Below are 57,671 nucleotides of genomic sequence, written 5' to 3'. Positions count from 1 at the left end.
CCGCTCCATCCCGAGCGCCGCGGACCTCGAGGAGGTCGAGCCCCGCCTCCAGGAGCCCATCCAGGTCGACGCGTCCACCCCCGACGAGCTCGTCCTCGTCCCCGGTCGCCTCGTCGGCGTGGACGTCACCGATGGCGGCCCGGACGTCAGCGGCATCGCCACGGTGGGCGGCCGCGGGCTCCGTCCCGACGACGCCGGGCGCGACGTCGTGGTGGTCGACGAGCACCTCGCCGCCAACCACGACCTCCCCCCGACCGGCACGCTGCGCCTGAGCGGCGGACGCGAGCTTCGCTACGTGGGCACCGGGCTATCCCCCGAGAACTTCTTCCCCGTGGACAACCGGGGCAGCGTGTTCGCCGACTTCGCGGTGCTCTACGCGCCGCTGGCCACGGTGCAGCGGCTGACGGACCACGCCGACCAGGCCAACGGCCTGGCCATCACGGTCCGCCCCGGCGCCGACCGGGACCGCATCCAACGCGAGCTCGAGGACGCCCTCGCCGCCGACCTGGGCGAGCTCGGCACCACCATCACCCGCCAGGAGGACGACCTCGTCCTTCGCCTGCTCTACGACGACGTCGAGGGCGACCAGCGCTTCTACGACATCTTCGCCTTCCTGATCCTGGCCGGCGCGACGTTCGCGGCGTTCAACCTCACGGTGCGCATCGTGGAGGCCCAGCGTCGCGAGATCGGCATCGGCATGGCGCTGGGCGTGCCGCCGTCGACGATCGCGGTCCGTCCCCTGCTCGTGGGCGCGCAGGTGGCGCTGCTGGGCGTCGCCTTCGGCATCGGTGTCGGCCTGCTCATCGACCAGTTGATGGCCGACCTGCTCTCGGGCTTCTTCCCCCTGCCCGAATGGCGCTTCGCCTTCCATCCCGGGATCTTTCTGCGGGGCGCCGCCCTCGGGCTGCTCCTCCCCCTGGTCGCCACGGCCATCCCCGTGTGGCGAGCGGTGCGGGTGACCCCGGTCGAGGCCGTCAGCACCACCCACCGGGCCGCGGGCGGCGGCCTCGCTCCCCTGGTCAGCCGTCTCCCGCTCCCCGGTTCGAGTGTGGCCCAGATGCCGTTCCGCAACGTGCTCCGCGAGCCTCGCCGCACCGTCCTGACCGCGCTCGGCATCGCGGCGGCGATCACCACGCTCGTCGGGGTGATCGGCATGATCGACTCGTTCGTCGCCACCATCGACGCCGGCGACGCCGAGATCGTGGGCGACACCCCGGACCGCCTGACCGTGGACCTGGAAGGGTTCGCCCTGGCCGACTCGCCCGAGGTGACGGCTATCACCGAGGACCCGATGCTTCGTGCGGCCGAGCCAGGGCTCACCCTCGGCGGCACGCTGGCGCCCGGGGATGACGAGATCGACGTCGCGCTGTACCTCACGGACCTCCAGAGCGACCTGTGGGTCCCCACCGCCACCGCCGGCGACCTCGACAGCGACGAGCCCGGCCTCGTGCTCACCGAGAAGGCGGCGGGCGACCTCGGCATCGGCGTCGGCGACCAGGTCGCTCTTCGCCATCCCTATCGCGAGGGCGTGGGCTACCGCTGGGTGACGACCGACCTCCCCGTGATCGCGCTGCAGCCGAACCCCTACCGCTTCGTGGTGTACCTCGACGACGAGTGGGCCTCGCTGTTCGACCTGGAGGGCGTGGTGAACACGCTGCGGGTCGCCCCCGCCGACGGGGTGACCGTCGAGGACGTCCAACGGTCCCTCTTCGGCCAGGAAGGGGTGGCCTCGGTGCAGCCCGTCACCGACCTGGCCCAGGGGGTGCGCGACCAGATCGACGAGGTGCTCGGCATCTTCCGCGTCATCGAGGGTGCGGTGCTGCTCATGGCCCTGCTCATCGCCTTCAACGCCACCTCGATCAACATGGACGAACGGGCTCGGGAGAACGCCACGCTGTTCGCCTTCGGCCTACCGGTGCACCGCGTGGTGCGGGTGGCGGTGACGGAGAGCGTGGTCATCGGCGTGCTGGGCACCGTCACCGGGGTGGTGGCCGGCCGGCTCCTGCTCGCCTGGCTGATGGCATCGATCGTCCCCGAGACCCTGCCCGACATCGGCGTGGTGACCTACCTCTCGACCACCACCGTGGCCACCGCGCTCGTCCTCGGCGTGCTCGCCGTGGCGGTGGCGCCGCTGCTCACCGTGCGCCGCCTTCGGCGCATGGACATCCCCTCGACGCTGCGCGTGGTCGAGTGAACGGGCACCGTGGCCGGGTGACCGGCGTCACCGGGGCGAGGTGACGTTCGGCCCTTGGGCGCACGCGCACCAGGGCGTTCACTGCAGACATGACCACTTCCGTACCTCCGGTATCCGGTGGTCCCCCGCCTGGGCCGCCCCCTGCGGGGCCACCGTCCTACCCGCCGCCGGCGGGGCCTCCGCCCGCGACACCCCCACCCGGCGGCTACGGGTACGGCTACGGCGGTTACCCGCCGGGGCCACCACCCAAGCGTTCGAACACCGGCATCATCGTCGCCATCGCCGTCGGCGTGGTCGTGCTGCTCGTGGCGGCGACGGTCGGGGTCCTGGTCCTCACGTCCGACGACGCCGAGGCCGGCGAGATCTTCCTGGCTCCCGCCTCCGACGTCGGTGACGACCCCTTCACCGACAGCGTCTCGAACCCCGACAACCTCAGCGTGGCGGCCGAGGGCACGTCCGGCACGTCATCAGGCGGGCCGGTCGAGGTGCGCAGCGCCTCCGGCTCGGAGCCCGGCCTCTACGGCGGCACCCAGAACCAGGCCCAGTGCGACCGACGCCAGATGATCGAGTTCCTGACCGCCAATCCCGACAAGGGGCAGGCGTGGGCCGGCGTGCAGGGCATCGCCTTCGCCGACCTCGAGGACTACATCCTCGACCTCACCTCGATGCAGCTCCGCACCGACACCCGGGTGACCAACCACGGCTTCCGGGACGGGCGGGCAACCACCATCCAGACCGTCCTCCAGGCCGGCACCGCCGTGCTGGTGGACCGCCAGGGCATCCCCCGGGCGCGCTGCGCGTGCGGCAACCCCCTCACCCCGCCGACCGCGGTCTCGGGCAGCCCCCGCTTCCGGGGCCCGCAGTGGACCGGCTTCAACCCGGCCAGCCTGACCGTCATCCAGATCGACGTGACCATCGACATCTTCGTGATCACCGACCTCGACACGGGCGACCCGTTCACCCGCCCGCCGGGGACCGACGGCGACGACGACCAGCCCGGTGACGGCACCGACACCGATACCGACACGGACACGACGAACCCGCCGAACACGCTCCCGCCGGACACCCTCCCCCCCGATGACTTCAGCAGTGACAACGACGTCGACATCATCCTCACGTGGGGTGGCAACGACGACCTCGACCTCCACGTCATCGAACCGAGCGGCGAGGAGCTCTCCTTCTCGACCCCCACCACCTCGACCGGAGGCACCCTCGTCGGCGGCGACGACGTCCCCGACTGCGAGGACGCGGGCGCCCACGGCGAGGAGGCGTTCTGGGGACCCGGGCAGGCGCAGCCGGGCACCTACCAGCTGTTCGTCCGGAACTTCAACGCCTGCGACGAGGACGGCGCCAACTACGACCTCCAGGTGTCGGTGAACGGTGAGTTCGTGGCCGGCGACACCGGGGTCCTCACCCCCGGCACCGACTCGGCCACCATCACCTTCGAGGTGCCGGGCTGAGCAGGGCAGGCCATTGACGGCTTCGCACGAATGGTCTACGTTTTCCGAAGTGCCTTCGGAAAACGTCGACATATCGGTCGAGCCGGACCGCCGCACCCGCAAGCGGGCCGCCAAGCGCAACGACCTGCTCGACCTCGCACTCGAGCTGAGCGAGCGCCTCGGGGTCGAGGGCGTCACCATGGCCGCCCTCGCCGATGCCGCCGACTACGCCCCGGCGTCGCTCTACACCTACTTCCCGTCGCGCAGCGCCCTCATCGCCGCGATGCAGCAACGGGCCCTGCACACCCTCGGCGGCGTGGCCGAGTCGACCCTCCAGGCGTGGGAGCTCGACGCCGGCGCCCGGCCCGACCCCCTCCCCCCGACCGTGGCCGCCCTGGCCCGGCTCTGGGTGTTCAGCGACCTGTTCCTCGCCGCTCCCGAGTCCCACGCCCGGGAGTTCCGCCTCCAGCAGCAGCTGTTGGCCACGCCCAAGGTCCAAGAAGCCAACGACGCCGCCACCGTGGTGCCCGCGGCCATGAGCGTCCTCGACCGTCCCCGCCGGCTGTTGGCCGACGCCGTGGCCGCCGGCGCCCTCGACCCCCACGATGCCGGCGCCGACCCCGTCGACGGGGTCCTCGACGGCGACCTCCTGCGCACCTTCGTGTGGATCACCGCCCTCAACGGCGGCCTCCAGATCGACGACCTCGGCATCGGCGTCCCCACCACCGGCGCGACCCTCGGCCACGAGCTCACCCGGGCGCTCCTCGCCGGCTGGGGCGCCGACGCCACTGCCCTAACCACCGCCCGACTCGCCAGCGACCACTGGGTCGCCGACCACCTCTGAGAGGCCTGCCATGACGACGCTGCTCCTCACCCTCCTCGCCTTCGCCTTCGGCTGGCTGCTGTGGACCCTCGGCGAGTACGTGCTGCACCGCTTCGCCATGCACGAGCTGCATGGCAAAGGGATCATGAGCCGCGAGCACCTGCTCCACCACGTGCGCGCCGACTGGCACCTCGCCTACACCAACGTGCTCAGCTGGATCGGCGTCGGCCTCGTCGGCGGGCTCATCTGGACCCCGCTGTTCTGGTACCTCACCGGCTCGCTGGCCATCGGCCTCGGCGTCGCCGCGGGCTGGGCCGTCGGCTACGGCGTCTACGAGTACTGCCACGCCCAGGCCCATCTGCGCGGCCCGGTGGGCACGTACTCGCACTGGCTGCGCATCCACCACTTCCACCACCACTTCGGCCACCCCATGAGCAACCACGGCGTGAGCGTCCCCTGGTGGGACCGGGTCTTCGGCACCCTCGAGCGCCCCGAGCGGGTGCGTGTCCCCCGCCGCCTCGCCATGGCCTGGCTCCTCGACGACGACGGCGAGCTCCGCCCCGAGTACGCCGACGACTACGTGCTGGTCGGCGCCGCCTCCAGCGACGAGCGCACCGCGGCGCTCGACAAGGCCCGCGCCTTCGCCTCCATCGCCCCCGAGGACTGAACCGAGAGCTCTCCGCTCAGGGCGCCATCTCGTAGGCGCCGGAGACGGCGAGCACGTCGCCCTCCCAGACCCGGGCGGTGCGGTCGGGGTCGACCACGGGCTTGCGGATCATGGCGAGGCAGAGGTCCTGCTGGGCCTGGGTGGTGCTGGGCTTGCCGTGGAGCTGCACGGCGAAGCGGGACACGTCGCGCACGAACACGTCGAAGGTCTGGTCGACGAGGTCGTCGGCGACGTCGTAGATGGCGGCGTTCTCGAGGACGAGCTGGGCGTACACCACGAGGGTGAAGATCTCCCCCACCGCCAGCAGGACGTCGATGTCGCGGGCCTGGGCCTCGTCGAGGGGCGTCTCGGCCAGGAAGCGCACCAGCACGTCGGCCTGCTCGCGGAACACGGCCACGTTGGGGAGGTCGCTCGCCTCGAAGGGCTTGCGCCACGGGCCGAACCGCACCTTCGAGAGGCCCCCGGTCGGGCCCTGGTCGAACAGGAAGTCGTCGTTGGCGGCGTCGGCCCGCTGGGGCACGTCGGGCACGTCGGCGGGCTCGAAGAAGTAGTTGTGCATGAACTTCACGATCAGCGAGATGTTCACGTGCACCGTGCCCTCGAGCTTGGGCAGGGCCCGGATGTCCCGGGCGGCCGCCTCGAAGTACGTGTCCTTCTCGAAGCCCTTGGCGGCGATGACGTCCCACAGGTGGTTGATGACGTCCTCGCCCTGGGTGGTGACCTTCATCTTCACCACCGGGTTGAACAGCAGGTAGCGGCGGTCCTCGAGCGACGCGGACCGGAAGTAGTCGCTGGCCCGCAGGGCGACGAGCTTCATGGCCACGAGCCGGCAGTAGGCGTCGGTGAACAGCTGGCGCACGTGGGCGAAGTCGGTGACCGGGTGCCCGTAGAGGACACGGTTGTGGGCATGGGTGACCGCCTCGTAGAGGGCGTGGGTGCAGATGCCGATCGACGCCCACCCCAGGTTGTACTTGCCGATGTTCACGGTGTTGAGCCCGGCGTTCCAGGCGTCGGCGCCGACGGCGATGAGGTCCGCCTCGGTGATCGGGTAGTCGTGCAGGCGGAACTCCGACACGTAGTTCTGGCTCCACACCACGTTCTTCACCAGCTCGTAGCTCGGGTGCTGCGAGCTGACGGCGAAGGCCACCGGGTTGCCGTCGGGGAGCTTGCCGAAGACCGAGACCAGCGCCGCCTTGTTGCCGTTGCCGATGTAGTACTTCGACCCGTTGGCGAGGTACGTGCCGTCGTCCTGGGGCTCGAGCACCATGTCGGTGGAGTAGAGGTCGGCGCCGTGGGCCTTCTCGGAGAGGCCGAACCCGAAGATCCCGCCCCCGGCGAGCAGCGCGGCGGCCCGCTCGCGCAGCGCCTCGTTGTCCGACATCCACAGCGGGCCGAGGCCGAGGACCGTGACCTGCCACGTGTACCAGTACTGCAGGCCGTAGAAGCCGAGGATCTCGGCGAACTCGCAGATGCGCCAGGTGTCCCAGCGACTGTCCTCGGCACCCAGCCCCGCCGGCGTGCACATCGTGGCGAAGATCCCCTCCTCGGCCACGAAGTCGAGGAAGTCCTGGTACCAGACCGCGGCGTGGTCGTCGGCCTTGAGCCGTTCCTTGCCGCGGGCCTCGAACCAGGCGACGGTCTTGGCCATCACCTCGCGGCTGCGCTCGTCGGGGTAGGGCCGGTCCAACCGGCCGGGGTGCAGGAGCAACGACATGGCGCAAGCGTAGGCACGGGCCGCCGTGGGGCAGAATGGGAGCGCGCCTGCGGGGACGGGCGCCCGGACAAGGGGACAGCCACATGACGATGACCGACGCGAACCGGCGGGTCGAGCAGCGCTCGCCGTACCTCGACGGGATGTACGCACCCGTCCAGGACGAGGTGCGAGCCGACCTCGAGGTGCTCGCCGGCGAGCTGCCGGCGGATCTCCGGGGCGTGTTCGCCCGCAACGGCTCCAACCCCCGCTTCGAGCCCGAGGGCCGGTACCACTGGTTCGACGGCGACGGGATGGTGCACATCGTGCACTTCGACGACGCCGGCGCCCACTACGCCAACCGCTACGTGCGCACCCGGGCGCTGGCCGCCGAGGAGGAAGCGGGCGAGGCGCTGTGGACCGGGATCCTCGAGCCCCCGGACTTCTCCAAGTTCCCCGACGTGTTCAAGGACACCGCCAACACCGACCTGGTGTTCTTCAACGGCGAGCTCCTGGCGCTGTGGTGGCTCGGCGGCGACGCCTACCGCCTGTCGCTCCCCGACCTCGAGACCCTCGGCCGCGAGGACTTCGGGGGCACCCTCCAGACCCACATCGCCGCCCACCCCAAGGTCGACCCCGTCACCGGCGAGCTGCTGTTCATCGACTACGACCCGGTCCCGCCCTTCCTCACCCTCGGCGTGGTGTCCCCCGACGGCAAGGTGGTGCGCAGCCAGACCGTCGAGGTCGGCGGCCCCCGCCTCCAGCACGACATCGCCTTCAGCGACGACTGGATCGTCGTGTTCGACTTCCCCTTCATGTGGGAGCAGCAGGACGGCCGGAGCCGCCTGGCCTTCCACCGCGACCGGCCCGCCCGCTTCGGCCTCGTCGCCCGCGGCGGCGACACGAGCGCCCCCGTGGCCGACGTCCGCTGGTTCGAGACCGACCCCTGCTTCATGTACCACGTGTGCGGCGCCTGGCAGGAGGACGGCGTGGTCAAGCTCGTCGGCTGCGAGATCGCCGACCCGCTGGCGTCGGACCCGGGCAACGCGCCGGACCTGCCGGACGCGCCGCAGATCGCGATGCTCCGCCTCGAGCCGTTCCTGACCGAGTGGAGCTTCCACCTCGCCGACGGGACCATCACCAAGCGCCGCCTCGACGACCAGATGGCCGAGTTCCCGCGCATCGACGTCCGCCGCATCGGTCAGCCCTTCCGCTACTCCTACCTGATGCGCTTCGCCGAGCGCTCCGAGCTGGCCTTCGACGGTGTGATCCGCCACGACCGGCTGACGGGCGCCACCACCTCCCATGCCTGGCCCGAGGGCTGGTACGGGTGCGAGACGCCGTTCTGCCCCCGCACCGGCTCGACCGACGAGGCCGAGGGCTACCTCGTCAGCTTCGTGGTGGAGGAGGCGACCGGCGCCACCGAGGTGCACGTCCTCGACGCCGAGCGCCTCGAGGACGGACCGGTCTGTCGCCTCGCCGTCCCCGCGCGGGTGCCGGCGGGGTACCACTCGTGGTGGGTCCCGGCCGAGGAGCTCGCTTCGTCGTGAGCGACGAGCCGACGCCCTTCGTCCTCGGCGGCCACCAGAGCGACTTCGCCCGCAACGCCAGCCGTGAGGGTCTCGACCTCACCGCGCTGATGGGCGAGGCGGCCCGGGGCGCCCTGGCCTCGGCCCGGCTGGACGCCGCCGACGTCGGCGTCGCCCACGTCGGCAACTTCGCCGCGGAGATCTACTCGGGCCAGGGCCACCTGGGCGGCCTGCTCGTCGACGCCGTCCCCGAGCTCGAGGGCATCGCCGTCAGCCGCCACGAGGCGGCGTGCGCCTCCGGGAGCATGGCCGTGCTGGCCGCCACCGCCGACCTGGCTGCGGGGCGCGCCGACGTCGCCCTCGTGGTGGGCGTCGAGCTGATGCGGGCCGACGGCGGCTTCGCCGCGCAGGCCGCCCTCAGCGCGGCCGGCCGGGCGCACGACGAGGTGGTCGGCCTCGAGTACCCGTGGCCCAAGCTCTTCGGTGACGTGGCCGACGAGTACGACCGCCGCTACGGCCTCGACGACATCCACCTCGCCGCCATCGCCCGCAAGGCGTTCGCCAACGCCAAGGGCAACCCGCTCGCCCAGACCCGCACGTGGTCCGTGGGCGACGCCACCTTCGCCGCCGACGACGAGACCAACCCCGTCGTGGCGGGCCGCCTCCGCCGCTCGGACTGCTCGCAGGTCACCGACGGCGCCGCCGCGGTCGTCCTCGCCACCCCCCGCTTCGCCGAGGCGTGGGCCGCCGAGCGGGGGCTCGACCTCGCCGCCGTGGCCCGCATCGAGGGCTGGGGCCACCGCACCGCCCGCATGACGATGACCGACAAGTTCGAGGCCAGCCGCGACGAGCCGTACGTGTTCCCCCAGCTCCGCGCCGCCGCCCTCGACGCCTTCTCCCGGGCCGGGATCGCCTCGGTTGACGAGCTCGACGCCGTCGAGACCCACGACTGCTTCACCATCAGTGAGTACGCCGCCCTCGACCACCTCGGCCTCACCGCTCCCGGCGAGAGCTGGAAGGCCGTCGAGGACGGGCGCATCGAGCGATGCGGTGCCCTGCCCGTCAACCCGTCCGGCGGGCTGCTCGCGGCCGGCCACCCCGTCGGGGCCACCGGGGTGCGCATGCTGTGGGACGCCACCCGCCAGGTCACGGGGACGGCCGGCGAGTGCCAGGTCGACGGCGCACGGCGGGTCGCGACCCTTAACTTGGGGGGCAGCCTCACCACCGTCGCCAGCTTCGTGGTCGGACGCGGCTGAGGCCCACCGATCCTGCAACACATCCGACCAGAGCGCGAGGGCGACCAGCCGTGAGCTACCAGTGGAAGGCCGGCGAGGGCGTTGCCAACGGGTTCCGCCGTATTGCCGTCGAGGAGCTGACCGAGGCCCTCGACGGCCTGGCCGACCCGACCGTTCTGGGGGTGGAGGCGACCGTCCACGGTGCCCGCAAGCACTGCAAGAAGGTCCGGGGGCTGGCCCGCCTCGTCCGCCCGGGATTGGCCAAGGCGGACTTCCGCGCCGTCAACCAGGGGACCCGGGACGCGGCCGCCGAGCTCTCCTCGTTCCGCGACGCCCACGCCCTGCTGGCAACCTTCGACCGGCTGCTCGTCGCACCCGCGGGCGAGCTCGAGCGCCACGACCTCGACGTGGTGCGCGACGAGCTGGCCCGGCGGGCCGACGAGGCCAGTCGTGCCGTCGCCACCGGCGGCGACAAGGTCGAGGCCGCTCGGGCCGGGCTGGAGGCGGTGCGCGAGATCGTCGTGGACTGCGACGTCGAGGACGACCTCGACGTGCTCCTCCTGGGTGCCCGCACCACCTACGAGCGGGGCCGGGACGCGATGACCCAGGCGGCGAAGGCCGAGCACGACGAGGACCTCCACGAGTGGCGCAAGCGCGAGAAGGACCTCTGGTACGCCACCCGCCTGGTCGCGGCCGCGGCCCCGGCGGTGCTCGGGCCGCAGGCGAAGCTGCTGCACGTGCTGTCCGAGGACCTCGGCGACGACCACGACCTCGCCGTCCTGTCGGACCTCGTCGGCGTCGACCCCGAGGCCTTCGGCGGCGAGGACGCTGCGCGACCGGCGCTCGACCGGGCCTCCCGTGCCCGCACCGATCTCCAGCACCACGCGTTCGGACTCGGCGGGCAGGTCTACGCCGAGTCCCCCAAGGCCTTCACCCGCCGCCTGAAGGCCTACTGGCGGGCCTGGGAGCACGGCGACCCCGATCTCCCCGCCGATTGACGCGCTCCCCTCAAACCGTGCTCAGGGTGGGCTGAGGGCCCGACGCGCCTCGTAGCTGGGCGGCGCCGGCTCGACCCGCACCTTCACGTCGAGGGCGGCGACGCCGGCGGCGGACACGACCACCGGGTTGGCGTCGAGCTCGACCACCTCGGGCAGGTGGTCGGCGATCAGGCTGACTCGCAGCAGGAGGTCCTCGAGCGCTTCCACGTCCACGGGCTCGGAACCCCGGTAGCCGAAGAACAGCGGCGACAGGCGCAGCGACCGCACCAGGTCGCGGGCGTCGGCGTCGGTGACCGGCACGAGCTGGAGCGCAGTGTCCCGCAGGAGCTCAGCCTGCACGCCCCCCATGCCGAACGCCACGGTCGGCCCGAAGGACCGGTCGTGGAGGATGCCGACGATCACCTCGATGCCGGCGCCCGCCATCGGCTGGACGATCCCGCCCCCCATGGCGGCGCCGAGCCGGCGCTCCATGGCCTCGTAGGCATCACGCACGGCGTCGTCGGACGCGAGGCCGAGGCGCACCGCGCCGACGTCGGTCTTGTGCACGATGGCGCCGCTGGCGGCCTTGAGCGCCACCGGCAGCCCGAGGGCGCGGGCGGCGGCGACGGCCTCGTCGGCGGAGTGCACCTGGCGGGAGTCCACCACGGGCACGCCGAACGCTCGCACGAGGGCGAGAGCGTCGTCCGCGTCCAGCCAACCTCCTTCCGGCCGGGCGGTGAGGAAGGACTCGACCACCGCTCGCCCGGCGACCGGGTCGGTCCCGGGCAGGTCCGGCACGATGCCCGGGTCCCGACGCAACCAGGCCGCGTGCTCGGCCACCCGTCCGATGGCGCGCACCGCCGACTCGGGGAACGCGAAGGACGGGATGGCCCGATCGTCGTCGCGCAGCGACTCGGGCACGCCCTCCTGGCCGAGGAAGCAGGCCACGACCGGCTTCGAGCCGTCGGCCGCCCCGACGATGGCCCGGGCCACGTCGTCGGTGTTCGTCACCATCGGCGGGACGAAGATGGCGAGGACGGCGTCGACCTCGTCGGAGGCCAACAGCGCCCGCAGGGCGGCGTCGAAGTGATGGGCGCTGGCCGAGGCCACGAGGTCGATCGGGTTGCGCACCGTGGCCTCGGGTGAGCTCAGCGCCCGCAGCTCGGCCTGGAGCCCGTCGCTCAGCTCGGGCACCTCGAGCCCGAAGCTCTCGCAGGCGTCGGCCGCCAGGATGGCGGGGCCGCCACCGTTGCTGACGATGGCCAGTCGGCGGCCTGCGGGCAAGGGCTGGTGGGACAGCACCTGGGCGGTGTCGAAGAGCTGCTCGAGGGTGTCGACCCGGATCACGCCGGCCTGGCGGAACAGGGCCCCGACGGTCGCGTCCGGGCTGGAGAGCGCGGCGGTGTGGGAGGAGGCTGCCCGGACCCCGGTGGGAGTCCGCCCGCCCTTCACCGCGACGATGGGCTTCGTCCGTGCGATCTCACGCGCCAGGCGACCGAACTTGCGTGGGTTCCCGAAGGACTCGAGGTAGAGCAGGATCACGTCGGTCTCGGGGTCCTCCTGCCAGTACGGCAGGAGGTCGTTGCTGCTCACGTCGGCCTTGTTGCCGAGGGACACGAAGCTGGAGACCCCCAGCCCCAGGCTGCCGGCTCGGTGCAGGAGCTCGATGCCGAGCGCCCCCGACTGGGACGCGAACGCGACACGGCCTGCCGCCGGAGCGAAGGGCGCGAAGGTGGCGTTCATGCGGATGGCCGGGCTGGTGTTGACCACGCCCATGCAGTTCGGGCCGATCAGGCGCATGCCGCTGCGTCGGGCGAGCTCGACCACCTGGCGTTGGCGCTCGCCGCCCCCGTCGAACTCCGCGAAGCCGGCGGTGATGATCACGAGGCCGTGCACCTGGCGGCGGGCGCAGTCGGCCACCACGTCGACGACCGACTCGGCCGGAACGGCGATGATCGCGAGGTCGACGTCACCGGGGATGTCGACCACCGACGGGTAGGCGCGCACCGCGGCCACCGACGGCGCCGTCGGGTTCACCGGGTACACGGGACCCGTGAAGTTGCCGGTCACGAGGTTGCGGAAGATCTCGTGCCCGATCGTCCCCGGCGTGCGCCCGGCGCCGACCACCGCGATCGACCGGGGGGCGAGGAGCCGTTCCATCGAGCGGGCCTCGGCGAGGCGCTCCCGGCGGTCCTGGGCCACGAGCGCCGCTTCGGTCGGCGTGATGGGGAACTCGACGTGGATGGCCCCGCCCTCGAAGTGCTGGCTCATCGGGAAGGCGGTCTCGTGGAACACGTCGAGCATGCGCCGGTTGCCGGTGAGCACCTCGGCGGTGAAGGTGTCGATGCCTCGCTCGCCGGCGGCGAGGGCCAGGTGCTCCAACAGCAGGGTGCCGATGCCCCGGCCCTGGTGGGCGTCCTCGACGGTGAAGGCCACCTCGGCGCGTGTGGGCTCGTCCAGACGGTCGTAGCGACCGACGGCCACGAGGTCGTCGCCCAGCACGCCGACCAGCGCCATGCGGTCGACGTAGTCGACGTTGGTGAGGCGGGTCAGCCAGGCATCGCTCAGCTCCTTGAGGGGCGTGAAGAAGCGGAACTGGATGGTCTCCTCGGAGAGGCGACCGAAGAGCGCGTTCAGCGCGTCCCGGTCCTCGGGGCGGATGGGCCGGAGGTGCAACGTGGCACCGTCGGCCAACACCACGTCGGTCTCCCACTCGGCGGGGTAGTCCGCGGAAGCCACCGCGGCACCCTAACGGTCGCCGGGCGCAGCCCGACCGCCCGAAACTGGGTGTTCACCCGAGCGTCATCGGGACCTGCTCCACCGTTCCGTCGGGGGCGGTGTGCTCGATCAGCAGGGGCATGCCCTCGCCGCCGCCGACCCCCATCGAGCGCACCACCACGCCGGCGAGGTCGAGGAGCGGGCTGACGGGCACGATGGCCTCGGGGGCGTGCACACCGGGACCACCTTCGAGGGCACCACGGCGGTGCAGCACCGCGCCGAGCGCCGCAGGGATGCCGGTGCCCTCCCCCGCGCCTTCGTCGGTCGAGGCCAGCGTGCACACGTAGCGGTGGTCACCACCGTCCTTGCGCCCGTCGACCACCACGCGCAGCGCGCCGGCCGGGCCGGTGACCCCCGCCTCGGCCAGGAATCGGGGCCGCTCGTGGCGCAGGACCGCCACCATCATGTCGATGGGGGCGAGCTCCTGGCCGAGCACGTCCACCGGCTCCTCACCGCCCATGCCCGAGCGGACGAGGTCCTGCGTCATCGTGAAGTACGGCAGCGGGAACACGACGCCGAGGTTCGTGGCGCGACGCAGGGTCGGGAAGGTCGTGGGCAACGTGATGGTCTCGGGGTGCGGGTAAGGGAACACCGGGAACGTGCCCAGCCCCGGGAAGTCCTCGTGTCGCACGAACGCGGCGCCGTCCTCGCCGAGCTGGCGCACGTTCACGAAGGCGCCGTCCACGAAGAGCGGCACGTCGTTGACCATCGCGTGCACACGGTGCTTGATGACGGCCGGGCCCTCGTCGGGCTCGCCGCCGTGGATGTGCATGATGTCGACGCCGGTCACCTCGTCGAGCATCTGCTCGGCGCACAGCTTCACGAAGATGTTGGCCAGGCCCGGCGAGTTGCCCATGCCGATGAGCGCGGTCACCCCCGCTTCGCGGGCGGCGCCGTCGAGCTCGAGCATGGCGCGGGTGGCCGACAGGTCGTCGCAGATGTCGACGTACCCGACCCCTGCGGCGATCGCGGCGGCAAGGGTGGGCGGCCCGAAACGGTAGAAGGGGCCGACGCAGTTCAACACGACGTCGGCCCCGGCGATGGCGTCGGCCAGCCCCGGCGTATCGGTGACGTCGACGGTCAGGGGACGAAAGCGCTCGTCGTCGAGCTCCGCCACCACCGCCTCGACCGCGTCCAGGCGTACGTCGGCCACGACGACCTCGTCCAGCTCGGCCACGTGGGCGAGGGCCTCCGTGGCCACCCGGCCCACACCGCCCGCCCCGCCCAACACCACGATCGCTCCCATGTGCCTTCCCTCCGAAGGGCCCACCCGCTCGGTCGCGGGCGTCGACGCCGGAGGCGCACGCTACGCGAGGCGGTGCGTCAGGGCGACCAGCCCTCCGGGGCCAGCTCGAAGCCCTCGAACCGGAACGCCGGGGACACCGTGCAGCCCACGAGCGTGAAGGAGCCCAGCGAGCGGGCGGACTGCCACGCGCCGGCGGGCACGATGGCCTGGGGTACCTGACCGTCGAGCACGTCGGGGCCGAGCACCACCGGCACGTCGTCTCCGATGGACAGCTCCAGCGGTGCACCGCGGTAGTGGTGCCAGATCTCCACGGCGTCGACCCGGTGCCAGTGCGAGCGCTCACCTTCGCCGAGCAGGAAGTAGATGGCCGTCCCGCTCCCCCGCTCCCCGTCGACGTCGGGGTCACGCCAGGTCTCCCGGAACCAGCCGCCCTCAGGGTGACGCTCGAGGCCGAGTGCGGCGATGAGGGCGGCGGCCTCCGTCTCTGGGCTCATGGCGGGGAGCGTAGGGCGCGCCGAGCCCGCGCACGGCGGTGCGAGGCAGCGGCACCGGGACCACCGCCGTGTTCGTGCTACCGCCCGACACACGATATGTTCTTCGTCAATGTTCGATGACCTGCTCGAAGCCAACCGGCGGTATCAAGAAGAGTTCCGCGACACGGGCATGGCCGGGCGGGCCGCCCGGGAGCTCGCCGTGATCACGTGCATCGACTCCCGCATCGACCCGTTGCGCATGCTGGGGCTCGCGGCCGGTGACGCCAAGATCATCCGCAACGCCGGCGCCCGGGTCACCGATGACGCGCTCCGCTCGCTGGTGCTCGCCGCCAACCTTCTCGACGTCCGGCGCGTCTGCGTCGTGGCCCACACCGAGTGCGCCATGGTCGGCTCCACCGACGACCAGTTGCGCGAGAAGATCGGCGGCCTCCGCGACACGGACGCCTCGAGCTGGGAGTTCCTGGCGAGCACGGACCAGAAGGCGACGCTGGCGGCGGACCTGAAGCGCATCCGCACCTGCCCCCTGCTCCCCGAGGACCTCGAGGTCGGCGGCTTCGTCTTCGACGTGCGCAGCGGGGCCCTGACCCCGGCCTGACCGGACACCGGGCCGTGGAGATCCTCGTCCTGACGGACACGCACGTGCGCGCCGACCGCCGGCGCGACCTGCCCGCCGAGGTGTGGGACGCCGCCGACCGGGCCCACCTGATCCTCCACGCCGGCGACGTGGTGGCGGCCTCGCTCCTCGACGACCTGGCCGCGCGTGCGCCGCTGCGGGCCGTCCTCGGCAACAACGACGACGGCCTCGAGGCACGGCTCCCGGAGCAGGACGAGGTGGAGGTCGAGGGCGTTCGCATCGCCCTCGTGCACGACTCAGGCCCGACCAAGGGGCGGGCGGCCCGCCTCCACCGCCGCTTCCCCGACGCCGACGTGGTGGTGTTCGGCCACTCGCACCAGCCGCTCGACGAGGAGGGCGTGGACGGACAGCGGCTGTTCAACCCCGGGAGCTGCACCGAACGCCGCCGCGCCCCCCACCGCACCTACGGACTGCTGCACGTGGACGACGGACGGATCACGGACCACCTGATCAGGACCCTTCCCGGGCCCTGACCGCCCACCCGGGTCCCGCCACGCGCGGCCTCGCGCCCAGTGGGGCAATTCGTTTTCCCCCGACGGTTCTGCCTGCCACCCAGAGTGGGTAACGGGGCCCGGATGTCCAGAACAGTGACCGACGGGGTGGACGAGGCACCGGCCAGACGGGTGCTCGTCGTCGACGACCAACGCACGTTCTCGGACCTGCTGCAGCTCGCGCTCGACGTCCAGGACGACCTCGAGTGCGTGGGGGTCGCCCTCACGGCGGGGGACGCGCTCACCATGGTCGCGGAGGAGAGTCCCGACGTCGTGCTGATGGACGTCCAACTCCCGGACGCCTGCGGGATCGAAGCCACCCGCCGGGTCAAGGCCGACCACCCGCGGGTGAAGGTCCTCATCCTCACCGGTCGAACCGACGCCGCGTTGATGGCCCGGGCCGCGGAGGCCGGCGCCTCCGGGTTCCTCGTCAAGGACCACCCTCTCGAGTCCATCCTGACCGACGTCCGCTGCGAATCTGCGAGCGCCATGCCCGTCGCCCCCGTCGGTGTGGCCACCCTGGTCGAGGGCGGTCGGGCCGGCGACTCACCGGTCGTGCTGACCAACCGCGAGCTCACCGTGCTCAGCCTGCTCGGCGACGGCGTGCCCCCCAAGCAGATCGCCTACCGCCTGGGGATCAGCGTCCACACCACCAGGGGCTACGTGAAGAGCCTCCTGCGCAAGCTCGACAGCCACAGCGTCCTCGAGGCCGTCGTCACCGCGCAGCGGCGAGGGTTGCTCGCGTCCTCCGGCCCGGCCTGATCGCCAGGGGCGGCCCGCGCCTCCATCGGTTCAGCCGGCGAAGGACTCCTCCAGGCGGTCGAGCAGCGGGCGGAGGATGAGCGCGTACGTGTCGGCGATGGCCGGCTCACGATGCTCGGCCTGTGCGGTGAGGCGGTCCGGGTCCAGGGCGACGGCGAGGAAGGCCGCCTTGCTCGGGAAGGCGTTGAAGCGCACCTGGTCCCAGCGCCGCCCGTCCCCGAGGATCGTCCCCTCGACGTCGAGCCATCCCGCGATGCGCACGCCGTGGGGCACGGCCACGGCGCCCGCCGCGTCCTGGTAGCCCTCCATCGACGAGCGGGCCGACGCATCCTCGGCGAAGCGCAGGAGGTGGAGCACCACGACGGGCGGATCGTCCGGCGTGGGCGGATGGGGCACGTACTCCCACGCCGGAGCATCCTCGGGCAGGGCCGGCCAGGCCGTCGGTCGCGCACCGACGACGATCGTGCGCTCCATGCCCGCGTCCTTGTGCGGGTGCTTCTCCTCGAACGAGCGCAGGTGGGTCATGTCCACGAAGGCCCGCCGGTTGGGGTACTTCACCACCGCGACGCGATCCCAGGCGGGGTCGGCCCCGAGGAGCTGGGTGTCGACGGCGGCGAGGAAGACCAGGTCCGCCCCGACCTCCGCGAACGCCTCGAACGGCGCGTACTGGTCGTCGGCCTGCTCGCCGGTGAGATCGGTGGCCCGTCCGTCCACGTACTCCGCGACCGGCCGGTACTTCATGAAGTTGACCATCCACACCGGGCCGTCGCCCTCAGGCGACGTCTCCGCGAGCACGCGCTCGTAATCGAGGTCCACCTCGGCGTAGCGGATCGTGAGGTTCGGGTTGACCGCCATGGTCGTCCTTTCCGTGGCAGCAGGCGCCAGAAGTGGCAGCAGCTGTGTCACATCATAGACGAACCGGCAACCTCACGCCCGTGCGCCGACATCCGCCGGGAGGTCAGCGGCGAGCCAGCGGTCCATCGCCAGCCACTGCTCGTCGAGCCAGGCCACGAGCCCCGCTTCGTCCCGGGGGAGGTCCTCCCGCCGGTGGTGGACGACGCGGACTTCGACGGGGTCCACCAACGGGAGCGCCCGCCACAGCCTCCGGAGGGAGGACAGCGGCTCGAAGCCGCGATGGGCGAAACCGACGACGTCGGCGGACGGCGCGGCGCGCAGCAGCGCCAGGGTCCCGGCGGGACGAGGCGGGAGGAGACGGCGCAACGACCTCGCCACCTCCACCCGTGGCGAGCCTCGCTCGTCGAGGCGCGCCTCGGCACGATCGCGCCGGGCCGGTGAGAAGAGGCCGCCCTCGGGGAAGATGACGACGGCGTCGCCGGCCACCATCCCCTCGGCGAGCGCCTCGAGCGCGGCCACCTCGCCGGCGGAGTCCTCGCTCCCCCGGTCCACGAAGTGGTTGGGCAGACGGTGGCCCACGATGTCGAGGCACGGGTCCAGGCGCAGGCCGCTGGTGAGCACGTAGCGGAGCCGCAGCCCGCCCTGCACCCCGAAGACCTGCGCCGGCAGGAGCGAGTCGACGATGCTCACGTGGCGACTCACCACCACCACCGGCGCCGCCGGCGGCGCGCCGAGGTGCTCGACCTCGACCTCGAGGCGCAGGCCAAGGACCGGCCGGGCCGCGCGCACGAGCCCCGCGGTCCACCACAGCTGGAGTCGGCGGTTGGCGTCCTCCCAGCGCCCGCGCCGCAGTGGTCGCATGCACCACAGCCACGTGGCGCCGGCCACGCCGAGGACCTCGTAGGTCAGGTAGACGACCGCGAAGGCCACGAGGCGCAGCGTCGGGGTGCCGTGGTCGCGGCGGACGAGATCCACGATCGCCCCAACCAGCACCGCGGCCGGCGCCAGCAGGACGGTCGCCAGCCAGGCCAGGAGCAGCGCGGGCACGGTGAGCGCACGACGGGCCACGTCCTCATGGTCCCACCCGTCCCCTCGTGCGTCCCCACGCAGCTCGCTTGGAATTCATTGCTTCGTCACCGGAATCCCCGGTGCGGCGAAACCCGCATTCGGTACTCTCGACAGGACAACGACGACACGACGGTCAACGGAGACCACATGACCTTCCACCCCGACTGGAGCGACCAGTCCTTCCTCGAATGGCTCGAGACACAACCCCGTGAGGACGAGCTGCGCGATGCGTACCTGGCCCTCGAAGCCCATCGTGGCGAGCTCTGGACGCCCGGCACGCTCGCCAGCTATCGGCGCGACCGGTACGACATCGACGCCCGCGACGTCCGTCGCCTCGTCCAGGTGAAGGCCGCGCTCGCCCGTGAATGGGTGCGCACCGGCCAGGTCCCCGGCCCCGAACTGCACGGGCAGCCCGCCTGATCCACCCCCCGCCGGTTCCTCCCCGCGCGAGCCGTGGGTAGGCGGCGGTGATGCCCACGAGTTCTCGCCCCACCCCGGCGCCGTTCCTCGGCGCCTGGGCGACCGACCGCGGCGTGCGGTTCCGCCTCTGGGCACCCTCGGCCGAGCGAGTGTCGCTCGTCCTCGACGATCCTGACCACCCCGACGACCCCGACGAGCTTCCCCTCGGGCTCGACCCCGACCAGCCGGGCCACTGGCTGCTCCACGTCGAGGAGGCCGGGCCGGGCACGCGCTACCGGTTCCGACTCGACGACGCGCCGCCCCTGCCCGACCCCGCCTCGATGGCTCAGCCCGACGGCGTCCACGGGTCGTCGGCGGTGGTGACCCCCGACTTCGCCTGGAGCGACCACGCCTTCGTCGCACCCAGTCTCGCGGACTCGGTGTTCTACGAGCTCCACGTCGGGACCTTCACCGGCGACGGCACCTTCGACGCCGCCACCGCCCACTTCGAGCACCTGGTCGACCTCGGGATCACGACGGTGGAGCTCCTCCCTGTGGCGCAGTTCCCCGGCGGACGGAACTGGGGGTACGACGGCGTGTTCCCGTTCGCTGCACAGGACTCGTACGGGGGCCTCGACGGCCTCCGCCGCCTCGTCGACGCCGCGCACGGGCACGGGCTGGCGGTGTGCCTCGACGTGGTCCACAACCACCTCGGCCCCGAGGGCAACGTGCTCGGGCGGTACGGGCCGTACTTCACCGACCGGTACCGGACCCCGTGGGGTGACGCCCTGAACTTCGACGGTCCGGGGAGCGACGGGGTGCGCCGCTACTTCCAGGAGAGCGCCACCTTCTTCGCCGTCCACGCCCACATCGACGCGTTCCGGCTGGACGCGGTCCACGCGATCGTGGACAGCAGCGCCCACCCCTACGTCGAGGAGCTCACCGAGGTGCTCCACCGCACGCCGACGAGCGAGGGCCGCCCGGTGCTCGTCATCGCCGAGTCGGCCTCGGACGACCCACGGCTCACCCGTCCCGCGGGCGAGGGCGGGTGGGGCCTCGACGGCCAGTGGAACGACGACTTCCACCACGCGCTCCACGTCTCGCTCACGGCCGAGCGCCGCGGCTACTACGGCGACTACCGACCGGAGGACCTCGCCGCCGCGTTCGGGGGCTTCACCCACCACGGTCGCCTCGCTCCCTCGCGGGGGACGCGGCTCGGGCACCCCCACCTCGAGGTCGACCCGGGCCGAATGGTCGTGTTCTCGGCCAACCACGACCAGATCGGCAACCGGCCGACCGGCGACCGCCTCACCACACAGGTCGACGCCGACCTCGCCCGGGTGGCGGCGGCGGTGGTGATCCTGTCGCCCTCCATCCCACTGCTGTTCATGGGCGACGAGCACGCCGAGGTGGCCCCGTTCCCCTACTTCGTCTCCCATACGGACGCCGGCCTCGTGGAGGCGGTGCGGCGGGGGCGCCGGCAGGAGTTCGCCGGCTTCGCCGATGGCGGGACCCCGCCCGACCCGCAGGCCGAGGCCACCTTCCTGTCCGCGAAGCTCGACCACCGACGGGCCGCTTCGGGGACCGGCGCCGCCCGCTGGGAGCTCCACCGCGACCTGCTGCGCGCCCGTCGAGAGCTGCGCCCCCAGGCCGGCACCGGGACGGTCGACGCCGCCACGTCGCCCGGCTCGCTCCTCGTCACCTGGCACGGCCGTCCGGACCTCCCCGACCTCGCCCTGCTGGTCGCCTTCCGGCCCGACGGCGCCCGGCTCACACCGCCCGGAGCGGGGGACGAATCGGCTCGGTGGCTCTGCGTGCTCGACACCGCTGATGCACGCTGGGGCGGGCCCGGCGGCACGCCGGTGCCGCACCCGGGAGACCCCTGGCACCTGCCCGCTCCTGCGGCGGTCCTCCTGCGACGCGACGATCCCTGAGCACCCACCGGACTCGGAGGCGGGCAGCAGCCGATCAGCCGGCCGCAGGTCCCGGCCGGCGCACGAGCAGCGCCACCGGGAAGGAGCGGAGCAGCTCCGCCACCGCCACGACGCCGTCATGGTCCGTTCCGTCGATCTCGTCGAGGCCGTCCGCCCACCGGCCGGCGGGCAGTCGGATGGTGGTGCCGCGCCAACCCCCGTCGCGCTCCAGGCGGACCGGGAAGCGAGGGACGACGGTGACCACCTGATCCCCGCGGACGAAGGCCACCAGGTGGTCCGCCGCCTCCCCCTCCACGGGGAGTGCCGCGTACCGTCCGATGAAGGCGTCAGGGTGGCGGCCACGGACCTGGAGCGCCCGCCAGCACAGCCAGAGCTTGGCCCGGCCGGAACCGTCGTCGGGCCAGAGAGACCCCGCCCCTGCCGAGCGCACACCGTCGAGCAGCTCGCGCCGCCGCTCGAAGTCCACCGGTCGGCGGTTGTCAGGATCGGTGAGGTCGTGACGCCAGAGCTCGTTGCCCTGGTACAGGTCGGGGATCCCGGGCAGTGTCATCTTCAGGAGCACCTCGGCGAGCGAGTTCACCCTGGACGGCACCTCCAGGCGTTCCACGAAGGAAGCCGCCTCGGCCATCAGGGCTCGATCCCCGAAGGCGGCGGCCACCATGGCCTCCACGGCCCGCTCGTACCGCTCGTCCGGGTCGGTCCACGACGTGGCCAGCTTCGCCTCGCGCATCGACTTCGCGAGGTGGCCCTGCGCCCGCTCCTCGTCCAGCGGCCATCCGCCGACCAGCGTCTGGACGAGCACCAGGGCGGCGAGGGCGTCCGGCGGCGCCCCCTCGCCGGGCGGGTACTCGGCCAGACGCCCGAACCACCGCCGCACGACGGTCGACCACTCCTCCCCCACCTCACCGAGCACGGCGAGGCGGGCGCGGGCGTCCTCGCTGCGCTTGCTGTCGTGGGTCGACGTGGCCACCAGCCCGCCGGGCCAGGACGTGGACCGCTCGGCGCCCGCGTGGAACTCGCTCAGCGACCGCCCCAACGGGTGGGGCGGAGCGCCGACGTCGCCGGCGCCGGGCAGGGCCGCCCAGCGGTACAACGCGGTGTCCTCGACCCCCTTGGCCGTCACCGCCCCGGTCGCCTGGTTGTACCGGCGGCGGAGCTCGAGCCCCGCAGCGTCACCGCCGCCGTCCACGAGCAGCGCCGCGAGCTCGTCGATGCAGGTGGCGCGATCGACCGCCGTCGCCCGGGCCCGGTCGGCGGCGGCCAGGAGCACTCCCGCCTCGGCGGCGGACATCGGCCCGCTGGGCGGCGGATACGTGCGGTACCTGTCCAGGCCGACGACGAGCGCGCCGATCGCGTCGGAGACGGCGGCTTCATCGACCACACCCAACGCCGCCGTGGCGAGGCGGGTGAGGCGGCGGTGCTCCGGGCGGAACAGCCGGTCGAGCACGTCCTGCTTGCCTCGCGTCACCTCGTCCGGCCAACGACGGTCCGAACCCGTGACCTCGGCGAAGAGAGCTTCGAGTCCTGACGCGCCTTGCGGATCGTGGAGGAGGTCGGAGATCAGCGCCCCGACCTCGTAGCCGGTCGTGCCGTCGACCAGCCACCCCGGCGGGAGCCGTTCCCCGTGCTCGAGGATCTTCTCGACCACCACCCAGACGCCATCGGTGGCGGCGGCCAGGCGCTCGAGGTAGCCCGCGGGGTCGGCCAGCCCGTCGATGTGGTCGACCCGCAGCCCCTGGACGACCCCGCTCCGAACGAGGTCGATGACCAGCGCGTGGGTCCGCTCGAACACGTCCGCGTCCTCGACCCGCACGCCCACGAGGTCGTCGACGTCGAAGAACCGCCGGTGGGACACCTCATCGGCGTGCGTGCGCCAGTCCGCGAGCCGGTACCACTGCTGCTCCAGCGAGCAGAGCATCGCGTCCGGGTCCGACCCGACCGGGGCGGAGCCCGGTCGGAGGGGGAACCGCTGGCGGTGGTGGCGGAGCACCACCTCGCCGCCGTGCGTGTCGACCCTCAGCGCCCCGCTCGCCACCGCCTCCTCGAGCGGCTCGCCGAGCACCGGCAGCAGCATCGTGCCCGCGGGGTGCTCCGGCCCGCCCCGCCAGTCGACGTCGAAGACCGCGCCGGCGGGCCCCTCCGGCCCGTCCCGGAGCAGGGACCACCACATCGGGTTGTCCGCATGGGCCGCCTGGTGGTTCGGAACGATGTCGAGGAGGAGGCCCATCCGATGGTCGTCCAGCACCGCGCGCAACCGGTCGAGCGCGGGCCGGCCGCCGAGCTCGGCACGCACCCGGGTGGGGTCGGTCACGTCGTAGCCGTGGGTGCTGCCCGGCACCGCCTCGAAGAGCGGCGACAGGTAGAGGTGGCTGACGCCCAGGGCCGCGAGGTAGGGCACGAGGGCGGCCGCGCCGTCCAGGTCCCGATCGGGCCCGAGCTGCAGGCGGTACGTCGCGGCGGGTTCGGGGTCGCGCGGCACCGAGGGCCTCAGTCGGCCCGCGGCCGACGCAGGAGCAGGACGGAGCGGGCGTCGACGCGCACGTCGTCCCCGGGCCGCACGCAGCGCCCGTTCCCGTCGCCCCGCTCGTCGCAGGTGTCCAGCGCCGCGACCCACTCTCCGGCACGCGCCGCCCGCGGCAGTCGCACCGTGAGGGCCTCGTCGGACGCGTTCAGGGCCACGAAGAAGTCGTCGTCGACCACCTGCTCGCCACGCGGGCCCGGCGCAGCGATGGCATCGCCGTTCAAGAGGACACCCACGGACCGAGCGAACCCGGCGTCCCAGTCCGCTCGCGCCATCTTGCGACCGTCCGGTCGGTACCAGTCGATGTCGACGGGGCGCCCCTCGACGGTGCGGCCCTCGAACCACCGCCGGCGGCGGAAGGTCGGGTGGTCGTGGCGGAGCGCCGACAGCCGCTGCGTGTACGCGAGCAAGTCCTCGTCGACGGCCTCCCAGTCGAGCCACGACACCTCGTTGTCCTGGCAGTACCCGTTGTTGTTGCCGCCCTGGGTCCGGCCGAGCTCGTCACCGGACAACAGCATGGGCACGCCCTGGGACAGGAACAGCGTGGCGAGGAGGTTCCGGCGCTGCCGCCGCCGCAACGTGAGGACCTCTTGGTCGTCGGTGGGGCCCTCGACCCCGCAGTTCCACGACCGGTTGTGGGACTCGCCGTCGTTGTTGTCCTCCCCGTTGGCCTCGTTGTGGCGCTCGTCGTAGGAGACGAGGTCGTTCAGGGTGAAGCCGTCGTGGGCGGTGACGAAGTTGACCGAGGCGTAGGGGCGCCGGCCGGTGTCCTCGTACAGGTCCGAGCTGCCCGAGAGCCGGGAGGCCAACTCGGCGAGCGTCTCGCCCTCACCCCGCCAGAAGTCACGGACCGTGTCGCGGTACTTGCCGTTCCACTCCGACCACAGCGGCGGGAAGTTCCCCACCTGGTAGCCGCCCTCACCCACGTCCCACGGCTCGGCGATCAGCTTCACCTGGTTGATGACGGGGTCCTGCTGGATGAGGTCGAAGAAGGCGGCGAGCCGATCGACGTCGTGGAGCTCGCGTGCCAGCGTCGCCGCCAGGTCGAACCGGAAACCGTCCACGTGCATCTCGAGCACCCAGTACCGCAGGCTGTCCATGATCAGCTGCAGCACGTGGGGGCTCCGCATGTTGAGCGTGTTTCCCGTGCCCGTGTAGTCGACGTAGTACCGCTGGTCCTCGGGACTGAGCCGGTAGTAGTGGGCGTTGTCCAGTCCCTTGAGGGAGAGCATGGGGCCCATCTGGTTGCCCTCGGCGGTGTGGTTGTAGACGACGTCGAGGATCACCTCGATGCCGGCGTCGTGGAGGGAGCGCACCATCTGCTTGAACTCGTGCACCGCTCCCCCGACCTGGTCGGTGCTGGCGTACGCCGCATGGGGGGCGAGGTAGGCGATCGAGTTGTAGCCCCAGTAGTTGCTGAGCCCGCGCTCGACGAGGTGGTGCTCGCTCACGAACTGGTGGACCGGCTGCAGCTCGAGGGCGGTCACCCCGAGCGAGCGCAGGTGCTCGATCACCGCAGGGTGGCCCACGCCGGCATACGTGCCCCGCAACGCGGGCGGGACGTCGGGGTGCGTGCGGGTCAGCCCCTTCACGTGCGCCTCGTAGACCACGGTCTCGTGCCAGGGTGTGCGGGGGTGCCGGTCCTCGGCCCAGTCGAAGTAGGGGCTGGTGACCACGCTCTTCGGCATGCAGGCGGCGCTGTCGAGATCGCTGGGCGGCCCGTCCGGGTCGTCGAGCCGGTACGGGAAGACGGCGTCGCACCACTCGAGCTCACCGTCGAGCGCCGTGGCGTAGGGATCGACCAGCAACTTGGCGGGGTTCGCCCGCTTGCCCTCCTCGGGCGACCACGGACCGTGCACGCGGTAGCCGTACCGCTGGCCGGGCCCGACGTTCGGCAGGTACCCGTGCCAGCAGTGCGCCGTCACCTCGACCAGCTCGACCTGCTCCTCGGTGCCGTCCTCGTCGAACAGGCACAGCTGCACCCGATCCGCGATCTCCGAGAAGACCGAGAAGTTCGTCCCCGCGCCGTCGTGGTTCGCCCCCAGGGGGAAGGGGGCGCCCGGCCAGACCTCCACGTGCGCCGCGCTCAGCGGGACAGCCCGATGCGCCGGCCCGCCTGGCGCACGGCCGCACCGGCGACCACCGTGCCGGCGGCAACGCCGGCACGAGCCAGGCCGGCGCCGAGACCCACGCCCGCCACGACGCCGGCTTCGACGACCTCGAGGAGCGATCGGTCCTCGTCCCCAGCCTCGTGCTCGCGACCCTCGCTCGCTCGGGCGCCGGGAGGAACGGTGCCGAGTCGCTCGGCCACCGCCGTCAGGTCGGGCTTGTCCTGCTCGTGGTCGGGATGGTGCCCCGGGAGGTTGTCCTCCGGCACCGGCCCCGCGTCGACGTCGGAGGTGATCATGGGCCTGCCCTACCCCGAGCGGTGGCGAAGATGCCCCGGTGTCAGGAGGGTGACGCGGGCTCGGGCCCGACCCTCAGCCGAGGTCGGGAGCCGTGGCGCGGAAGCGGGCCTCGACGGCGGCGTGGACCACCTGGGGCGCCGGGGTGAGGTCGAACGAGAACGTCTCGGGGGCGGGCGCACCCCGGAACGCCTGCGCGGCCGCCCCGGCCACCGCCATGGGCCGGGGCTCCGGCGCCGACAGCAGATCGCTGTCGGCCAACTCCTCGAGGGTCAGGAGCGTCGCTCCCAAAGCACCCGCGTACTCGCGGGCCCGTCGGACCGCGTCGTGGACCGCCGCCACCCGCACGGCCCGCACCGCCTCGCTCTGCGGGCGGAGCGACCACCACGGGCCGGTGACCGTCGTGAGCTCGACGCCGCTCAGCAGCGCCAGCAGGTCGCCCAGGACCTCGAAGCGGTGGACGACGACCGTGCGCCGCACGCTGCCCTCGTAGCCGGACACCTTCTCCCGAGGCTTGCTGGAGGCGAACTGCGGGGTCACCCGGACCGTGTCGGTCTCGACCCGCTCGACGGCGTCGGCGAACCGGTCGAGCACGGCGTCGACGGCGCGAGCGCGCTCGTCGAGGTCCCGCACGACCCGGTCGCGGTCACGGTCGCGGGCGACGACGGCGACGGCGACCTGCGCCAACTCGGGCGGCACCTCCGCGACAGCCTCCCCTCGAACGGTCACGAGTGGCCCGGTGACGGCAGTTCCGGTGGCGTCGCCCATGGCAGCACCGTAGTGGTGGCTCCGACGGGCCGGGGAAGGCAACGGCTGGTCCTGCGCGCGGTTCTGACTCCACGGGAGGATGGTTAAGAGGCGATGCCGGGGCCAGGGGCGGTCCCCATCGGGAGGAGCCGAGATGCACGGGGCGCGAACCAGATGAGCGCGGTCGAGGACGGGCGCCGTCCGGCGCCGCCGATCGACCGGGGCGACGCAGACCCCGCGGCCCGGCGCTTCCGCCGGCACCTCGAGGGGATCCTTGGCACACCCGCCACGGAGGGCAACCGCATCGAGATCCTGCGCAACGGTGACGAGATCTTCCCGGCGATGTTCGAGGCCATCGACGCCGCGGAGCGCACGATCGACTTCCTGACCTTCGTGTACTGGGAGGGGAAGGTCGGCGAGGAGCTGGCCAACCGCCTGTGTGCCCGAGCGAACGAGGGCGTCCGCGTGCGGGTCCTGCTCGACGCGCTGGGGGCGAGGACCATGGACCGCCGCCTCCTCGACGACATGGAGGATGCCGACGTCGACGTCCGTTGGTTCCGGCCACTCCACCGGTTCCGGCCCCTCGAGGTCAACCACCGCACCCACCGCAAGGTCCTGGTCGTCGACGAGGCCGTCGGATTCACCGGCGGGGTGGGCATCGCCGACGAGTGGACGGGTGACGCCCGGGACGACGGCGAGTGGCGGGACACCCACTTCCGCGTCAGCGGCCCCGCGTTCGACGGCCTCCGCGCCGCCTTCCTCGACAACTGGAGCGAGACGACACCCGAGCTCTTCAGTGACGTCGACACCTTCCCCGAGCAACCCCAGCAGGGCTCGTCGGTGGTGCAGTGCGTCCGGGGGGCGGCGGAGACGGGCTGGAGCGACATCGACATCCTCTTTCGAGCGCTCGTCGAGCTCGCGGTCCATCGCGTCCGCATCGCAACCGCCTACTTCGTGCCCGACGCCGAGATCCGCCGCCGCCTCTGCGCCGCGGCGGACCGGGGCGTCGAGATCGAGATCCTGCTGCCGGGGCCCCACATCGACAAGCGCTTCGTCCAGCTCGCCGGGCAGGGCGCCTATGAGGAGCTCATCGGGCACGGCATCGACATCTGGCACTTCCAGCCGTCGATGCTGCACGCCAAGGTCATGACGGTGGACGGCATCGTGGCCAACATCGGCTCCGCCAACCTGAACGCACGATCGGTGGCCCGCGACGAGGAGGTGAACCTCGTCGTGTTGGACCCCGACGTCACCGCCGAGCTGGACCGCCAGTTCGACGAGGACCTCGAGCGCAGCACGCGCATCGAGCCGGGGCGTTGGGAGCAGCGGGCGCTCACCCAGCGCGTCGCCGAAGCAGTGCTCGCGCCGCTGCGGCCGCAGACCTGACGCACCCGGCGACTCGAGGCGCCTCAGGCGCCTCCGGGATGGCCGAGGGTAGGCCATGGCGCGGCCTCCTCGAGCTGGAGTGCGAGCTCCAGGAGCAGGCGGTCCTGGCCGTGGGCGGCACTGAACATCACGCCGACGGGCAGGTTCGTTTCGTCGTCGTGGTGGAGCGGCAGGCTGAGGGCCGGTGCACCGGTGGCATTGGCGAGCGGCGTGTAGCCGACCCACGCCTCGGCCCGGGGGAAGACCACGTCGAAGGGCAGGTCCATCGCGAGGTGGCCGATCTCCGGTGCGATCGTCGCGACCGTGGGCGTCAGGACGAGGTCGAGGCCGTCGAACGCATCGGCGTAGCGGGCGGTCGACCGGCGTAGGCGGTAGACCGCACCCGGCGTCTGGCGCAGGTTGGCCCGGAAACGGGCGGCGAGACCCTGGGTGAGCTGCGTGAGCTGCGACCGGTCGAAGGCGGGGTCGAAGAGCCGGTGCCCCTGGACCGACACGGCGTACGCCAGCGAGGACCAGTAGTGGATGAAGTCGTCGGCGAACTGGCGTCCCACCGGGAACTCGACGGGTCGAACGGAGTGACCGAGGCCCTCGAGGAGCTCCACGGTGCGTTCGAACGCCATCCGCGTCGGCGCGTCGACCTCGTAGCCCGAAGGTGAGTCGATCACGGTGCCGATGCGCAACGACCGAGCCAGTGGGCGGGTGACGTGGCCGAGCGGCGGGAGCCGTCGGCTCCAGTGGCGCTTCTCGGCCTCCGCGAAGAAGAGGGCGGTGTCGCGCACCGTGCGGCTGACGACCCCTTCGACCTCGACGTCCACCGGCATCAGGCGGGACTCGGGTGGTCGGGCCAGGCGACCGCGGGTGGCCTTCAGACCGACCAGGCCACAGCAGGCCGCCGGGATGCGGATCGACCCGCCTCCATCGGCGCCATGGGCGATCGGGACGACCCCGGCGGCGACCAGGGCGGCCGAGCCTCCGGACGAGCCGCCGGTCGACCGGTCGAGGTTCCACGGGTTCCGGGTGGGCTCGGTGTCGGGGAACTCCGTGCAGGGGATGAAGCCGAACTCCGGCAGGGTGCTCTTGCCGAGCCCGATCATGCCCATGTCGAAGAGCTGCGCGGCGAGGTCCCCCGTCTCGGTGGCGGGCCCCACCCGCGAGAAGGCAGCCGAACCGTTGCGGGTGGGGAGCCCGGCCACGTCGGTCATGTCCTTGATCACCGTCGGGACCCCGGCGAAGGCTCCGCCCCGGCCTTCGGCAGCAGCGGACCGCGCCCGCTCGAAGTCGTCGACCACGAGCGCGTGGAGCTCCGGCTCGACGCGACGGGCGCGCTCGATCGCAGCGCCGACCACCTCGGCTGCGGACAGCGCGCCCGAGCGGACCGCCTCGGCGGTGGCGACGCCGTCGAAGGCGGCCAGCTCGTCGTCGAACGCGTGGGACGTCCGCACCGCTGCGGAGGTCTCGGCCGACGTCACGACTCGGTGGCGTCCCGCTCGATCGCCTCGGCATCGGCCTTCACCTGCTTGGCCTCGACCTTCTTGGCCCGGGCCAGCGCCCGCTCGACCTTGGACTGCATGTCGGACACCGCGACGACCACGAGGCCAGCCGTCCCGGCGTCGAGGTGCTCGCCCACCTCCTTCAGGTCCTTGCGGCTCATGCCCGCGGCGGCATGGCCGGCCAGTGCGCCGAGCAGTGCGCCGCCGGCGGTCGTCCCCGCCAGCAACCCCGTGCCGATGGCGGCGGCCGGGAAGAGGACGAGCACGAGGCCGGTGGCGAGGCCCACGCCGCCGCCGAGCACCCCGCCCACCCGCGTCGGGGTCTCGTGCTTGGCCACGATGCGGACCTTGCCGTCGATCGGGTGCTCGATGACGGCGGCGTCGTAGGCGTCGATCAGGTCGACCTCGACGTGCAGGGCCTTGACCGCGTCGTAGTCGGCCTTGGCGTCCTCGACGTCGTCGTACGTGGCGAAGAATGCGAAGAAGGTGTCGATGGGCACGTGGGCTCCTTGAGGTGACGCACGGTCTGGGACGTACAGCGGGGAACACCGTAACCAGACCGCTGCGCCGGGGTCGTCCGACGAAGTGTGGTCGCAGGTTCTGGAGCGGCACCGCACGGGGTAGTGACGACGGAGTCATACCGGGGAGGGTGCCGTGACCCGTCGTAGCGCACTGTTGGTCGCCCTCGCCTTCGGCGCGGCCGGGCTCGCGGCGTGCTCCGGCGGTGAGAGCGGCGCACCGACGCTCGTCTGGTACACGAACCCGGACAACGGCGGGCAGGCCACCCTCGCCCGGGAGTGCACCGAGGCCGCGGACGGCGCGTACCGGATCGAGACCGAGATCCTCCCGAACGAAGCGGACGCACAGCGCGAGCAGCTCGTGCGGCGTCTGGCTGCGGGCGATTCCTCGGTGGATCTGATGAGCCTCGATCCCCCGTTCGTCGCCGAGTTCGCCAACGCCGGGTACCTCCTGGCGATCACCGACCCGGCCGCCGTCGAGGCGCTCACCGCTGACGTGCTCGAGGGCCCGTTGGAGACCGCCTTCTGGGAGGACGAGCTGGTCGCGACCCCCTTCTGGGCCAACACCCAGCTGCTCTGGTACCGGCAGTCCGTCGCCGAGGAAGCCGGTGTCGATCCGGCTGCCGACGACCTCACCTGGGACGACCTGATCGACGCCGCCGAGGCCACCGACCGCCGCATCGGCGTGCAGGCCCGTCGCTACGAGGGCTACATGGTCTGGATCAACGCCCTGGTCGCCTCCTCCGGCGGGACCATCGTCGAGGATGCCGACCGGGGTGCCGACGCGACACCGTCGATGGCGTCGCCCGCCGGGGATCGGGCCGCCGAGGTGGTCGACCGCCTGGCCCACTCGTCCGCCGCACCGGGCGACATCACCACCGCCGGCGAGGAGGAGGCACGGTCGCTCTTCCAGAGCGATGCCGGTGGCTTCATGGTGAACTGGCCCTACGTCTACGCCGCGGCAAAGGGCGAGGTCGACAGCGGAGCGCTGGACCAGAGCGTGTTCGACGACATCGCCTGGGCCCGGTACCCGCGCACCGATCCCGACCGCCCGAGCGCCCCGCCCCTCGGCGGCATCAACCTCGGCATCGGCAACTTCACCCAACACCCCGAAGAGGCCATCGACGCGGTCGGGTGCATCACCTCGGCCGACAACAACGCCCAGTACATGGTCGAGTCCGGCAACCCCGCGGCCCGCGCCGCCGCCTACGACGATCCCGAGGTGCGGGAGACGTTCCCGATGGCCGACCTCATCCGTGAGTCCATCGACGAGGCCGCGCCCCGGCCCATCACGCCGTACTACGGCGACGTGTCGACGTCGGTCCAGCGCACGTGGCACCCGGCCCGCTCGGTCCGGTCACCCGAGACGCCCGAAGAGACCGATCAGTACATGGGCGAGGTGCTGAGCGGGGATCGACTCCTGTGACCGACGTCGCCGCCACCACCACCCCGGCGAAGCTCACGCCGCGCGCGTCGGATCGCCTGCGCCACGAGCGCCGGCTCGGCCTGCGCCTCTCCTCCCCCGCGTTCTTCGTGATGATCCTCGTCACGGCCTATCCGCTGGGGTACGCGCTGGTCCTGTCGCTGTACCGCTACCGCCTCACCGACCCGGACGGCCGTGAGTTCGTCGGTGTCCAGAACTACGTCACGGTCCTGACCGATCCCGTCTGGTGGAGCGCCGCTTCCACGACGGCCACCATCACCGTGATCAGCGTGGCCGTCGAGCTCGTGCTGGGTTTCGCGTTCGCCTGGGTCATGTTCCGGATCCTCCGCGGGCGCTCGCTCATCCGGACCGCGATCCTCGTCCCCTACGGGATCGTCACCGTGGTGTCCGCCTTCATCTGGCGTTACGCCTTCCAGCTCGACTCCGGCTTCGTCAACCAGTGGTTCGGGCTGGGTGACTTCAACTGGTTCGGCGAGCGCTGGTCGTCGCTGTTCGTGATCACCCTCTCGGAGATCTGGAAGACGACCCCGTTCATCTCCTTGCTGCTGCTGGCCGGCCTGGTCCAGGTGCCCGAGGAGCTCATGGAGGCCGCCAAGGTCGACGGCGCCACGGCGTGGCAGCGGCTCCGAAAGGTGGTCCTGCCCAACATGAAGGCGGCGATCATGGTGGCCGTCCTGTTCCGGACCCTCGACGCCTGGCGCATCTTCGACAACCCGTTCGTGATGACGGGCGGCGCCAACGAGACCGAGACGCTGTCGTTCCTCGCCTACCGCCAGAACGTCACCCTCGTGAACCTCGGCGCAGGGTCGGCGGTGTCCGTGCTGCTGTTCGCCACCGTGGTGCTGATCGCGTTCGTGTTCATCAAGGTGTTCCGGACCGACCTGAGCCAAGTGCGGGGGGACAGCTGATGGCCGGACAGCGGACGAGCAACTGGTGGACGGTGTGGGGGCTCGTCATCCTCGCGTGGGCGGCGTTCCCCCTGCTGTGGATGACCTCGCTCGCCTTCAAGAGCCCCGACACCTTCCGGACCGGCGAGCCCAGCTTCCTCCCGAAGGAGTGGACCTGGGACAACTTCGAGAGCGCGTTCGACAACGAGCTGTTCACCGCTGCGCTGCGCAACTCGTTCGGCATCGCGATCATCGCCACCGTGCTGTCCGTGATCGTGGCGATGTTCGCGGCGTACGCGATCGCCCGCCTCGAGTTCCCCGGCAAGAAGCTGCTGCTGTCCATGGCCCTCGCCATCGCCATGTTCCCGCAGGCGGCGCTCGTCGGGCCCCTGTTCAACATGTGGCGCGGCCTCGGCATCTACGACACCTGGGTCGGGCTGATCATCCCGTACCTCACGTTCGCCCTGCCGCTCTCCATCTGGACCATGTCCGCCTTCTTCCGCCAGATCCCGTGGGAGATGGAGCAGGCGGCGCAGGTGGACGGCGCCACCGCGTGGCAGGCCTTCCGACGGGTCATCGTCCCGCTGGCGGCCCCTGGCGTGTTCACCACCGCCATCCTCACGTTCTTCTTCTGCTGGAACGAGTTCCTGTTCGCCATCTCGCTCACCTCCACGGACCGGGCGCGCACCGTGCCCGCCGCACTCTCGTTCTTCACCGGGCAGTCGCAGTTCCAGTCGCCCGTCACCGCGGTCATGGCGGCCTCGGTCGTCGTCACCATCCCCATCGTGATCCTCGTGCTCGTCTTCCAGCGCCGCATCGTGGCCGGGTTGACCGCGGGGGCCGTCAAGGGCTGACAAAGGAGCACCGCTGCATGGCCGAGATCACCCTCCGCAACCTGGTCAAGGAGTACGGCGACGGCTTCGCCGCGGTGAACGACGTGAGCCTCGACATCGCCGACGGCGAGTTCATGATCCTCGTGGGCCCCTCGGGCTGCGGGAAGTCGACGCTGTTGCGCATGATCGTCGGCCTCGAGGACATCACCGACGGTGAGCTGTTGATCGGGGGCGAGCGGGTCAACGAGAAGGCGCCACGGGACCGCAACCTGGCCATGGTCTTCCAGAACTACGCGCTGTACCCGCACCTGACCGTGTTCGAGAACATCGCCTTCCCGCTGCGCCTGCGTCACGTGCCCGACGACGAGGTGAAGGCCAAGGTCGAGGCGGCGGCGGCCACCCTCGAGCTGACCGAGCACCTCGACCGCAAGCCGAGCAACCTCTCCGGCGGGCAGCGCCAGCGCGTCGCGATGGGTCGGGCCATCGTGCGCGACGCCGACGCCTTCTTGTTCGACGAGCCCCTGTCCAACCTCGACGCCAAGCTGCGCGGCCAGATGCGCACCGAGATCCTGCGCATGCAGCGCCGCATGGGGATCACGACGGTCTACGTCACCCACGACCAGGTGGAGGCCATGACCCTCGGGGACCGGGTTGCCCTGCTGCGACGGGGTGAGCTCCAGCAGGTGGCCAAGCCCCGGGAGCTCTACGAGCAGCCCGTCAACCTGTTCGTCGCCGGGTTCATCGGCTCGCCGCCCATGAACTTCGTGCCTGCGTCGCTCGACGGCGACGAGCTGCGGCTCCCGTTCGTCACCTTCCCGCTGCCCGACGACGTGCGGGCCAAGGTCGGTGACCGCGAGCACGTGCTGGTGGGCATCCGGCCCGAGTCCTTCGACGACTGCTCCGACGAGGAGCCGGCCGACGGGACCGTCCGCTTCGAGGCGGAGATCGACGTGGTCGAGTGGTTGGGCAACGAGCAGTACGCCTACCTGCCCTACGACGCCCCGGACGAGCTCACCGGCACCCTCGACGAGCTCGAGCGCGACCTCGACAGCGAGCGCATGCGGAGCCAGCTCGTGGTCGCGCTGGACCCGTCGAGCACGGTCGACGCCGGCGGCACGGCCCACCTCTGCTTCGACCCGCACGCGATGCACGTCTTCGACGCAGAGACAGGTGCCAACCTGACCCTCGCCGACGCCCCGGAGGCCTAGGGGTCGAGCAGCTGCTGCTCGCCGGGACGGGCGGGCAGCACGGTGGTGAGGAAGTCGGCCATCGCCTCCGTGTTGGTGATCTCCCGGCCGGCCGCCTCGGCCATCCGGTGGCGGTGCTCGAGCATCTCGTGGAACAGCTCGGCGGCCTCCAGACGGTCGGCGAGCTCTTCGGGCACCGACGTCACCGCCGGCTCGTACACGTCGGCGAGCCACCGGGCCGCGCCCACGGCGTCGGGCACCGGTCGACCCTCGTCCTGTTCGAGCCGGGCGCGGAAGTTCTCGATGTCGGCGAGCAGCCGACGGGCCTGGTTCTCCTGCACCTCGAGCCCCGTCCGCTGGCGCAGCGCCCGGAAGTGGTGGCCCTCGTCCACCACGGTGGGTCGGATGTCGAGGACCTCGCCTCCGTCTTCCGAGCGGATGGCGAGCTCGTCCACGTCGAAGCCGAGGTCGTTGATGCGCCGGACGCGGGCGTCGATGCGCCAGCGCTCGGTGCCCTCGAAGCGGTCGGCGCTGGTGAGCTCCCGCCACAGGGACTCGTAGCGCTGCACCAGGTCGTCGGCCAGCGCCACCCCGTCCACGTCGTCGTCGACGCGCCCCGCGGCCTGGAGGTCGAGGACCCCGCCCACCAGGTTCTCGTGGGCGATCTCCACGTCGTGGGCGCGCATCTGGTCGCCGAGCGACGGTCGCACCTCGACGGTCTCGGCATCGACCAGATAGGCCATCATCGCTCCGGCGTCCCGCCGGAACAGGATGTTCGACGGCGAGCAGTCCCCCCAGAACACACCAGCGAGGTGCAGCCGGACGAGTAGGACCACCGCGGCGTCGAGCAGGACATCGGTGGGTGTGGGCATCTCGCGACCGATGACGTACCAGTAGGGCAGAGAGAAGTCGAGGTAGCGGGTGATGATCCGGGCGGCGCCGTCGGGCTCGCGCGTCCGCACCAGACCGACGGGCTCGACGCTGGGGAGGCGAGTGTTGCGCAGCAGCACGAGGGCCCGGTGCTCGGCCTCCGCCGCGGCCCGGGTGGTCTCCTTCACCGCGTAGACCCGGTGGTCGTAGCGCACGAAGCGGACCACGTGACGGCTGATGCCGTGCGCCATCGGCACGATCCGGGGGTGCGACCAGGCCGCCAGGGGTGACGCCCAGGGGAGGTCGAGGAAATCGGGGTGGCCACCGCGCACCACCAACTCGAACTCCGACGCGGCCGCAGCCATGGAGGAATGCTGGCACGGCGGGGAGGCACCGGGAAGGAGGGCTTTTCACGGACCCGAAACACCGCTGTCACCTTCGGGAGCCAGCCTCCTCCCATCACCGACGCCACCGCCACCTCCCGGCCGGCCCCTCCTCCCGGGGACGGCGACGACCCGTGGCGCGCGTACGACCCCGGTCGGGGGTGGGACGAGATGCTCGGGACCGACGGTCCCCGGCCCGCGTGCGACGGGGTGGTGGACCTGCTCCATGCCCTCGGCACCGATCTCCACGAGCGCCAGGCCGCCGCCGAGCTCGCCATCCGGGCGATGGGCATCTCCTTCACGGTCTACTCCGAGGGCGCCAACATCGACCGGGAGTGGCCCTTCGACGTGATCCCCCGGGTGCTGTCGACCCACGAGTGGGATCGCATCGCGGCGGGGCTCACCCAGCGCCTCATCGCCCTCAACCTCTTCATCGACGACGTCTACGGCGAAGGCCGCGCCATCCGCAACGGTGTCGTCCCCGCGGAGGTCGTCGGCGACTCGCCCAACCTGCGACCCGAGTGCCGCGGCGTGCGCCCCGCCCAGGGCACCTGGGCCCACATCTCCGGCAGCGACCTGGTCCGCGACGGCGACGGGACGATGTACGTCCTGGAGGACAACCTGCGGGTGCCGTCGGGGGTGTCCTACATGCTCGAGAACCGCCAGATCACCAAGCGGGTGTTCGCCGACCTCTTCCGCGACCTCGACATCCACCCGGTGGACGCCTACCCGACGCGCCTGCGCGAGCTGCTCGGATCGCTCTCGCCTCGGCCCGGGGACCTGCCGGTGATCGTGGTGCTCACCCCCGGCGTCCACAACTCCGCCTACTTCGAGCACGCCTTCCTCGCCCAGCAGATGGGCGCCCACCTCGTCGAGGGCCGCGACCTGGTGGTCGACGACGAGGTCGTGTACCTGCGCACCGTGGGCGGGCTCGAGCGGGTCGACGTCGTGTACCGGCGGGTGGACGACCTCTTTCTCGATCCCGAGGTCTTCCGGCCCGACTCGGCGCTCGGCGTCCCCGGGCTGATGGCCGCATGGCGGGCCGGCAACGTGGCCATCGCGAACGCACCCGGCGCCGGGGTGGCCGACGACAAGGTGCTGTACGCCTACGTCCCGGCGTTGATCCACTACTACCTCGGCGAGGAGGCACTCGTGCCCAACGTCGAGACGTTCGTGTGCCTGGACGACCGGCAGCGCAAGCACGTGCTCGCCAACCTCGACCATCTGGTGGTGAAGCCGGCCAACGAGTCGGGCGGCTACGGCATCTTCGTCGGCTCGCACGCCAGCGAAGCGGACAAGGACGAGATCCGCCGCCGGGTCGAGGCCGATCCTCGCAACTACGTCGCGCAGCCCATCCTCGCGCTGTCCACCGCCCCGACCTTGTGCGACGGCGTGATCGCGCCGCGCCACGTCGACCTCCGCCCCTTCATCCTCACGGGGGAGCACCCCTACGTCACGACGGGCGGGCTCACCCGGGTGGCCCGCCAGGAAGGCTCGCTGATCGTGAACAGCTCACAGGGGGGCGGAAGCAAGGACACCTGGATCATCGATCCCGACGTCGGCCGACCGGCCGCGTCCGGCCTGACCATCGAGGTGCGCGACCGGTGAGCCACGACCCGACCCGACCCCCGACACCCCAGGAGGCCCCCACCATGTTGCTGTCCCGCGTGGCCGAGAACGCGTACTGGGTCGGCCGCTACCTGGAGCGCGCCGAGGCGACCGCCCGCCTGGTGAAGACCCACACCGAGCTGTTCCTCGATCTCCCGAAGTCCGCCGGGCTGACCTGGGCGCCGCTCTTGGCGGTCACCGGCAGCGACGCCGACTACCACCTGGTCCACGACCACCCGAGCGAGGAGGAGGTGGTCTCGTTCCTCCTCGCCGACCCGCTCAACCCCGGGTCCGTGGTGCGCTCGGTCGAGCAGGCCCGCGAAGACCTCCGGGTGACGCGCACGATGGTGCCCCGGCGCACCTGGGAGACGCTCAACGAGCTCCACCTCTGGGTGCGGGACACGCGCCGCGAGGGCATCGGGAGGACGGGCCGCCTGGCCTGGTGCGAGGAGGTGATCCGCCGGTGCCACCTGGTGGCCGGTTCGATCTACGCCACCATGAACCGGGACGACACCTATTCGTTCCTCGAGATCGGGCGCTTCGTCGAGCGGGCCGACATGACGACCCGGGTGCTGGAGGTCGAAGCCGACATCCTCATGGCCGTCCCCGACGGCGGTCTGCGACCGTTCGTCGACGTCACCTGGCTCGCCGCGCTCCGCTCCCTGGGGGCCGAGCAGATGTACCGACGAGCCACGGGCGGCGTGGTGCACGGCGCCGACGCCGTCCGCTTCCTGCTCTTCGAGCCTCAGTTCCCGCGCTCGGTCGAGCACTGCCTGATCGGGGTGTCCCGCTGGTTGCTCGAGCTGCCCCGCCAGGAGGTGCCCATGACCGAGTGCGCGGCCCTCGAGCGGCGCCTCGGCGCCATCGACCCGACCTCCGGTGGCGCCGACGAGCTCCTGCGGGTCGTCGACGACCTCCAGCGGGGGCTCAACCTCCTCCACGACGCCCTCGGCGCCACCTACTTCTCGCCGGCACCATCGCTCACCGGGGCGGGATGAGCACGCCAGACTCGTCGGCGTGAGCGTCGCCGCAGGGCCGAGCCTGTCGGTCCCCTACCCGTCCCTCGCGGGCACCTTCGACGAGATGGTGGCTCCCGACGGGTCCATCCGCGATCACTGGGCCACGGTCACGGCGGCGCTGGACGCACAGAGCGATCTGAACCCCCGGGCCGCAGAGGCGGCCCGGCTGCTCGCGGAGGACGGCGTCACCTACCACGTCACCGCCGGCGACCGGCCCGGGCCCCGCCCGTGGGTGACCGACCCGGTCCCGCTCATGTTGAGCGCCGACGAGTGGGCCGGGCTCGAGCGCGGCGTGATCCAGCGTTCGCTGCTGCTCGATCGGGTGCTCCAGGACCTCTACGGCGAGCGCCGGCTGCTGTCCGACGGCCTGCTGCCCCCCGAGGTCGTCTACGGCCACCCGGGCTTCCTGCGCACGTGCGACCAGATCCGCCTCCCGGGGCCCCACCAGCTGTTCCTCGCCGCCGCCGACCTCGCCCGCGGCGCCGACGGCCGCCACGTGGTCCTCTCGGACCGCACCCAGGCTCCCTCCGGCGTCGGGTACGCGCTGGAGAACCGCGTGGTGGTCTCGCGCGTGCTGCCCGGACTGCACCGGTCCGCCCAGGTCCAGCGCCTGGCCCCGTTCTTCCGGGCGCTGCGGTCCGCCCTGCACCAGGTGGCGCCCCCTACCGACGACACCCCCCGCATCGTGGTCCTCACCCCGGGCCAGTGGAGCGAGACGGCCTTCGAGCACGGCTACCTCGCCGCCCAGCTCGGGGTCCCGCTCGTCCAGGGTGCCGACCTGCGCGTCCGCGACGGCCGGGTCTGGATGCGCGCCATCGGCCGCCTCGAGCCCGTGCACGTCATCGTCCGTCGGGTCGACGCGGCGTTCTGCGACCCGGTCGAGCTGCGACCCGACTCCAACCTCGGCGTGCCCGGCCTCCTCGAGGCCTGCCGGACGGGAACCGTCTCGGTGGTCAACACCCTCGGCAGCGGGGTGCTCGAGAACCCCGGCCTGCTCCCCTTCCTGCCCGCACTGGCGGAGGCCCTGCTCGACGAGCCCCTCGTCCTGCCGTCCGCGGAGACCTGGTGGTGCGGCGACGACGCCGCCCGATCCCATGTGTTGGCCCACCTCGAGGAGCTGGTCGTCAAGCCCATCGGCCGCGACCACGGGCCCACCCCCTCGCTCGGCTGGCACCTGAGCGTGACCGAGCGGGCCGATCTCGCCCGCCGCGTCGAGGCCGAGCCTCACGCGTGGGTCGGCCAGCGTCCGGTGGACATCAGCACGTCGCCCACGGTGACCGACGCCGGCCTCGCCCCGCGCCGCACCACCCTGCGCACGTTCGCCGTGGCCCGGGGCGACCACTACATCGTCATGCCCGGAGGGCTGAGCCGGGTGGCCCCCGATGCCATCGGTGAGCTCATCACCAACCAGGCCGGCGCCCTCAGCAAGGACACCTGCGTCCTCGCGGCCGAGCCCGAGCGCCTCACCGGCTTCTGGCTCCAGCCGGCATCCGACGACGAGGACGCCGAGCCCGCACCCCGGCCCCCGACCTCGCCCCGCGCCGCGGAGCACCTGTTCTGGATGAGCCGCTACGCCGAGCGCGCCGAGGTGCTGGCCCGCCTCCTGCGCGTCATCGCCGACCGCCGCAACGAGTTCGCGGCCGGTGCGACGCCGGCGGGGGTGACGAGCGTGCGCATCCTCCTCCGTGCACTCACTCAGGTGTCCGGCACGTGGCCCGGGTTCGTGGGCGATGACGCCGCCGACCGGCTGGCACACCCCGACGCCGAGCTGCGGTCCGTGCTCGTCGACGAGGGGCGGGCGGGCTCGCTGGCGTTCGATGTGCGCCACATGCTCGACGCCACCGCCGAGGTGCGTGACCTGCTCAGCAGTGACACGTGGCTGGTCGTGGGCCACCTCGACCGGGACCTCGACGACCTCCGCCTCCGCTCGGCGAGCGGCCCCGATCCCACGGCCCTCGGGCGCGTCCTGCAAGCGCTGCTGGCGCTCTCGGGACTCGCGGCGGAGAACACCGTCCGCGACGCCGGCTGGCGGTTCCTGGAGGCCGGTCGTCGCATCGAGCGCTCGTTGCAGCTGACCGCCCTCCTGCGGGCCACGGTCACCGAGGCCACGGGCACGGCCACCGACAGCCTGGTGCTCGAGTCCACGCTCATCGCCGCCGAGAGCATCATCACCTACCGCCGCCGCTACCGGTCCCGTGCCCAGGTCGACACCGTGCTCGATCTCCTCGTGCTCGATCCGGACAACCCCCGCTCCCTCGCCCACCAGACCGCCGCCCTCCACGAGGCCACGGTGGGGCTCCCCCGCCGCCAGGGTGCGGGCGCATCGCCCGTCGAGACGCTGACCGAGGCCGCCGCCGATCTCGTGCGCGTCGCCGACACGGCCGCGCTGAGCGAGCTCGACGACGCCGGTCGACGGCCGTCGCTCATCGCCTTCCTCGAGCGCCTCGACGACCTCCTGGTCCGCTCCGCGGAGGCACTCGACGTCGAGCACTTCAGCCACCAGATGCCCCAGCGGACGGTGTTCATGCCCAACGATCCCGGCGTCCGATGACCTTCAAGGTCGTGCACCGCACCGAGTACCGCTACGCGCGGGAGGTCTTCTCGACCTACGGCGAGGCCCGTCTCCACCCGCGGGAGCTCACGGGGCAGCAGTGCTACTCGACCACCTTGTCGGTCGACCCGTTCCCCGAGGAGTACCGCGTCCGCCGAGATTTCTTCGGTAACCGGGTGGCCCACTACGCCGTGCTCGAGCCGCACACCGAGCTCGTGGTCACGGCCACCAGCATCGTCGACATCCGGGGTCGCCAGGTCCTGCTGGGGCCCGCGGGTGGACTCCGGTGGGAGGAGGTCCGCGACGGGCTGCGCACCGCGGAGGACCCGGATGCGCTCGACGCCCGCCAGTTCACCCTTCCGTCGCCGGCCGCAGCACCCTCGCCGGACGCGGCGGCGTACGTGGCCGGGTCGTTCCCACCGGGGCGATCGCTCGTCGAGGCCCTGGCCGACCTGACCGCCCGCATCCGCAGTGACTTCGAGTACCAGCCGGGATCGACCGACGTCGACACCACCGTCGACGAGCTCCTCGCCCGACGCGCCGGGGTGTGCCAGGACTTCGCCCACCTCACCATCACCGGGCTCCGCGCGCTCGGGCTCTCCGCCCGGTACGTGAGCGGCTACCTCGAGACGGAGCCACCGCCGGGCATGGCGCGGTTGCAGGGCGCGGACGTCTCGCACGCATGGGTCGGTGTCTTCGTGACCGGCCTCGGCTGGATCGACCTCGACCCGACCAACGACCAGTTCGTGGACGACCGGTACGTCACCGTGGCCTGGGGCCGCGACTACAGCGACGTGCCCCCGTTGAAGGGGGTGATCTTCACCGAGAGCGAGTCACACGAACTGACGGTCTCCGTGGACGTGACCCCCGTCCCCGATGGCGATCCGGTACTGACCGCCTGACCGCCTGACCGCCTGAGCGCCTGAGCGCCTGAGCGCCTGAGCGTCGGCGGTCAGGTCGCCCCGGAGCCCTCGTCGAGCTGCTGCGCGGTGGCGGCCAGCAACGGCGCGTAGAGGTCGGGGTACTCGTCGAGGAGCCCTTTGAAGTCCCGGCGCTCGATGACCTCGACCACCATGTCGGTCGTGGCGACCACGGTGGCGTTGCGGGGCTGGTCGAGCAGCAGCGCCGTCTCCCCGAAGAACGTGCCCGGCCCGAGGGTGGCCACGTGCTCACCGGCGCGGGTCACCTCGGCCTCCCCGTCGACGACGAGGAAGAACTCACGTCCCACCTGGCCCTCACGGATGAGCTCGCGCCCTGCGCCGATGTCGAGGACCGTGGCCAGGCTCGCCACCGTCGACAGCTGCTTGTCGGTGAGGTGCTGGAACAGCGGGATGGCCGTGAGACGCTCGTCGATCGGTGCTCGGCGCATGGTGCCCCCTTGGCGGACGGGTCGAACGGGGTCGAACGGGTGGTCGAGGAGACGCTACTCGGGTCCGGGGACGCGGCGAGGCCCGGACCACGGGCCCGGGCCTCCCGCCCGGGCCTCGCCGGCGTACGGGATCGGTCCGATCAGGGGATGCCGACGCGGGTCTCACAGGTGGATGCGGTGTCCGTGCCCGTCTGGCCCTTGCAGGTGTCGAGGCCCGTGCCGCCCTTCATGGCGTCGTTCCCCGCGCCGCCCTTGAGGATGTCGTTGCCACCGTTGCCCTCGAGCACGTCTTTGCCGTCGTCGCCGCTCAGCTTGTCCGAGCCCTGGCCGCCGAAGGCCCGGTCGGCCCCGAGACCACCGCGGAAGACGTCATCGCCGTTGCCGCCGCAGAAGCGGTCGGCGCCGGCCAGGCCATCCACCGTGTCCGCGCCCGGCGTCCCGAGGATCACGTCGGCGTTGGCCGTGGGCACGTCCCCCTGGTTCAGGTCGACGTCGACGACGCGTCCGTCGCACACCTCGCCGGCCACGAAGACGTCGAAGCGGCCATTCGTGTCGTTGGCCACCAGGTTGGTCGCGGTGCTGTCGAAGGCCACGATCCCGTTGTCGGCGATCACCGGCTGCTCGGAGCCTCCCTCGACCACGGTGCCGGGGCGGGCGCTGTACAGCACCGTCCCGGGCGAGCCCGTCAGCGTCCGTACGAAAACGTCCTGGCCGGCACCGTTGGCGTCGGCGGCGACGAGATCGCTGGCTTCGCTGTCGAAGGCGACCCGGGTGGCGTCGCCCGAGATGACCGCGGCGCTGCTGAGCCCGTTGCCGGCACCACCACCGGTGTCCATGCTCGCGTAGGTCAATTGGTTGGCCGACGGCTTGCGCACGTACACGTCGCGCAGGCCGTTGTCGTCCGCGGGCACGAGGTCGGCATCGGTCTCGAACGCGAACGACAGCCCGTCATCGCTCACCGAGGGCACGAACGACGGCTGGAGGGCCTGGTCGTTGTTCGAGTCCACGCTCACCCGGAACGTGGTTCCCGTCGCGAGGCGACGGGCGTAGACGTCGCGCACCGCGTTGGTGTCGTTGACCCCGATGAGGTCCGAGGCGTCGCTCTGGAAGGCGACGACGTCGCCGTCCTGGTCGAGGGCGGCGCCGAAGGAGTTGGCGTTGGACTCGCTCTCGTCGTTGGCGACGCTGGCGCGCACGACGGTGCCCGTGGCGAGGGTGCGCACGAAGATGTCGCGCACGCCGTTGCCGTCACCGCTGATGATGTTGGAGGCGTCGGACTCGAAGGCGACCACGGTCCCGTTGCCGGAGATGTCGGCGTTCGTCGAGCTCCCGTTGGCGTGCGGGTTGATGAAGATCTGGAACCCGCTGCTGAGCTTCACGGTGGTGCCCGCCTGACGATCCCGCAGGAAGATGTCGAACGCCCCGTTCGTGTCGGAGGCGACGAGGTTGCTCGCGAGGCTGTGGAACACCACGAGGCGACCGTCGTCGGAGATTGCCGGTGACGTCGATGCGCCGTTGGCCCCGACCTCCGCGCTGTCCACGCTGATGCGCTCGGTGGTGCCGAGGAGTCGATCCCGCAAGTACACGTCCTCGGTCTCGTTGGTGTCCCCGGCCACGAGGTCAGCCGCCCGCGAGGTGAAGACCACGAACCGACCGTCGGCCGAGATGTCGGGCGAGGTGCTGGTGGCCGCGGCGTTGACCGTGTCGTCGGCCTGACCCTCGTTCGAGTCCACGGACACCCTGCCGTCGGCGGGCACCTGGGGCTCGGCTCCGACCGCCGTCGTTCCGAGGAAGATGCCGACCACCGATGCGGTGACGGCGAGCAGGGCGGTGGCCGCGATCTGGCGGCGGGTTCGTGGACGCATCGGGGGACCGTCGCACGAGGGCCAGTCGAGCCGCATCAGTAGCACTACGGATCTCTAGGCTCCACCGGGTGGCGGACACCAGCACCCTCGTCGGCCGGGACGAGCAGGTGGCGCTGCTCACCGCCGCCGTGGAGGACGCCGGCGCCGGACGAGGCCGCGTCGTCGTCGTGCGGGGCGACCCCGGCATCGGCAAGAGCGCACTCCTGGCCGACCTGGCCCGACGCGCCGACGCGGCGGGCTTCGACGTGCACAGCGGCCGTGGCGACGAGATGGCCCAGGCACGGCCCTTCGGCCCGCTGACCCAGTTGCTCGGCCTGCATCCCGAGGCCGACGATCCCGACGCGGCCCGCATCGGTCGGATCCTCTCCGGGCAGGACGAGCTCGATCACTCCGGACTGCCCCTCGCCGGCGAGGTCCGGTTCCGCGTGCTCGACACCGTGCTCGGCCTCGTCGACGCGGCGACGGCCCGTCGCCCGGTCGCCCTCGTCCTCGACGACCTCCACTGGGCCGACGAGGACACGTTGCGGGTGGTGGTGGCCCTGGCGGAGCGGGCGGCCACGGTGCCGTTGCTGCTCGCCGTGGGAACGCGCCGGCACCCGCAGGCGCCGGCACTGGTGACGGCACTGCGGGCGCTCGACGACCTCGGCGCCACCGTGGTGGAGGTCGGCCCGCTCCCCGCCCCTGCCCTGGCCGACGTGGTCGCCTCGCTCGCCGGGGGACGCCCGGGACCGCGACTCGCCGCCGAGGTGGGGCGCGCCGGCGGCAACCCCTTCCTCGCCATCGAGCTCGTCGCCGCGCACAGCTCAGCAGGCGCGCTCTTCGAGGACGGCGACACCATCGAGTTGGCCGAAGGGCGTGGCGGCTCCCCGCTCGGTGACACCGCGCTGCGCCGACTCGACCACCTGCGTCCCGAGACGGTCGAGCTCCTGCGGGCCGCGTCGGTGCTCGGCCGCACCTTCGAGCTCGCCGTGGTGGCCGACCTCGTCGGCCGACGCGGGATCTCGGTCGCCGCCGACGTCGACGAGGCGCTCGCCGCCGGCATCCTGCACCCCTCGGGCGATCGGCTCTCCTTCGTGCACGACCTCGTGTGGGAGGGCATCTACCAGTCGTTGCCCGGGGCCGTGCGCACCACCCTGCACGTCGAGGCCGCCCGGGCGCTGGCCGATCGCCACGCTGACGCGTTCGACATCGCCGCGCAGGTCGACCGGGGTGCGGCCGGCGCCGGGGCGGAGGCCGTCCCCTGGCTGCTCGAGGGCGCCCACCAGGTCCGGGTGACCGCGCCGGCCACGGCCGCCGGGTTCCTCACCCGGGCGATCGAGCTGCTCCCGCCCGACGATGCCCGCCGGCCGGCGGTGCAGGCCCGACTCGCCGAGGCACTCGTCTTCTCGGGCCGCCAGCGCGATGGCCACGCCCTCGCCGAGGCCTGCCTGCGCGACGCCGGCGTCGACGACGAGTTGCGGGGCACCCTCGGCTACCTCCTGGGCCAGGCGCTCTTCCTCGAAGGGCGCCTGTCCGAGGCTGCCGCCCAGTTGGACAACGGGACCGAGCCGGACTCGCCGGAGCGGGCCGGCGCGCTCGCCGACGCCGCCTTGGCACACCTGCTCGGCGGCGACCTGACCGCCGCCGCGGAGACCGCGGCGCGGGCCCTGTCGGCGTCGAGGGCGGCCGGCGACGTGGCCGTGGAGACCTTCGTCCTGGCGGTGACCTCGTGGGTGCGCGCCCTCGAAGGCGACCTCCCCGGGGGACTCGCCCTCGGACGGGAGGCCGTCACCCGGGCCGACGCCTCCGGTCGCCTCGAGGCGCACCGAAACGTGCCCTACGTGTTCTATGCGCAGGTGCTCCTGTGGGCGGACCACGACGCCGAGGCCCGCACGGCCATCGAGCGGGCGACCGAGCTGGGTGAGCGCCTCGGGCTCGTCTGGGACGTCCCGCTCCGCCACCTGCTGCGTGCCCGCGCCCACCACCGTCGCGGCGACTGGGACGAGGCGATGGCCGAGGTGGACGCCGGCCTGTCGCAGAGCCACGACATGGGCGGCTCGGTGGCCGACGTCTGGCTGTGGTGCGTACGGGCGAGATTGGCCGTCGCCCGGGACGACCGGGACGCGGCGGCCCGCGCGCTGGCCGAAGCCGAGCTCGGGGCCGCCGAGGGGGGACAGGGCCTGGACCAGGTGGCCTGGGTGTCGGCGCTGCTGGCGGAACGGCAGGGCCAGGTGGGTGCGGCTCTGGGGACGATCGGTCTGCTCTGGGACGGCCTCGAGGAGCGAGGCCTCGACTACTACGTGTGGGACATCGCCCCGGACGTCGTGCGCGTGGCGCTGCGGGCCGGCGAGCGGGACCGCGTCGACCGGGTGCTGCGGGCCCTCGAGGAGATCAGCGCCCGCTCCCCCGACTCCTCGGCGCCCATGGTCACCGCCCGTTGCCGGGGGATGGCCGACCGGGATCCCACCGCCTACCGAGAGGCGCTGGATCGCCTGGCCGCCCGCAAGGCGAACGCCCGCCCGGTGGAGCTCGCCCTCCTCCAGGCCGAGGCCGCCGACGTGCACGAGGCGGTCGGACAACAACCAGTGGCCGATGCCCTTCGGGCGAAGGCCTTCCCGGTGCTGGAAGGGGCCGGCGCGGTCCCCTTCGGCGTCCCGGGCCTCGCCGGCCCGGCGGCGGTCCGGTCGACGGCCACCTTCGGTTGGGCGTCACTCACCGCACGCGAGCTCGAGGTCGTGAGCCTGCTGGCCGAGTCGCTCAGCAACGCCGAGATCGCCGCGGCGCTGCACTGCTCACGCCGGACCGTCGAGAGCCACCTGAGCCACGTCTACACGAAGCTCGGCCTCTCGTCCCGGGTCCAGCTGGCGGTCGTGGCCGCCGAGCGGCTGCGCCTCCGGGATGCGTAGCGCTACGGATGCGCCCGCACACCCGTCGTCGTAGAACCGGCACATGACCGAGCCCGCCCCGGCGGAGGGCGACGACGGCCCGGGTCGGCGGCCCGTCGACCCGATCCCGCTCCCTCCCGACCCCATGGCGCCGTGGTTGGCGACCACCGCAGCGACGGCCGACGCCGAGGACGAGCCCGACCGGGCACCCGGCGAGCGGGCCTGACGAGCTCGACGCCCGCTCCGGTCCGCTCGCGGCCGCTTCGTCGGTCAAGATCTCGACGTGCACGTCGCCGCCGGCATGGACCCGCACCTCCCGTTGTCGGCGGTCGCCGACCACGCCCGACGGGTCGAGCGTCTGGGCTTCGACGCGCTTCACGTGGCCGAGATGGTCAACGACGCCTTCGTGGTCAGCGCGCTGGCCCTGGAGCACACCGAGCGGCTGGTCGTCCGCACCTCGCTGGCGGTCGCTTTCGCCCGCAGCCCCATGCAGGTGGCGCTCACGTCCTGGTCGCTCGCCCGTCTCGGCCCCGGCCGCTTCGACCTCGGGCTCGGGACGCAGATCAAAGCCAACGTCGCGGAGCGCTTCGGCGTCACGTGGACCGACCCGGTCGAGCACATGGCCGACTACGTCGCCGCGGTGCGGGCCTGCTTCGCCGCCTTCGCCGGAGACGCCCCGCTCCACCACGAGGGGCCCCGCTACCGCCTGACCCGCCTGCAACCCGAGTTCAACCCGGGCCCCCTCGACGGCCCCGCGCCACCGATCTGGCTCGGTGGGGTGGGTGACCGCTCCTGCCGGCTGGGTGGCGAGCTCGCGGACGGGTTCGTGACCCACCCCACCAACTCCGACCGGCGCTACCTCACGGAGGCCTGCCTGCCCGCGCTGGAGGAGGGGCGCCGGGCCGGGGGTCGAGGTCCCGGCGCGCCGCTCGTCGTGGCCGGCGGCATGGTCGCCACCGGTCCCGACGACGCCGCCGTGGCGCAGTCCCGCGAGGAGCGCCGCCGTCGGCTCGGCTTCCTGTTCAGCACCCCGGCCTACCGCCGGACCCTCGAGCTGCATGGGTGGACGGATCTCGGCGACGTTCTGCGGAGCCTCGCCCGCGCCGGCCGCTGGGACGACATGGCCGCCGCCGTCGAGGACGAGGTGCTCGACACCGTCGTCGTCTCCGCCCCGTACGGCCGACTCGCGTCCGCCGTGGCCGAGCGATACGCGGACATCGTCGACGGCGTGCTCCTCCAGGTGCCCGATGACCCCGCCCACGACGATGCGTTCACGGAGGCGGTCGAGGCGCTGCGCGCCTGCTAGCGACCCTTGGGCAAGGCCCGACCCTGCTTGGCGGCGCCCCCCGACGTACCCGAGGCGAACCCGTTGAGGGCCTCACCGCCCTTGGCCAGGTTGACCCCCGCCACGCCGAGGCCCTTGCCGGTCGCCCCGAGCTGGCGGCCGAGGCCGCCGAGCTGGTCGGCGACGTCGTCGAGTTGGGCCACGATCGCCTCCACCCGTTCCACCCCGTCCCCGATGGTCGACGCCACGTCGTCGATCAGCGGCACGGCGTCCAGCTTGTCGCCGATGTCTCCCAGCACCTTGGTGATGGCCGCGAGCTCGCGGGTGCTGCTGGTGATGGCCGCTGCCGCGGCGGCGGTGAGGGTCTGCGCGCTGCCACCCTCCTTGCCCGCCAACAGCTCGGCGGCGTCGCTGGCCCCACCCCCGGCGGCCCGCAGGGTGTCCCCCACCTGGTCCAGCACCCGTGGCAGGGCCTGCACCAGCTCGGTGAGGTCGGCCCGGTGATCGAGCACCCACTCCGCGGCGTCGCGCACGGCACCGAGACCCTCGTTGTCGTCGAACAGCTCACCCAGGTCCCCGAAGTCCACGGCCGCAAGGTAGTGGGGCGACCGAGCCCGGGTGGTCGTGCTCAGCGGAAGGGCTGGTGGCCGTACCGGTCGAGGTGCACGACCTCGCCGATCGGGCGCCGGGTGGTGGTCCCGTAGCGGCCCTTGGCCCACCCGATGGGGATGATGCACACCGGGTTCACGTGGCGGGGCAAGCCGAGGATCTTGCGGGCGCCGCGGACGTGCCAGATCGGCAGCGTCTGCAAGGAGGCGCCCAGGCCGACGGCCCGGCAGGCCAGGAGCAGGTTCTGCACCGCGGGGTAGACCGAGCCGTAGAACGACGCCACGGAGATCTGCGGGCGGCCGACCGGCCGGTGCTTGAGATTGCGGGAGTAGCACGGGATGACGAACACCGGCAGCTCCTCGAAGTGCTCGGCCTGCCACTGACCGGGGCGCATGCCCCGCAGGGCCGCCTCGTCCCCGCGCGCCTGGCGCTCGACGACCGGGTTGAACAGCCGGTACAGCCGTCGGTAGAGCCGGGCGAGACGGGCCTTCTGCTCGGGGTCCTCGACGACGAGGTACGACCAGTCCTGGGTGTTCGAGCTCGTCGGCGCCTTGAGCGAGAGCTCCAGGAGCGGCAGGAGCACGTCGTGCGACACCGGCTCGAGATGGAGGCGGCGCACGGCCCGCTGGGTGCGCATGGCCTCGTCGAGAGGCATCCCGAGACGGGCGAGCGCCTCGGCGGGTGTCGGCGGCGTGAACGGCTCGGGCGCGGCGGCACCTGCGGATCCGGCGGCGGTCATGGGCCGGAGCGTACGGCCCGGAGCCGGACCCGGCCGGGCCGCTCCTTCCGGTGGACGGGCCGAGCGTCAGAGCTGGAGCCACTCCCACACCAGGCCGCGCAGGCGGTCGATCCCGGTGCCGTTGGCGGCGCTGACCCAGATGATGTCGCCGGGCTCGAGCTGGCAGGCCGCGGCGAGGTCCTTCTTGCGCTTCTGGCGCTTCGCGGCCTTCACCTTGTCGTGCTTGGTGGCGATGATCACGTGCGGCAGGGCGTTGGCCCGCAGCCACTCCAACATCTGGAGGTCGAGCTTGGTCGGGCCGATCTCGCCGTCCACGAGCACGAGGATCATCGTCAGCTGCTCGCGGGTGAGCAGGTAATCCTCCATCATCTGCTGCCAGCGCTGGCGGGTGGCCGCCGGCGCCGACGCGTAGCCGTACCCCGGGCAGTCGATGACCGCGGTGCCGTCGCCGAGGGCGAAGCAGTTGAGGAGCTGGGTTCGGCCCGGGGTCTTGGACACCATGGCGAGGCGCTTGCGGTTGGCGAGGGCGTTCAAGAGCGAGGACTTGCCGACGTTGGACCGTCCCACCACGGCCAACTCGGCCTCGTTGTCAGGGAGGTCGTCGGCGGTCGGTGCCGACGTCACGAACTCGAGGGGCAGGGGGCGGCCGGCGGACACGCCACGATCATGGCGGATGCGGACCTCGCCGTCGTGCGACGATGGCGCATGGATCGACGCTGCCGTCAGGGTCACCGCTGATGCGGGGGGTCCGGGTCACCGAGGACGGCGTGCAGGTGGCCGAGGTGCCCGCGCCCGAGCCCGGCCCCGACGACGTGGTGGTCAAGGTGGCCGCCAGCGGCATCTGCGGGTCCGATCTCCACCTGCTCAGCTGGGGGCCGCTGCCCGTCATCCTCGGCCACGAGGTGTCCGGGTGGCTGCCCGACGGCACGCCGGTGGCCATCGAACCGGTTCGCTGGTGTGGCACGTGCGAGCGCTGCCTCGCCGGCGACTCCCAGCTCTGCGCGACGGCCTCGACCATCGGGATCTCGGCCGACGGTGGGATGGCCGACGAGGTCCTCGTGGGCCCCGAGTGCGTGGTGCCCCTGCCGGCCGGACTCGACGTCCTCGACGCCGGGCTCGTCGAGCCGGTGGCCTGCGCCGTCCACGCCATGGCCCGGGCCCGGGTCGAGCCCGGGATGCGCGTCGCGGTGGTCGGCGGGGGGACGTTGGGCATCGCCGCGGTCGCCGCCGCGACCCACGCGGGTTGTGAGGTGGGCTCCGTGACCCGCCATCCTCACCAAGCCACCGCCGCCGAGGCGGTGGGAGGCCGACCGGCCGACGGCCGCTACGACGTGGTCATCGAGGCCGCGGGCACGTCCTCCGCGTTCGCCGCCGCGTGCGACCTGGCGCGCAGCCGGGGCACCATCGCCCTCCTCGGCACGTACTGGGAGGATCTCACCGCTCCCGGGATCCCCCTCACCATCAAAGAGCTCGACGTCGTGGCCTGCTACGGCTACGGCCACCACAGCGGCCGCCGTGAGGTGGACGACGCCGCCGCCCTCCTCGCGGCGGTGCCGGAGCTGGCACCGTCACTCGTCACCCACCGCTTCGGCCTCGACGATGCGCCCGAGGCCTTCCGCGTGGCCGCCGACCGCGCCAGCGGCGCCATCAAGGTCGTGCTCCAGCCCTGACGATCCAGAGGAGCATCCCGGGCTCGGGTCGGGCGCGCGCCCGGTCGTCCGAGCCCGTCAGGCGGTCCACCGGAACGTCACCGCGAGCGGGGGGTGATCGCTGAGCGGCTCGCCGTCGTCCCGCACGAAGCTGTCGGTGGGGTTGTCGTGGGAGAGCGGCTCGAAGGTGACGCCGTCCTCGCTGCGGAAGGCGGCCTTGTCGATGGCGCTCGGATCCTCGCACTCGACCGCATCGCACACGTCGGTGAGACCGGTGCGCTCGAGGAACGTCTGCCAGATGGCGAGGTCGCCCTCCCCTTCCGGGCTGTCGGGATCCGGCGTCGCCCACGTGTGGAGGTTGGTGTCGCCGGCGAGCAGCACGGCGTGACCGGCCGAGTGCTCCTCGATGAAGGCCGCGAGCTGCTCGTAGTCGGCGGCCTGGAGCACCTGGTCGTCCTGTGTGCCGCCGGCCTCGGCGTGGAGGTTGTAGACGTCCACCTCGACACCGTCGGCCAAGGCGGTCCGGGTGACCATGAAGCCCTTCTGCGCGAGGCAGTCCCCGGCCCCGCCCTGGCTGGTGTCGGCACCGCCGAAGCACCCCTCCCACCGGACCCGCTCGACGTCGCCGAAGGGGAAACGGGAGAACTGGTTGAGGCCGTCCGCGAGGATGGCCTCGGGTCGGGTCGGGTCGCCCCCGAGAGGCAACGGCGCCGAGGTCGACCGGTGCTCGAAGTCGACCCGGGATTCGAGCTCCTCGTGGTACACCCGCAGCGGGGCCAGCGGGTTCGGGTCCGGCGTCTTCCACGTCTCCTGGAGGAGCACCAGGTCGTGGTCGTTCAGCAGGGGCCCGATGAGGGGCATGTTGGTGGCGGGCTCGGAGCCCGACAGGACCTCGGGTAGGCCCGCCACGTTGTAGGACAGGAGATCCAGCTCACCTCCGGCGCCCACCACGGTCGTGCTCGTCGTCGTGTCGGCATCCGCCGACTCGGACCCGGGCTCGTCATCGCCTCCACACGCCGCCGCCAGGAGCGCGAGCACGAGGAGGGGGGCGGCGAGCCGTGCGGGTAGGAGGAGGCGCATGGGAACCACCCTGCCAGAAGGCGACGCCCCGGTGAACGGAAGGTGTCGCCGGGTGTGCTGGCAGGATGGCGGGATGCAGATCACCCGTGACGCCGGCGGACCGGCGGCGGTGCGCCCATGAGCGTGCCCGTCGACCTCACCGCGCTCCGCGAACGCCTCGCTGAATACGGCCCGAACCCCTTCCTCACCACGGTGAACGAGGACGGCACGCCCCACGTGACCTCGGTGACGGTGCGCCTCGAGGGCGAGGTGCTGGTCGCCGGTGCCGGGCGCCGCACCCGAGGCAACGTCGCCGACCGACCGTCCGTCGCGCTGCTGTGGCCGCCCGCCACCGATCCCGCGTACAGCTTGATCGTCGATGCCCTCGCCGTCGGAGCCGACGCGGAGGGATCCGACGAGGTGCGCATGACGCCGCATGCGGCGATCCTCCACCGCGTCGCCGGCGCCGCCGGTGAGGGCCCGAACTGCCTCGCGGTCGACGGAGGCCCACCGTCCTGAGGCCGTTCGCGGCCCGCCGGGCCTCGATCACGGCGCTCGTCGTCCTCCTCCTGGCACTCACCTTCGGCGTGGGGTGCTCGCCCGACGGCGCTCGCAGCCTCGAGGCGAGCCCCGACGGCCGGGTCGACTCCGAGAACGGCGACTGCGGCTGGACCGTCCCCCTGGGCGACGGGAAGGTGCTCTGGGTGGTGTGCGATCCGAACGCCCTACCAGGGGGCCTGACCAATTCGGTGGCGGTCTCCGACCCCGACGACCGCTCCCCGACGTTCCAACAGGCCAACTTCGTCCGGCCGGCGCCCATGGACACGGGACGTTGCTCGGACGAGGGCGGCGCGGCGTCGTGGATCAACGGGGTGACCGCCGCCCCCGGGAGGGTCCCCGGCACCACACTCGTCACCGCCTTCTTCATCCACGGGTGCCGGGCCTCGCTGCTCGACCGCAGCGACGTCGGCGACTACGGGGTCGCCACCTACACCTACGAGCACGGCTCGACCGCCACCTGGAGCGCCCAGGTGCACCGGTGGGACCTGTTCCCCGGCGCCTGGTCCTCGGGCGAGCGCAACGTCACCTTCGGGGCCGGCGCCGTGTACGACGACGGCCACCAGTACACCTACGGCTGCCATCCCGACGAGACCCCCGACTGGGTGAACGAGCAGCAGTGCTCCGTCGTCCGGGCCGCGGTCGGACAGCCCGTGGGCGTACGCGCCTCGTGGGAGGTGTGGCGCGGCGACGACGAGGGCTGGGCGGCGTGCACCGTCGACCCGGCCTCCGGCCCGGACTGCAGTGAGGCCTCGTTCCGACGAGCGCTCGAGGCGGCCGCACCCATGGAGATGCCCCTGCCCGGCGTCGAGCAACCGGACGGGTTCACGCCCCAGCAGTTCTCGGTCTCGTGGAGCGAGCACCTGGACGCCTTCGTCTCCGCCGCGCCACGCGCGTTCGGCGACCCGACCCTGCGCATCCGGGTGGCCGACGCCCCCGAAGGTCCGTGGTCCGACCCCGGCGACGTGGCCGTCGACTGCGACCCCGAGGTCGTGGAGGGTGGCTTCAACTGCTACCACTTCGCCCCCCACCCGCCACTCGGGGACGCCACCTCGATGCCGTTCGGGATCCACGACGCCGGCCACGACGGACCCGCCGACGTCGCCTTGGTGTCAGTGCCCTGGTGCGAGCTCGAGGACCTCGCCGGCCGGCCCTGCCCCTGACGCCGATCCTTCACTCGGGAGGGATGCAGCACCACCCTCGGTTGACCAGCTCGGTGGCCATGAGGTCGGCGTCGAGGCGGACGACCAGTTCCTCGTCACGCGCTCGCTGGCGGCGATCGGGCGCGGCCGCGGCGCTCGTCGCCTTCGGGGTCGCCACCCGCCTCGTGGCACGGGCCTGGGCGTCAGTGCCGGCACCCGGCCCCGCGCCCGCAGGGTCGCCGTCGACGCCGTGCTCCTCGAGGCGGGCCAAGAGCTCGTCGATCTCGGCGTTGGTGAACTTGCCCGCCGCCTGACGCTGGTTGAGCCCGATGCGGTGACGGGCCTCCTTGAAGGTGTCGAAGCCCAGTGCCTCGAGCGCTTCCGCGAGCTCGGCCACGCGTTTGGGCGATGCCGGGGGGCCAGCTGCTTGTCCGAACGCCATGGAGGCAACCTACGCAGGCGCGCTGACAGGGAGCGGGATGCGTTCCGCCCGACCCTCAGATGCTGCGGCCGCTGCCCTCCCAGTAGGGCGCCCGCAGCTCGCGCTTGAGCAGCTTGCCGGCGGCAGAGCGTGGCAGGGCGTCCGACCAGTCGATGGTCTTCGGCCGCTTGTAGCCGGCGAGCTTCTCGCGGCACAGGGCCACGAGCTCCTCAGCGAGCTCGTCCGAGCCCTTCACGCCCTCGACCGTCTGGACCACGGCTTTCACCTGCTCGCCGTACTCGTCGTCGGGAACCCCGATGACGGCCACGTCGGCCACGGCCGGGTGCTCGGCCAGGACGGTCTCGATCTCGGCCGGGTAGATGTTCACCCCACCCGAGATGATCATGTCGATCTTGCGGTCCGAGAGCCACAGGTAGCCCTCGTCGTCGAGGTAGCCGACGTCCCCGGTGGTGAACACCCCGGGCTCGAGGTGCGCGGCGGCGGTCTTGTCCGGATCGTTGTGGTACACGAAGTCGCTGCCGAGGGCGCTGCGGAAGTAGAGCGTCCCCGACTCGCCCTGGGCCACGGGCTCGTCGTCGGGACCGATGACCAGGACCTCCATCATGGAAAGGGGCGGCCCCACGCTGCCGCCCTTGCGCACCCAGTCCTCGGCGCGGATGGTCGAGATGAAGGCGCCTTCGGTCGATCCGTAGTACTCGTGGACCTTGGGGCCGAGCCACTCGATCATCGCCTGCTTCCACGGCGCCGGGCAGGGCGCGGCGCCGTGCCAGACGGCCTCGAGGCTCGACCCGTCGAGCCCGGACCGGACATCCTCCGGCAGGTCGAGGAGACGCTTGAACTGCACCGGCACGAGGTGGACGTTCGTCACGGCCCACTCGTCGAAGAGGCGCACCGTCTCGGTGGGGTCGAACTTGTGGCGCATGACCACCGCCGACCCCGCCACCATCGGCAGGAAGCTGAAGGCCCACTGCGCCGAGTGGTACACGGGCCCGGCCAGGAGCGTGCGCCCGGGGGTCGGCACGAACTCCCCCAACATGCCCGCGACGAGCGGGAGCAGGTCACTCGGGACGTCGGCGCCGCCGGCGAGCATGCCGCGGACGCCCTTCGGTCGGCCGGTGGTGCCGGAGGTGTAGAACATCGGCCCGCCGAACAGCGCCGTGTCCGGCTCGTCGGTGGGCGCCGCCGCGAGCGCCGCCTCGTAGCTGGAGAGACGGCCCCGGTCCTCGGTGCCCGTGACCAGTGCCAGTCCCACGGTCGCGGCCCGCTCGTCGGCGAGCGCGGCTTCCGCCACGTCGGCGAACAGCTCGTCGACGACCAGGGCCTTGCACCCCGCGTCCTCGAGGACGTAGGCCAGCTCGTCGGCGGTCCAGTGCCAGTTGACCGGTACGTACGTGGTCCCGAGGTGGGCCGCCGCCCAGAAGGCCTCGAAGGCCTCCCGCCGGTTGCCCACCATGAGGGCGAAGGTGTCCCCGGGCTCGAGGCCCGCGCCCGTGAGCACGTGCATGAGGCGCACCACCCGCTCGGCCAGCTCGGCCCAGTTCGACTCCCCCCGCTCGTCGGCGAGGGCCAGATCGGCCCCTCGCTCGGTGACGTACGCGTCCAACAACTTCGGCATGGTCCCCCCTGGGTCCCTCGATGGCGGCGGCCCTTCTGGCCGTGGGTGGCGAATGGTGGGCGGCGCACGGCAGGCGGCGGCCGCCCGCCATCGCTAGCTGCTGAGGTCGGTGAGCACGGCCCGGCCGAGGTAGGCGCCGGCCTCGAGCTCCTCGAAGATCTGCGGGACGTCGGACAGGCTGCCGGTGCGCGAGACGTGCGTCTTCACCTTGCCATCCGCGGCCAGGGCGATCAGGTCCCGCATCTCCTGCACGGTGCCCACCGCCGAGAAGATGAGGGTGGGGTCCCGCCAGAAGAACTCGAACGGGCTGATCTCGAAGTTGCCGTCGCTCGTCGGCGGCAGGCCCACGCCCACGAAAAGGCCCTGCTGGCGCAGCATCGACAGGCCGAGTTGGAAGCCGGCGACCCGGGCGGCGAACACGAGCACGGCGTCGATGCCGCCCTTCATCATGGCGACGCCGGCGGCGTCCTCGACGCTGACCGCCTCGTCGGCGCCGAGCGAGCGGACGAACTCGAGTCGGTCCTCGCCGATGTCGACGCCGAGCACCTTGTAGCCGAAGGCCTGGAGGATCTGGATCGCGTAGTGGCCGAGACCTCCGGCCGCGCCGATCACGCCGATCGTGCGCCCGGGCGGGATGCCGTGGAGCTGGAGCTTGCGCACGGCGCTGTACGCGGTGAGCCCGCCGCACGCGAGGGGGGCCTCCTCGTCGCCGATGCTGTCGGGCAGCGGGACGAGCGCCTTCGACCAGATGGCGAAGCGCTCGGCGAACGTGCCCATGACCGTGCCGGCCTGGGGGCAGTGGCGGGGACGGCCACCGAGGCAGTACTCGCACGCGCCGCACCAGAACGCGCCGCCGGCGCCGCCGAGGCCGAGGATCACCCGCTGGCCGATCGAGACGTCGGCCTCGGCGCCGGGCCCGAGGGCCTCGACCACGCCGATGGCCTCGTGGCCGAGCTGCGGCGTGGACACGCCCATCCAGTCGCCCTTGGCCAGGTGCAGGTCGGAGTGGCAGACGCCCGCGGTCGTGATCCGCACCAGCGCCTGTCCCGCCGTGGGCTCGGGCACGTCCAGGTCACCGACCCGGACCGCCCCATCCTCGACCACGATCGCCTTCATCTGCTCGCTCATGGCCGCGACGCTACGCCTCCGCGGGGACGCCCGCGTTCAGTCGGGCAGCGCCGCCTCGATCTCGTCGAGCAGGTCGAGCAGGTCGAGCAGGTCGCGGCGGGTGGCGATGCCGTGGTCGCGGGCCTCGAGGTCGACGCCGGCGGCGGCGAGTGCCGCCTCGGTGTCGGCGTACGCCTTCTCCCGCGGGCCCATGGCGAGGAGGTCGGCGGTCAGCAGGTAGCTGCGCAGCCTTCGGGCCGAGTCGACGTGACCGGCGAGCGCGGTGGCCAGCATCAGTGTCTCG

Annotated in this window: 50 protein-coding genes (1 of these 50 running past the window's edge); 27 read left to right on the top strand and 23 right to left on the bottom strand. The window is 72.3% G+C overall.

Features of this window, described 5'->3' with window-relative positions; genetic code table 11:
* The 4 genes from JNK12_01455 to JNK12_01440 form a co-directional block, all read left to right on the top strand.
* On the top strand, positions 1–2,194 hold the 3' portion of the coding sequence (locus tag JNK12_01455; protein ID MBL8774559.1) for an ABC transporter permease. The gene continues 281 nt to the left of window position 1, outside the view; only the last 2,194 of its 2,475 coding nucleotides appear in the window; the start codon falls outside the window, past its left edge; the stop codon is at positions 2,192–2,194.
* A gap of 89 nt (positions 2,195–2,283) precedes the next feature.
* Entirely contained in the window at positions 2,284–3,654 is a 1,371-nt protein-coding gene (locus JNK12_01450; protein ID MBL8774558.1) for a hypothetical protein, read from the top strand.
* 49 nt (positions 3,655–3,703) lie between these two features.
* Positions 3,704–4,477 carry a TetR family transcriptional regulator gene (locus JNK12_01445; GenBank protein ID MBL8774557.1) on the top strand — a complete coding sequence of 258 codons (774 nt, stop codon included), beginning with the start codon at positions 3,704–3,706 and terminating at the stop codon, positions 4,475–4,477.
* Between the two features lie 10 nt (positions 4,478–4,487).
* Positions 4,488–5,123 carry a sterol desaturase family protein gene (locus tag JNK12_01440; protein MBL8774556.1) on the top strand — a complete coding sequence of 212 codons (636 nt, stop codon included), beginning with the start codon at positions 4,488–4,490 and terminating at the stop codon, positions 5,121–5,123.
* Positions 5,124–5,139: 16 nt separating this feature from the next.
* On the opposite strand, the gene JNK12_01435 is transcribed toward JNK12_01440, so the two are convergent.
* Positions 5,140–6,837 carry an acyl-CoA dehydrogenase gene (locus JNK12_01435; protein ID MBL8774555.1) on the bottom strand — a complete coding sequence of 566 codons (1,698 nt, stop codon included), beginning with the start codon at positions 6,835–6,837 and terminating at the stop codon, positions 5,140–5,142.
* Between the two features lie 83 nt (positions 6,838–6,920).
* Here JNK12_01435 and JNK12_01430 point away from each other — a divergent pair, with 83 nt between their 5' ends.
* Genes JNK12_01430 through JNK12_01420 form a run of 3 tightly spaced genes read left to right on the top strand, consistent with a single transcriptional unit; the run spans position 6,921 to position 10,575 of the window.
* Positions 6,921–8,363: a carotenoid oxygenase family protein gene (locus tag JNK12_01430; GenBank protein MBL8774554.1), complete on the top strand. Its 1,443-nt coding sequence runs from the start codon at positions 6,921–6,923 to the stop codon at positions 8,361–8,363.
* Positions 8,360–9,598, top strand: a complete 1,239-nt coding sequence (locus tag JNK12_01425) for a thiolase domain-containing protein (protein MBL8774553.1) — start codon at positions 8,360–8,362, stop codon at positions 9,596–9,598. The genes JNK12_01430 and JNK12_01425 overlap by 4 nt, the downstream gene beginning before the upstream one ends.
* 50 nt (positions 9,599–9,648) lie before the next feature.
* Entirely contained in the window at positions 9,649–10,575 is a 927-nt protein-coding gene (locus tag JNK12_01420) for a CHAD domain-containing protein (protein MBL8774552.1), read from the top strand.
* 21 nt (positions 10,576–10,596) lie between these two features.
* Here the strand turns inward: JNK12_01420 and JNK12_01415 are convergent, their stop codons facing one another.
* From JNK12_01415 to JNK12_01405, 3 genes are all read right to left on the bottom strand, one after another.
* Positions 10,597–13,293, bottom strand: a complete 2,697-nt coding sequence (locus JNK12_01415) for a GNAT family N-acetyltransferase (GenBank protein MBL8774551.1) — start codon at positions 13,291–13,293, stop codon at positions 10,597–10,599.
* A gap of 52 nt (positions 13,294–13,345) precedes the next feature.
* Complete coding sequence (locus JNK12_01410) at positions 13,346–14,578, bottom strand: saccharopine dehydrogenase NADP-binding domain-containing protein (GenBank protein ID MBL8774550.1); 1,233 nt, start codon at positions 14,576–14,578, stop codon at positions 13,346–13,348.
* A gap of 77 nt (positions 14,579–14,655) precedes the next feature.
* The gene (locus JNK12_01405; GenBank protein MBL8774549.1) at positions 14,656–15,072 is read right to left on the bottom strand and encodes a cupin domain-containing protein; all 417 of its coding nucleotides are present in this window, start codon (positions 15,070–15,072) and stop codon (positions 14,656–14,658) included.
* 109 nt (positions 15,073–15,181) lie between these two features.
* Between JNK12_01405 and JNK12_01400 the strand changes: the two genes are divergently transcribed.
* From JNK12_01400 to JNK12_01390, 3 genes are all read left to right on the top strand, one after another.
* On the top strand, positions 15,182–15,667 hold the full coding sequence (locus JNK12_01400; protein MBL8774548.1) for a carbonic anhydrase: 486 nt from the start codon (positions 15,182–15,184) through the stop codon (positions 15,665–15,667).
* Positions 15,668–15,681: 14 nt separating this feature from the next.
* On the top strand, positions 15,682–16,179 hold the full coding sequence (locus JNK12_01395; protein MBL8774547.1) for a metallophosphoesterase family protein: 498 nt from the start codon (positions 15,682–15,684) through the stop codon (positions 16,177–16,179).
* 102 nt (positions 16,180–16,281) lie between these two features.
* Entirely contained in the window at positions 16,282–16,959 is a 678-nt protein-coding gene (locus tag JNK12_01390) for a response regulator transcription factor (protein MBL8774546.1), read from the top strand.
* Between the two features lie 30 nt (positions 16,960–16,989).
* On the opposite strand, the gene JNK12_01385 is transcribed toward JNK12_01390, so the two are convergent.
* Both JNK12_01385 and JNK12_01380 read right to left on the bottom strand, forming a co-directional pair.
* A complete protein-coding gene (locus JNK12_01385) occupies positions 16,990–17,814 on the bottom strand; it encodes a hypothetical protein (GenBank protein MBL8774545.1) in 825 nt (274 codons plus the stop codon).
* Between the two features lie 72 nt (positions 17,815–17,886).
* Positions 17,887–18,882 (bottom strand): 1-acyl-sn-glycerol-3-phosphate acyltransferase, encoded by a 996-nt coding sequence (locus tag JNK12_01380; GenBank protein ID MBL8774544.1) that lies wholly within the window; start codon positions 18,880–18,882, stop codon positions 17,887–17,889.
* A gap of 147 nt (positions 18,883–19,029) precedes the next feature.
* On the opposite strand from JNK12_01380, the gene JNK12_01375 reads away from it, so the two are divergent.
* Positions 19,030–19,302 carry a hypothetical protein gene (locus tag JNK12_01375; GenBank protein MBL8774543.1) on the top strand — a complete coding sequence of 91 codons (273 nt, stop codon included), beginning with the start codon at positions 19,030–19,032 and terminating at the stop codon, positions 19,300–19,302.
* 50 nt (positions 19,303–19,352) lie between these two features.
* On the top strand, positions 19,353–21,215 hold the full coding sequence (gene treZ, locus JNK12_01370; GenBank protein ID MBL8774542.1) for a malto-oligosyltrehalose trehalohydrolase: 1,863 nt from the start codon (positions 19,353–19,355) through the stop codon (positions 21,213–21,215).
* Positions 21,216–21,249: 34 nt separating this feature from the next.
* Here the strand turns inward: treZ and treY are convergent, their stop codons facing one another.
* The 4 genes from treY to JNK12_01350 form a co-directional block, all read right to left on the bottom strand.
* Positions 21,250–23,694, bottom strand: a complete 2,445-nt coding sequence (treY, locus tag JNK12_01365; GenBank protein MBL8774541.1) for a malto-oligosyltrehalose synthase — start codon at positions 23,692–23,694, stop codon at positions 21,250–21,252.
* Between the two features lie 8 nt (positions 23,695–23,702).
* On the bottom strand, positions 23,703–25,811 hold the full coding sequence (gene glgX / locus JNK12_01360; protein ID MBL8774540.1) for a glycogen debranching protein GlgX: 2,109 nt from the start codon (positions 25,809–25,811) through the stop codon (positions 23,703–23,705).
* An 11-nt stretch (positions 25,812–25,822) separates the two neighbouring features.
* Positions 25,823–26,143 carry a hypothetical protein gene (locus tag JNK12_01355; protein ID MBL8774539.1) on the bottom strand — a complete coding sequence of 107 codons (321 nt, stop codon included), beginning with the start codon at positions 26,141–26,143 and terminating at the stop codon, positions 25,823–25,825.
* A gap of 73 nt (positions 26,144–26,216) precedes the next feature.
* The gene (locus tag JNK12_01350) at positions 26,217–26,909 is read right to left on the bottom strand and encodes an SIMPL domain-containing protein (protein MBL8774538.1); all 693 of its coding nucleotides are present in this window, start codon (positions 26,907–26,909) and stop codon (positions 26,217–26,219) included.
* A 153-nt stretch (positions 26,910–27,062) separates the two neighbouring features.
* On the opposite strand from JNK12_01350, the gene JNK12_01345 reads away from it, so the two are divergent.
* Complete coding sequence (locus JNK12_01345; GenBank protein ID MBL8774537.1) at positions 27,063–28,274, top strand: cardiolipin synthase B; 1,212 nt, start codon at positions 27,063–27,065, stop codon at positions 28,272–28,274.
* A 23-nt stretch (positions 28,275–28,297) separates the two neighbouring features.
* Here the strand turns inward: JNK12_01345 and JNK12_01340 are convergent, their stop codons facing one another.
* Positions 28,298–29,743, bottom strand: a complete 1,446-nt coding sequence (locus JNK12_01340) for an amidase (protein MBL8774536.1) — start codon at positions 29,741–29,743, stop codon at positions 28,298–28,300.
* Entirely contained in the window at positions 29,740–30,264 is a 525-nt protein-coding gene (locus JNK12_01335) for a DUF1269 domain-containing protein (protein ID MBL8774535.1), read from the bottom strand. The genes JNK12_01340 and JNK12_01335 overlap by 4 nt, the downstream gene beginning before the upstream one ends.
* 154 nt (positions 30,265–30,418) lie before the next feature.
* Here JNK12_01335 and JNK12_01330 point away from each other — a divergent pair, with 154 nt between their 5' ends.
* The 4 genes from JNK12_01330 (at position 30,419) to ugpC (ending at position 34,654) form a co-directional block, all read left to right on the top strand.
* Complete coding sequence (locus tag JNK12_01330; GenBank protein ID MBL8774534.1) at positions 30,419–31,708, top strand: extracellular solute-binding protein; 1,290 nt, start codon at positions 30,419–30,421, stop codon at positions 31,706–31,708.
* A gap of 110 nt (positions 31,709–31,818) precedes the next feature.
* Positions 31,819–32,634, top strand: a complete 816-nt coding sequence (locus JNK12_01325; GenBank protein MBL8774533.1) for a sugar ABC transporter permease — start codon at positions 31,819–31,821, stop codon at positions 32,632–32,634.
* Positions 32,634–33,467, top strand: coding sequence for a carbohydrate ABC transporter permease (locus tag JNK12_01320; GenBank protein MBL8774532.1), 834 nt, complete (start codon positions 32,634–32,636; stop codon positions 33,465–33,467). Before JNK12_01325 ends, JNK12_01320 begins: the two co-directional genes overlap by 1 nt.
* A gap of 17 nt (positions 33,468–33,484) precedes the next feature.
* Positions 33,485–34,654, top strand: coding sequence for a sn-glycerol-3-phosphate ABC transporter ATP-binding protein UgpC (gene ugpC / locus JNK12_01315; GenBank protein MBL8774531.1), 1,170 nt, complete (start codon positions 33,485–33,487; stop codon positions 34,652–34,654).
* Here ugpC and JNK12_01310 read toward each other — a convergent pair.
* Complete coding sequence (locus JNK12_01310; GenBank protein ID MBL8774530.1) at positions 34,651–35,868, bottom strand: DUF4032 domain-containing protein; 1,218 nt, start codon at positions 35,866–35,868, stop codon at positions 34,651–34,653. The genes ugpC and JNK12_01310 overlap by 4 nt on opposite strands.
* 189 nt (positions 35,869–36,057) lie before the next feature.
* On the opposite strand from JNK12_01310, the gene JNK12_01305 reads away from it, so the two are divergent.
* Genes JNK12_01305 through JNK12_01290 form a run of 4 tightly spaced genes read left to right on the top strand, consistent with a single transcriptional unit; the run spans position 36,058 to position 41,966 of the window.
* Complete coding sequence (locus tag JNK12_01305) at positions 36,058–37,494, top strand: circularly permuted type 2 ATP-grasp protein (protein MBL8774529.1); 1,437 nt, start codon at positions 36,058–36,060, stop codon at positions 37,492–37,494.
* Entirely contained in the window at positions 37,491–38,492 is a 1,002-nt protein-coding gene (locus tag JNK12_01300; protein ID MBL8774528.1) for an alpha-E domain-containing protein, read from the top strand. Before JNK12_01305 ends, JNK12_01300 begins: the two co-directional genes overlap by 4 nt.
* A 19-nt stretch (positions 38,493–38,511) precedes the next feature.
* Complete coding sequence (locus JNK12_01295; GenBank protein MBL8774527.1) at positions 38,512–41,064, top strand: circularly permuted type 2 ATP-grasp protein; 2,553 nt, start codon at positions 38,512–38,514, stop codon at positions 41,062–41,064.
* Positions 41,061–41,966: a transglutaminase family protein gene (locus JNK12_01290; GenBank protein MBL8774526.1), complete on the top strand. Its 906-nt coding sequence runs from the start codon at positions 41,061–41,063 to the stop codon at positions 41,964–41,966. Before JNK12_01295 ends, JNK12_01290 begins: the two co-directional genes overlap by 4 nt.
* Before the next feature lie 50 nt (positions 41,967–42,016).
* Here the strand turns inward: JNK12_01290 and JNK12_01285 are convergent, their stop codons facing one another.
* Together JNK12_01285 and JNK12_01280 are read right to left on the bottom strand one after the other, a co-directional pair.
* Entirely contained in the window at positions 42,017–42,433 is a 417-nt protein-coding gene (locus JNK12_01285) for a cyclic nucleotide-binding domain-containing protein (protein ID MBL8774525.1), read from the bottom strand.
* A 140-nt stretch (positions 42,434–42,573) separates the two neighbouring features.
* Positions 42,574–44,298 carry a hypothetical protein gene (locus JNK12_01280; protein MBL8774524.1) on the bottom strand — a complete coding sequence of 575 codons (1,725 nt, stop codon included), beginning with the start codon at positions 44,296–44,298 and terminating at the stop codon, positions 42,574–42,576.
* A 68-nt stretch (positions 44,299–44,366) separates the two neighbouring features.
* Here JNK12_01280 and JNK12_01275 point away from each other — a divergent pair, with 68 nt between their 5' ends.
* From JNK12_01275 to JNK12_01265, 3 genes are read left to right on the top strand one after another with little or no spacing between them, the layout of a single operon-like run.
* A complete protein-coding gene (locus JNK12_01275; protein MBL8774523.1) occupies positions 44,367–47,183 on the top strand; it encodes an AAA family ATPase in 2,817 nt (938 codons plus the stop codon).
* A gap of 43 nt (positions 47,184–47,226) precedes the next feature.
* Entirely contained in the window at positions 47,227–47,388 is a 162-nt protein-coding gene (locus tag JNK12_01270; protein MBL8774522.1) for a hypothetical protein, read from the top strand.
* 57 nt (positions 47,389–47,445) lie between these two features.
* Complete coding sequence (locus tag JNK12_01265; GenBank protein MBL8774521.1) at positions 47,446–48,468, top strand: TIGR03617 family F420-dependent LLM class oxidoreductase; 1,023 nt, start codon at positions 47,446–47,448, stop codon at positions 48,466–48,468.
* On the opposite strand, the gene JNK12_01260 is transcribed toward JNK12_01265, so the two are convergent.
* From JNK12_01260 to ysxC, 3 genes are all read right to left on the bottom strand, one after another.
* The gene (locus JNK12_01260) at positions 48,465–49,034 is read right to left on the bottom strand and encodes a hypothetical protein (protein MBL8774520.1); all 570 of its coding nucleotides are present in this window, start codon (positions 49,032–49,034) and stop codon (positions 48,465–48,467) included. The two genes, JNK12_01265 and JNK12_01260, sit on opposite strands and share 4 nt — an antisense overlap.
* 41 nt (positions 49,035–49,075) lie before the next feature.
* Complete coding sequence (locus JNK12_01255) at positions 49,076–49,795, bottom strand: nitroreductase family protein (GenBank protein ID MBL8774519.1); 720 nt, start codon at positions 49,793–49,795, stop codon at positions 49,076–49,078.
* Positions 49,796–49,861: 66 nt separating this feature from the next.
* Positions 49,862–50,452, bottom strand: coding sequence for a ribosome biogenesis GTP-binding protein YsxC (gene ysxC, locus JNK12_01250; GenBank protein MBL8774518.1), 591 nt, complete (start codon positions 50,450–50,452; stop codon positions 49,862–49,864).
* 80 nt (positions 50,453–50,532) lie between these two features.
* Here ysxC and JNK12_01245 point away from each other — a divergent pair, with 80 nt between their 5' ends.
* Positions 50,533–51,465: an alcohol dehydrogenase catalytic domain-containing protein gene (locus tag JNK12_01245; protein ID MBL8774517.1), complete on the top strand. Its 933-nt coding sequence runs from the start codon at positions 50,533–50,535 to the stop codon at positions 51,463–51,465.
* Between the two features lie 57 nt (positions 51,466–51,522).
* Here the strand turns inward: JNK12_01245 and JNK12_01240 are convergent, their stop codons facing one another.
* On the bottom strand, positions 51,523–52,524 hold the full coding sequence (locus JNK12_01240) for an endonuclease/exonuclease/phosphatase family protein (protein MBL8774516.1): 1,002 nt from the start codon (positions 52,522–52,524) through the stop codon (positions 51,523–51,525).
* Between the two features lie 117 nt (positions 52,525–52,641).
* Between JNK12_01240 and JNK12_01235 the strand changes: the two genes are divergently transcribed.
* On the top strand, positions 52,642–53,022 hold the full coding sequence (locus JNK12_01235) for a pyridoxamine 5'-phosphate oxidase family protein (protein ID MBL8774515.1): 381 nt from the start codon (positions 52,642–52,644) through the stop codon (positions 53,020–53,022).
* 68 nt (positions 53,023–53,090) lie between these two features.
* Positions 53,091–54,224, top strand: coding sequence for a hypothetical protein (locus JNK12_01230; protein MBL8774514.1), 1,134 nt, complete (start codon positions 53,091–53,093; stop codon positions 54,222–54,224).
* A gap of 10 nt (positions 54,225–54,234) precedes the next feature.
* Here JNK12_01230 and JNK12_01225 read toward each other — a convergent pair whose 3' ends face one another.
* The 4 genes from JNK12_01225 to JNK12_01210 all read right to left on the bottom strand — a co-directional run.
* Complete coding sequence (locus JNK12_01225; protein ID MBL8774513.1) at positions 54,235–54,600, bottom strand: hypothetical protein; 366 nt, start codon at positions 54,598–54,600, stop codon at positions 54,235–54,237.
* A 100-nt stretch (positions 54,601–54,700) separates the two neighbouring features.
* Positions 54,701–56,260, bottom strand: a complete 1,560-nt coding sequence (locus JNK12_01220) for an AMP-binding protein (GenBank protein MBL8774512.1) — start codon at positions 56,258–56,260, stop codon at positions 54,701–54,703.
* Between the two features lie 93 nt (positions 56,261–56,353).
* Entirely contained in the window at positions 56,354–57,388 is a 1,035-nt protein-coding gene (locus JNK12_01215; protein ID MBL8774511.1) for an alcohol dehydrogenase catalytic domain-containing protein, read from the bottom strand.
* Between the two features lie 36 nt (positions 57,389–57,424).
* Positions 57,425–57,671 (bottom strand): hypothetical protein (locus tag JNK12_01210; protein MBL8774510.1); only part of this gene is annotated, 247 nt, incomplete at its 5' end.

The organism is Acidimicrobiales bacterium (genome assembly GCA_016794585.1).
In the GTDB taxonomy this organism is placed as follows: Bacteria; Actinomycetota; Acidimicrobiia; order Acidimicrobiales; family DATDAH01; genus JAEUJM01.
Note: the sequence above shows the minus strand (reverse complement) of the source record. Positions and strands in the feature narration are given on the sequence as shown.

What these genes read in the sequence shown, in the direction of transcription:
- JNK12_01385 (MBL8774545.1), bottom strand. Translation starts at nt 17,814, where the DNA reads ATGGCGGTCAACCCGAACCTCACGATCCGCTACGCCGAGGTGGACCTC.
- JNK12_01410 (MBL8774550.1), bottom strand. Translation starts at nt 14,578, where the DNA reads ATGGGAGCGATCGTGGTGTTGGGCGGGGCGGGCGGTGTGGGCCGGGTG.
- JNK12_01255 (MBL8774519.1), bottom strand. Translation starts at nt 49,795, where the DNA reads ATGACCGCCGCCGGATCCGCAGGTGCCGCCGCGCCCGAGCCGTTCACG.
- JNK12_01240 (MBL8774516.1), bottom strand. Translation starts at nt 52,524, where the DNA reads ATGCGCCTCCTCCTACCCGCACGGCTCGCCGCCCCCCTCCTCGTGCTC.
- JNK12_01235 (MBL8774515.1), top strand. Translation starts at nt 52,642, where the DNA reads ATGAGCGTGCCCGTCGACCTCACCGCGCTCCGCGAACGCCTCGCTGAA.
- JNK12_01440 (MBL8774556.1), top strand. Translation starts at nt 4,488, where the DNA reads ATGACGACGCTGCTCCTCACCCTCCTCGCCTTCGCCTTCGGCTGGCTG.
- JNK12_01320 (MBL8774532.1), top strand. Translation starts at nt 32,634, where the DNA reads ATGGCCGGACAGCGGACGAGCAACTGGTGGACGGTGTGGGGGCTCGTC.
- JNK12_01430 (MBL8774554.1), top strand. Translation starts at nt 6,921, where the DNA reads ATGACGATGACCGACGCGAACCGGCGGGTCGAGCAGCGCTCGCCGTAC.
- JNK12_01270 (MBL8774522.1), top strand. Translation starts at nt 47,227, where the DNA reads ATGACCGAGCCCGCCCCGGCGGAGGGCGACGACGGCCCGGGTCGGCGG.
- JNK12_01400 (MBL8774548.1), top strand. Translation starts at nt 15,182, where the DNA reads ATGTTCGATGACCTGCTCGAAGCCAACCGGCGGTATCAAGAAGAGTTC.
- JNK12_01280 (MBL8774524.1), bottom strand. Translation starts at nt 44,298, where the DNA reads ATGCGTCCACGAACCCGCCGCCAGATCGCGGCCACCGCCCTGCTCGCC.
- JNK12_01405 (MBL8774549.1), bottom strand. Translation starts at nt 15,072, where the DNA reads ATGAGCCCAGAGACGGAGGCCGCCGCCCTCATCGCCGCACTCGGCCTC.
- JNK12_01285 (MBL8774525.1), bottom strand. Translation starts at nt 42,433, where the DNA reads ATGCGCCGAGCACCGATCGACGAGCGTCTCACGGCCATCCCGCTGTTC.
- JNK12_01435 (MBL8774555.1), bottom strand. Translation starts at nt 6,837, where the DNA reads ATGTCGTTGCTCCTGCACCCCGGCCGGTTGGACCGGCCCTACCCCGAC.
- JNK12_01220 (MBL8774512.1), bottom strand. Translation starts at nt 56,260, where the DNA reads ATGCCGAAGTTGTTGGACGCGTACGTCACCGAGCGAGGGGCCGATCTG.
- JNK12_01390 (MBL8774546.1), top strand. Translation starts at nt 16,282, where the DNA reads ATGTCCAGAACAGTGACCGACGGGGTGGACGAGGCACCGGCCAGACGG.
- JNK12_01310 (MBL8774530.1), bottom strand. Translation starts at nt 35,868, where the DNA reads ATGGCTGCGGCCGCGTCGGAGTTCGAGTTGGTGGTGCGCGGTGGCCAC.
- JNK12_01345 (MBL8774537.1), top strand. Translation starts at nt 27,063, where the DNA reads ATGAGCGCGGTCGAGGACGGGCGCCGTCCGGCGCCGCCGATCGACCGG.
- JNK12_01245 (MBL8774517.1), top strand. Translation starts at nt 50,533, where the DNA reads ATGCGGGGGGTCCGGGTCACCGAGGACGGCGTGCAGGTGGCCGAGGTG.
- ugpC (MBL8774531.1), top strand. Translation starts at nt 33,485, where the DNA reads ATGGCCGAGATCACCCTCCGCAACCTGGTCAAGGAGTACGGCGACGGC.
- JNK12_01375 (MBL8774543.1), top strand. Translation starts at nt 19,030, where the DNA reads ATGACCTTCCACCCCGACTGGAGCGACCAGTCCTTCCTCGAATGGCTC.
- JNK12_01350 (MBL8774538.1), bottom strand. Translation starts at nt 26,909, where the DNA reads ATGGGCGACGCCACCGGAACTGCCGTCACCGGGCCACTCGTGACCGTT.
- treZ (MBL8774542.1), top strand. Translation starts at nt 19,353, where the DNA reads ATGCCCACGAGTTCTCGCCCCACCCCGGCGCCGTTCCTCGGCGCCTGG.
- JNK12_01355 (MBL8774539.1), bottom strand. Translation starts at nt 26,143, where the DNA reads ATGATCACCTCCGACGTCGACGCGGGGCCGGTGCCGGAGGACAACCTC.
- JNK12_01290 (MBL8774526.1), top strand. Translation starts at nt 41,061, where the DNA reads ATGACCTTCAAGGTCGTGCACCGCACCGAGTACCGCTACGCGCGGGAG.
- JNK12_01450 (MBL8774558.1), top strand. Translation starts at nt 2,284, where the DNA reads ATGACCACTTCCGTACCTCCGGTATCCGGTGGTCCCCCGCCTGGGCCG.
- JNK12_01325 (MBL8774533.1), top strand. Translation starts at nt 31,819, where the DNA reads ATGATCCTCGTCACGGCCTATCCGCTGGGGTACGCGCTGGTCCTGTCG.
- JNK12_01305 (MBL8774529.1), top strand. Translation starts at nt 36,058, where the DNA reads ATGCTCGGGACCGACGGTCCCCGGCCCGCGTGCGACGGGGTGGTGGAC.
- JNK12_01215 (MBL8774511.1), bottom strand. Translation starts at nt 57,388, where the DNA reads ATGAGCGAGCAGATGAAGGCGATCGTGGTCGAGGATGGGGCGGTCCGG.